General features: G+C 33.8%; 61 protein-coding genes, 2 tRNA genes, 1 pseudogene and 1 riboswitch (2 of these 65 cut by a window edge). Of the genes and pseudogenes, 36 read left to right on the top strand and 28 right to left on the bottom strand.

Translation table 11 applies throughout. The annotated features are described in order from the left end of the window. The 9 genes from ACR1PN_RS05840 to ACR1PN_RS05800 form a co-directional block, all read right to left on the bottom strand. Positions 1-115: the beginning of an MvdC/MvdD family ATP grasp protein gene (locus tag ACR1PN_RS05840; RefSeq protein ID WP_433979244.1), read on the bottom strand. It extends 893 nt beyond the left edge of the window; only the first 115 of its 1008 coding nucleotides appear in the window; the start codon lies at positions 113-115; its stop codon lies beyond the left edge, outside the window. Further along, positions 105-1064, bottom strand: a complete 960-nt coding sequence (locus ACR1PN_RS05835) for an MvdC/MvdD family ATP grasp protein (RefSeq protein ID WP_433979243.1) — start codon at positions 1062-1064, stop codon at positions 105-107. Before ACR1PN_RS05835 ends, ACR1PN_RS05840 begins: the two co-directional genes overlap by 11 nt. An 84-nt stretch (positions 1065-1148) precedes the next feature. After that, positions 1149-1343: a microviridin/marinostatin family tricyclic proteinase inhibitor gene (locus ACR1PN_RS05830; RefSeq protein ID WP_378174953.1), complete on the bottom strand. Its 195-nt coding sequence runs from the start codon at positions 1341-1343 to the stop codon at positions 1149-1151. A 110-nt stretch (positions 1344-1453) separates the two neighbouring features. Continuing rightward, positions 1454-2248, bottom strand: coding sequence for an alpha/beta fold hydrolase (locus ACR1PN_RS05825; RefSeq protein ID WP_433979242.1), 795 nt, complete (start codon positions 2246-2248; stop codon positions 1454-1456). Between the two features lie 75 nt (positions 2249-2323). Then, on the bottom strand, positions 2324-2884 hold the full coding sequence (locus tag ACR1PN_RS05820; protein ID WP_433979241.1) for a nucleotidyl transferase AbiEii/AbiGii toxin family protein: 561 nt from the start codon (positions 2882-2884) through the stop codon (positions 2324-2326). 8 nt (positions 2885-2892) lie between these two features. Continuing rightward, positions 2893-3198: a DUF6922 domain-containing protein gene (locus ACR1PN_RS05815; RefSeq protein ID WP_433979240.1), complete on the bottom strand. Its 306-nt coding sequence runs from the start codon at positions 3196-3198 to the stop codon at positions 2893-2895. A gap of 20 nt (positions 3199-3218) precedes the next feature. After that, on the bottom strand, positions 3219-3938 hold the full coding sequence (locus tag ACR1PN_RS05810; RefSeq protein ID WP_433979239.1) for a pyridoxine 5'-phosphate synthase: 720 nt from the start codon (positions 3936-3938) through the stop codon (positions 3219-3221). Beyond that, positions 3935-4906 carry a hypothetical protein gene (locus ACR1PN_RS05805; RefSeq protein ID WP_433979238.1) on the bottom strand — a complete coding sequence of 324 codons (972 nt, stop codon included), beginning with the start codon at positions 4904-4906 and terminating at the stop codon, positions 3935-3937. Before ACR1PN_RS05805 ends, ACR1PN_RS05810 begins: the two co-directional genes overlap by 4 nt. Positions 4907-4919: 13 nt before the next feature. Next, positions 4920-6185 carry a mechanosensitive ion channel family protein gene (locus tag ACR1PN_RS05800; protein ID WP_433979237.1) on the bottom strand — a complete coding sequence of 422 codons (1266 nt, stop codon included), beginning with the start codon at positions 6183-6185 and terminating at the stop codon, positions 4920-4922. 166 nt (positions 6186-6351) lie between these two features. Between ACR1PN_RS05800 and ACR1PN_RS05795 the strand changes: the two genes are divergently transcribed. From ACR1PN_RS05795 to ACR1PN_RS05785, 3 genes are all read left to right on the top strand, one after another. Then, positions 6352-7530 carry a hypothetical protein gene (locus ACR1PN_RS05795; protein WP_433979236.1) on the top strand — a complete coding sequence of 393 codons (1179 nt, stop codon included), beginning with the start codon at positions 6352-6354 and terminating at the stop codon, positions 7528-7530. A 65-nt stretch (positions 7531-7595) separates the two neighbouring features. Beyond that, on the top strand, positions 7596-8087 hold the full coding sequence (locus tag ACR1PN_RS05790) for a DUF456 domain-containing protein (RefSeq protein WP_378174971.1): 492 nt from the start codon (positions 7596-7598) through the stop codon (positions 8085-8087). 9 nt (positions 8088-8096) lie between these two features. After that, the gene (locus tag ACR1PN_RS05785; RefSeq protein ID WP_433979235.1) at positions 8097-8588 is read left to right on the top strand and encodes a hypothetical protein; all 492 of its coding nucleotides are present in this window, start codon (positions 8097-8099) and stop codon (positions 8586-8588) included. Here the strand turns inward: ACR1PN_RS05785 and ACR1PN_RS05780 are convergent. Continuing rightward, positions 8575-9216, bottom strand: a complete 642-nt coding sequence (locus ACR1PN_RS05780; RefSeq protein WP_433979234.1) for a uracil-DNA glycosylase — start codon at positions 9214-9216, stop codon at positions 8575-8577. The two genes, ACR1PN_RS05785 and ACR1PN_RS05780, sit on opposite strands and share 14 nt — an antisense overlap. Before the next feature lie 269 nt (positions 9217-9485). Between ACR1PN_RS05780 and ACR1PN_RS05775 the strand changes: the two genes are divergently transcribed. Together ACR1PN_RS05775 and ACR1PN_RS05770 are read left to right on the top strand one after the other, a co-directional pair. Next, complete coding sequence (locus ACR1PN_RS05775) at positions 9486-11633, top strand: endonuclease MutS2 (RefSeq protein ID WP_378174980.1); 2148 nt, start codon at positions 9486-9488, stop codon at positions 11631-11633. A 185-nt stretch (positions 11634-11818) separates the two neighbouring features. Next, entirely contained in the window at positions 11819-12130 is a 312-nt protein-coding gene (locus tag ACR1PN_RS05770; RefSeq protein ID WP_433979233.1) for a YcxB family protein, read from the top strand. Between the two features lie 40 nt (positions 12131-12170). Here the strand turns inward: ACR1PN_RS05770 and ACR1PN_RS05765 are convergent, their stop codons facing one another. Beyond that, positions 12171-13259 carry a GEVED domain-containing protein gene (locus ACR1PN_RS05765; protein ID WP_433979232.1) on the bottom strand — a complete coding sequence of 363 codons (1089 nt, stop codon included), beginning with the start codon at positions 13257-13259 and terminating at the stop codon, positions 12171-12173. Between the two features lie 89 nt (positions 13260-13348). On the opposite strand from ACR1PN_RS05765, the gene ACR1PN_RS05760 reads away from it, so the two are divergent. The 5 genes from ACR1PN_RS05760 (at position 13349) to ACR1PN_RS05740 (ending at position 15994) form a co-directional block, all read left to right on the top strand. Then, positions 13349-13627 (top strand): hypothetical protein, encoded by a 279-nt coding sequence (locus ACR1PN_RS05760; protein WP_433979231.1) that lies wholly within the window; start codon positions 13349-13351, stop codon positions 13625-13627. Further along, positions 13624-14286 carry an ATP-binding cassette domain-containing protein gene (locus ACR1PN_RS05755; RefSeq protein ID WP_433979230.1) on the top strand — a complete coding sequence of 221 codons (663 nt, stop codon included), beginning with the start codon at positions 13624-13626 and terminating at the stop codon, positions 14284-14286. Before ACR1PN_RS05760 ends, ACR1PN_RS05755 begins: the two co-directional genes overlap by 4 nt. A gap of 32 nt (positions 14287-14318) precedes the next feature. Beyond that, positions 14319-15116: a hypothetical protein gene (locus ACR1PN_RS05750; protein ID WP_433979229.1), complete on the top strand. Its 798-nt coding sequence runs from the start codon at positions 14319-14321 to the stop codon at positions 15114-15116. A 74-nt stretch (positions 15117-15190) separates the two neighbouring features. Beyond that, positions 15191-15373, top strand: a riboswitch (cobalamin riboswitch). A 108-nt stretch (positions 15374-15481) separates the two neighbouring features. Beyond that, entirely contained in the window at positions 15482-15865 is a 384-nt protein-coding gene (locus ACR1PN_RS05745; RefSeq protein WP_378174998.1) for an acyl-CoA thioesterase, read from the top strand. Beyond that, positions 15866-15994, top strand: coding sequence for a hypothetical protein (locus ACR1PN_RS05740; protein WP_433979228.1), 129 nt, complete (start codon positions 15866-15868; stop codon positions 15992-15994). Positions 15995-16068: 74 nt separating this feature from the next. Here the strand turns inward: ACR1PN_RS05740 and ACR1PN_RS05735 are convergent, their stop codons facing one another. Both ACR1PN_RS05735 and ACR1PN_RS05730 read right to left on the bottom strand, forming a co-directional pair. Beyond that, complete coding sequence (locus ACR1PN_RS05735) at positions 16069-16659, bottom strand: HD domain-containing protein (RefSeq protein WP_433979227.1); 591 nt, start codon at positions 16657-16659, stop codon at positions 16069-16071. Then, on the bottom strand, positions 16637-17071 hold the full coding sequence (locus ACR1PN_RS05730; protein WP_433979226.1) for an XAC2610-related protein: 435 nt from the start codon (positions 17069-17071) through the stop codon (positions 16637-16639). The genes ACR1PN_RS05735 and ACR1PN_RS05730 overlap by 23 nt, the downstream gene beginning before the upstream one ends. Positions 17072-17143: 72 nt before the next feature. On the opposite strand from ACR1PN_RS05730, the gene ACR1PN_RS05725 reads away from it, so the two are divergent. The 10 genes from ACR1PN_RS05725 to ACR1PN_RS05680 all read left to right on the top strand — a co-directional run bounded on the left by ACR1PN_RS05725 (position 17144) and on the right by ACR1PN_RS05680 (position 25755). Further along, positions 17144-17296, top strand: a complete 153-nt coding sequence (locus ACR1PN_RS05725; RefSeq protein ID WP_433979225.1) for a hypothetical protein — start codon at positions 17144-17146, stop codon at positions 17294-17296. Between the two features lie 335 nt (positions 17297-17631). Continuing rightward, complete coding sequence (locus ACR1PN_RS05720) at positions 17632-17961, top strand: PadR family transcriptional regulator (protein WP_433979224.1); 330 nt, start codon at positions 17632-17634, stop codon at positions 17959-17961. Positions 17962-17971: 10 nt separating this feature from the next. After that, a complete protein-coding gene (locus ACR1PN_RS05715) occupies positions 17972-19699 on the top strand; it encodes a PspC domain-containing protein (protein WP_433979223.1) in 1728 nt (575 codons plus the stop codon). Between the two features lie 309 nt (positions 19700-20008). Next, on the top strand, positions 20009-20605 hold the full coding sequence (locus tag ACR1PN_RS05710) for a 1-acyl-sn-glycerol-3-phosphate acyltransferase (RefSeq protein ID WP_378175016.1): 597 nt from the start codon (positions 20009-20011) through the stop codon (positions 20603-20605). A gap of 30 nt (positions 20606-20635) precedes the next feature. Then, entirely contained in the window at positions 20636-21070 is a 435-nt protein-coding gene (locus ACR1PN_RS05705; RefSeq protein WP_378175019.1) for a PaaI family thioesterase, read from the top strand. A 113-nt stretch (positions 21071-21183) separates the two neighbouring features. Further along, entirely contained in the window at positions 21184-21642 is a 459-nt protein-coding gene (locus tag ACR1PN_RS05700) for a hypothetical protein (RefSeq protein WP_433979222.1), read from the top strand. Positions 21643-21688: 46 nt separating this feature from the next. Continuing rightward, positions 21689-22753, top strand: a complete 1065-nt coding sequence (locus ACR1PN_RS05695; protein WP_433979221.1) for a hypothetical protein — start codon at positions 21689-21691, stop codon at positions 22751-22753. 11 nt (positions 22754-22764) lie between these two features. Continuing rightward, the gene (locus ACR1PN_RS05690; protein ID WP_433979220.1) at positions 22765-23856 is read left to right on the top strand and encodes an RNA polymerase sigma factor; all 1092 of its coding nucleotides are present in this window, start codon (positions 22765-22767) and stop codon (positions 23854-23856) included. Positions 23857-23867: 11 nt separating this feature from the next. Beyond that, positions 23868-24752 carry a hypothetical protein gene (locus ACR1PN_RS05685; protein WP_378175031.1) on the top strand — a complete coding sequence of 295 codons (885 nt, stop codon included), beginning with the start codon at positions 23868-23870 and terminating at the stop codon, positions 24750-24752. Between the two features lie 25 nt (positions 24753-24777). Then, a complete protein-coding gene (locus ACR1PN_RS05680) occupies positions 24778-25755 on the top strand; it encodes a chorismate-binding protein (RefSeq protein ID WP_378175034.1) in 978 nt (325 codons plus the stop codon). Positions 25756-25826: 71 nt separating this feature from the next. Here the strand turns inward: ACR1PN_RS05680 and ACR1PN_RS05675 are convergent, their stop codons facing one another. The 9 genes from ACR1PN_RS05675 to ACR1PN_RS05635 all read right to left on the bottom strand — a co-directional run bounded on the left by ACR1PN_RS05675 (position 25827) and on the right by ACR1PN_RS05635 (position 34168). After that, the gene (locus ACR1PN_RS05675; protein ID WP_378175037.1) at positions 25827-26027 is read right to left on the bottom strand and encodes a hypothetical protein; all 201 of its coding nucleotides are present in this window, start codon (positions 26025-26027) and stop codon (positions 25827-25829) included. Positions 26028-26030: 3 nt separating this feature from the next. Then, entirely contained in the window at positions 26031-26633 is a 603-nt protein-coding gene (locus ACR1PN_RS05670; protein WP_378175040.1) for a MarC family protein, read from the bottom strand. A gap of 42 nt (positions 26634-26675) precedes the next feature. Further along, positions 26676-28409 carry a BatD family protein gene (locus ACR1PN_RS05665; RefSeq protein WP_433979219.1) on the bottom strand — a complete coding sequence of 578 codons (1734 nt, stop codon included), beginning with the start codon at positions 28407-28409 and terminating at the stop codon, positions 26676-26678. Further along, positions 28409-29128 carry a tetratricopeptide repeat protein gene (locus ACR1PN_RS05660; protein ID WP_378175046.1) on the bottom strand — a complete coding sequence of 240 codons (720 nt, stop codon included), beginning with the start codon at positions 29126-29128 and terminating at the stop codon, positions 28409-28411. The genes ACR1PN_RS05665 and ACR1PN_RS05660 overlap by 1 nt, the downstream gene beginning before the upstream one ends. 102 nt (positions 29129-29230) lie before the next feature. Then, positions 29231-30238 carry a vWA domain-containing protein gene (locus ACR1PN_RS05655; protein ID WP_433979218.1) on the bottom strand — a complete coding sequence of 336 codons (1008 nt, stop codon included), beginning with the start codon at positions 30236-30238 and terminating at the stop codon, positions 29231-29233. Continuing rightward, the gene (locus ACR1PN_RS05650) at positions 30238-31230 is read right to left on the bottom strand and encodes a vWA domain-containing protein (protein ID WP_433979217.1); all 993 of its coding nucleotides are present in this window, start codon (positions 31228-31230) and stop codon (positions 30238-30240) included. Before ACR1PN_RS05650 ends, ACR1PN_RS05655 begins: the two co-directional genes overlap by 1 nt. Further along, the gene (locus ACR1PN_RS05645; RefSeq protein WP_433979216.1) at positions 31223-32119 is read right to left on the bottom strand and encodes a BatD family protein; all 897 of its coding nucleotides are present in this window, start codon (positions 32117-32119) and stop codon (positions 31223-31225) included. The genes ACR1PN_RS05650 and ACR1PN_RS05645 overlap by 8 nt, the downstream gene beginning before the upstream one ends. An 81-nt stretch (positions 32120-32200) precedes the next feature. Then, entirely contained in the window at positions 32201-33064 is an 864-nt protein-coding gene (locus ACR1PN_RS05640) for a DUF58 domain-containing protein (RefSeq protein WP_433979215.1), read from the bottom strand. Positions 33065-33163: 99 nt separating this feature from the next. Beyond that, complete coding sequence (locus ACR1PN_RS05635) at positions 33164-34168, bottom strand: AAA family ATPase (protein ID WP_433979214.1); 1005 nt, start codon at positions 34166-34168, stop codon at positions 33164-33166. A 251-nt stretch (positions 34169-34419) separates the two neighbouring features. Here ACR1PN_RS05635 and ACR1PN_RS05630 point away from each other — a divergent pair, with 251 nt between their 5' ends. The 8 genes and pseudogenes from ACR1PN_RS05630 to ACR1PN_RS05595 all read left to right on the top strand — a co-directional run bounded on the left by ACR1PN_RS05630 (position 34420) and on the right by ACR1PN_RS05595 (position 41919). Further along, positions 34420-34890, top strand: coding sequence for a DinB family protein (locus tag ACR1PN_RS05630; protein WP_378175064.1), 471 nt, complete (start codon positions 34420-34422; stop codon positions 34888-34890). A gap of 46 nt (positions 34891-34936) precedes the next feature. Continuing rightward, positions 34937-35326: a four helix bundle protein gene (locus tag ACR1PN_RS05625; protein WP_378175067.1), complete on the top strand. Its 390-nt coding sequence runs from the start codon at positions 34937-34939 to the stop codon at positions 35324-35326. Positions 35327-35375: 49 nt separating this feature from the next. Further along, complete coding sequence (rlmB, locus tag ACR1PN_RS05620) at positions 35376-36116, top strand: 23S rRNA (guanosine(2251)-2'-O)-methyltransferase RlmB (protein ID WP_378175070.1); 741 nt, start codon at positions 35376-35378, stop codon at positions 36114-36116. A gap of 63 nt (positions 36117-36179) precedes the next feature. Continuing rightward, positions 36180-37226: a DUF6263 family protein gene (locus ACR1PN_RS05615; protein WP_433979213.1), complete on the top strand. Its 1047-nt coding sequence runs from the start codon at positions 36180-36182 to the stop codon at positions 37224-37226. Between the two features lie 86 nt (positions 37227-37312). Further along, positions 37313-37540 (top strand): hypothetical protein, encoded by a 228-nt coding sequence (locus tag ACR1PN_RS05610; protein ID WP_378175076.1) that lies wholly within the window; start codon positions 37313-37315, stop codon positions 37538-37540. A gap of 64 nt (positions 37541-37604) precedes the next feature. Continuing rightward, positions 37605-40145 (top strand): YfhO family protein, encoded by a 2541-nt coding sequence (locus ACR1PN_RS05605; RefSeq protein ID WP_433979212.1) that lies wholly within the window; start codon positions 37605-37607, stop codon positions 40143-40145. 21 nt (positions 40146-40166) lie between these two features. Then, a pseudogene (locus tag ACR1PN_RS05600) lies at positions 40167-40453 on the top strand (GxxExxY protein). Between the two features lie 170 nt (positions 40454-40623). Continuing rightward, on the top strand, positions 40624-41919 hold the full coding sequence (locus ACR1PN_RS05595) for a glycosyl transferase family 1 (protein ID WP_433979211.1): 1296 nt from the start codon (positions 40624-40626) through the stop codon (positions 41917-41919). Positions 41920-41957: 38 nt separating this feature from the next. On the opposite strand, the gene ACR1PN_RS05590 is transcribed toward ACR1PN_RS05595, so the two are convergent. Beyond that, positions 41958-42593, bottom strand: a complete 636-nt coding sequence (locus ACR1PN_RS05590; RefSeq protein ID WP_433979210.1) for a hypothetical protein — start codon at positions 42591-42593, stop codon at positions 41958-41960. A 187-nt stretch (positions 42594-42780) separates the two neighbouring features. Between ACR1PN_RS05590 and ACR1PN_RS05585 the strand changes: the two genes are divergently transcribed. After that, entirely contained in the window at positions 42781-43749 is a 969-nt protein-coding gene (locus ACR1PN_RS05585) for a YpdA family putative bacillithiol disulfide reductase (RefSeq protein ID WP_433979209.1), read from the top strand. After that, a complete protein-coding gene (locus ACR1PN_RS05580) occupies positions 43746-44483 on the top strand; it encodes a hypothetical protein (protein ID WP_433979208.1) in 738 nt (245 codons plus the stop codon). The genes ACR1PN_RS05585 and ACR1PN_RS05580 overlap by 4 nt, the downstream gene beginning before the upstream one ends. A 1-nt stretch (position 44484) precedes the next feature. Here the strand turns inward: ACR1PN_RS05580 and ACR1PN_RS05575 are convergent, their stop codons facing one another. The 5 genes from ACR1PN_RS05575 to fbp all read right to left on the bottom strand — a co-directional run bounded on the left by ACR1PN_RS05575 (position 44485) and on the right by fbp (position 51968). Further along, positions 44485-46515: a TonB-dependent receptor gene (locus ACR1PN_RS05575; protein ID WP_433979207.1), complete on the bottom strand. Its 2031-nt coding sequence runs from the start codon at positions 46513-46515 to the stop codon at positions 44485-44487. A gap of 117 nt (positions 46516-46632) precedes the next feature. Continuing rightward, positions 46633-47862, bottom strand: a complete 1230-nt coding sequence (locus ACR1PN_RS05570; protein ID WP_433979206.1) for an MFS transporter — start codon at positions 47860-47862, stop codon at positions 46633-46635. Between the two features lie 177 nt (positions 47863-48039). Beyond that, positions 48040-49713 (bottom strand): glutamine--tRNA ligase/YqeY domain fusion protein, encoded by a 1674-nt coding sequence (locus ACR1PN_RS05565; RefSeq protein ID WP_433979205.1) that lies wholly within the window; start codon positions 49711-49713, stop codon positions 48040-48042. A 233-nt stretch (positions 49714-49946) separates the two neighbouring features. Further along, entirely contained in the window at positions 49947-50951 is a 1005-nt protein-coding gene (locus ACR1PN_RS05560; RefSeq protein ID WP_433979204.1) for an o-succinylbenzoate synthase, read from the bottom strand. Beyond that, positions 50952-51968 (bottom strand): class 1 fructose-bisphosphatase, encoded by a 1017-nt coding sequence (gene fbp, locus ACR1PN_RS05555; RefSeq protein WP_433979203.1) that lies wholly within the window; start codon positions 51966-51968, stop codon positions 50952-50954. Positions 51969-52281: 313 nt separating this feature from the next. Between fbp and ACR1PN_RS05550 the strand changes: the two genes are divergently transcribed. The 6 genes from ACR1PN_RS05550 to ACR1PN_RS05525 all read left to right on the top strand — a co-directional run. Further along, positions 52282-53520, top strand: coding sequence for an aspartate kinase (locus ACR1PN_RS05550; RefSeq protein WP_378175112.1), 1239 nt, complete (start codon positions 52282-52284; stop codon positions 53518-53520). 22 nt (positions 53521-53542) lie between these two features. After that, on the top strand, positions 53543-55384 hold the full coding sequence (locus ACR1PN_RS05545) for a lysophospholipid acyltransferase family protein (RefSeq protein ID WP_378175117.1): 1842 nt from the start codon (positions 53543-53545) through the stop codon (positions 55382-55384). 99 nt (positions 55385-55483) lie between these two features. Next, positions 55484-55556, top strand: a tRNA-Phe gene (locus tag ACR1PN_RS05540). A 55-nt stretch (positions 55557-55611) separates the two neighbouring features. Beyond that, positions 55612-55684: transfer RNA gene (locus tag ACR1PN_RS05535), tRNA-Phe, on the top strand. Positions 55685-55790: 106 nt separating this feature from the next. After that, a complete protein-coding gene (locus ACR1PN_RS05530; protein ID WP_433979202.1) occupies positions 55791-56969 on the top strand; it encodes a thioredoxin family protein in 1179 nt (392 codons plus the stop codon). A gap of 10 nt (positions 56970-56979) precedes the next feature. Beyond that, on the top strand, positions 56980-57428 hold the 5' portion of the coding sequence (locus ACR1PN_RS05525; protein ID WP_378175123.1) for a DUF3575 domain-containing protein. It continues 202 nt past the right edge of the window; only the first 449 of its 651 coding nucleotides appear in the window; it begins with the start codon at positions 56980-56982; the stop codon falls past the right edge of the window.

Genomic DNA, 57428 nt, shown 5'->3' with positions numbered 1-57428 from the left:
ATAAATCGACATCAAAACGGATGACTTCAAATTTGTTTTCAATAATAAATTCTGTGACTTTTTCAATCGAAAAACTATCCTGTGTATGGGTGATGATTAAGATTTTATTGTTCATTGGTGTGTATTCTGTTTATCAAATAATCTGCGATTCTCTGTGCAATCGGGAAGTTTAATTCTTTCTGTAACATTCCCCACTCACCTTGCGGATTAACTTCCAGAAAATAATAATTTCCGTTGGTACTTTTTATCATATCGATGGCTCCGAAAACCAAACCCATTTCTTGCATCATTAAGGTTAAATTTTCTTCAATATTTTCCGGAAGCTCATATTCTTCCCAGAAAAATTCTGCTTGAGCAATTCTCCAGTCTACATGAAGTTTATTATTGATTTTTCCTGTAAAAAATTCTCCATTAAGATAGACAATTCTCAGTTCATAATCTTTTTCAATATAAGGCTGAAAAATCATCGGGCAAACGGCAATGTCAGAAAGCTGTTCAAGGTTATCTTCGTCAAACAATAAGGTCGAAACCATTTCCTGACCGTTCATTGATTTTGAAATCGTTCCGTGAAGTTTTGCAATCGCCTTTCCATGACAGTGCTGATAAAAAAACTCTTTTACGGTCTCTTCATCATTAGAAAAAATGGTTTTGGGAATTATTAAGCCGTTTTTTTCAGCTAATTTAAGCTGTAATATTTTATTAAACTCAATTTTTCTTTCAGCCTGCAACGGATTTATCCAAGGAAGATGCTCAAGAGTTGTGAAAAGGTTGAATTTTAAACTTTCATATTCATTTAGATAAATATTTCTATAATTTTCATCAAGGTCTTCCGGAACGGTAATACTCCAGGTTTTGCGATGCCAAACTGCTTTTATATCTTTAGAATTGATCTGATTTCCTGATTCATCCGTTATGATAAATGAGTCATCATATAGATTTAATTTCATCTGATGATTTAAGTAATCAGAATTCAGTCGAAAAAAAGGAATATTTTTCGATATCAAATAATCAAAAAAGAGGTCGATAGTATAAAAATCCTGAGAATGGGTGATGCAGAGAATCATGTTTTAAATATAATAAAAAAGGAAACTTGACGTCTAAGTTTCCTTCCAATATAAATTGTTAATATGCTCTAAATTGAGGAGGTATTAAACTCCGCTTTCGTCACCATCAGACGGATATTTCATAGTCTGCTGACCATCATACGCAGGTTTGGTAACTGTATCTTTTGTAGGAACGGTAATTCCTGATGCGGAAGCTCCGCCTTTAACCGCTTTTGTATCTTTAATCTGATTTTCTAAAAACGAAGCAAAGAACGGTTTTTTTAACTTTTTCTTTTCCATAATGAAATATTTTTATTGATTAGTTGAATCTAAATTAAAAATTATTTAATCATCAACAAAACAATGAGGTATGCTTTATGAAAAATTTAACGTTTATAATTCACTAATTGCTAGTTATTTTTTAAGCCTAAAAAATCTTTAACCACAACTGCAAAATCAACAGGATTATCTGCCTGAACCCAATGCGCTGCGTTTTTAATTTTTACAAATTTTGCTTTTGGAAATTGCTGTTTGATAGAAAATTCATCCTGTGGCAAAATGTAATTTGATTTTTCTCCGGCAATAAACAAAGTCTCACCTTCAAAAACACCAAATTTAATAGCATTCGATACAAACTGATTGTATTTTTCTGAAAGTGTTTTTAGATTAAACCTCCAGTTGAGTTTTTTTGAATCGCCATTTTCTTCCCAATACAGATTTTTAGCCAAAAATTGAATCGTTGACTTCTCGGGAATATATTGTGTCAGAACATTTTCCACCTCGCCTCTTGATTTCACCTCATCAAAATTCACCGTCTCAAGAGCTTTAATAATCCCCTGATGATGTGGCGGATACGCTTTTGGACCAATATCAACAACGATTAATTTCTCAACTTTTTCAGAATAATTGATGGCGAATTGCATCACCGCTTTTCCGCCTAAAGAATGTCCCAAAACATGAGCTTTTTCGATTCTATAATAATTCATATAATTGGCAATATCATCTGCCAAATCATCATGCGACATATTTTCTGAATGAAAACTTCTTCCGTGATTTCTCAAATCAATCAGATGAACGGGAAGAAATTCTCCCAGTTCTTTCCCGAAGCTTCCCCAATTATCGAGCATTCCAAACAAACCGTGAAATACTAAAAGCGGTGTTGACGATAGATTTTCGCCAAATATTTTTGAGTGTAAGATTTCCATTTTTTGTTGTCTTTGAGCTGGAAGTTGAATAATCAATATTGATTTTCCAGCACTTAAAAATTGATATAAATAATTTTATAAATTCAGTTTAAGATATTCTGAAATAATTTTTGCCTTACATTCATCCCAATCAAAAGTTGAAAACATTTCCGGCTGAGGAAAAATATCTGCATCAACAAAATATGTAAGTGATTTTAACATCATAAAATCTGTATGATCAATATACTTTTCATTATAAAAAGCTATCATTTCGTTTAAACTGAATTTTTCCAGCAGAAAATATAGATCTATAAAATCTTTTTTTGTTCCTCGCCCTTCTATCGCATTTAATTTCATTGCAGAAATGTCTTTTGGTGAAGCCATACGAACAGAATCAATGACGATGCTTCTATCAAGAAAAGGGTACCTGTGATTCACAAAATCGACTTTAATTCCATTAATAGAACAAATTAAAACACTTCGACTTCCGGAAATTTTCTGTACTTTACCAAGCTTTTTTAATTCTTCTAAGATTTTATCTTCATCAATTTCTTTATTCGCAAAAAAATCTAAATCAACAGAATTTCTATGACCGAATTGCAATGCTAAAGCAGTTCCTCCAACTAAAATATAATCAGAAAAAAAAGCCGAGTTCATAATACTTTTTAGGAGTTCCAGTAATTCTGTACTAACTGTCTGTGTTTGTAACATCTGAATTCAGATTTATCAATATTGAAAATTGTGGATAGAAAAGAAAGCGATACAGCGTCAAGACTTCTTAAATTCAGAGAAATATCTTTAATTTTCTGTTTACCATAAAGAGATTTTAATAATTCCCAGTCTTTTAATTTGCCATATTCCACAACACGTCCAACCATAAACTCTTTATAGTTTTCAAGATCAAAAGTTGCCAAATCCACATCCCAAAAGAGATGTTGAGAAAAGTCTTTGATGGAAATTTCAGAATTCATATATCAAATATAAGCAAATTCTACCATTTCGCCAATCTCTTCAAATATGCCTGAACTGTATTTTCCATTCCCATATACAATGCTTCAGAAACTAATGCATGACCTATGGAAACTTCCAGAAGACTTGGGATATTATCTGCAAAATATTTTAAATTTTCTAAGCTTAAATCATGACCTGCGTTGATTCCCAAACCAAATTCTGCAGCTTTCACAGCTGTTTCGTAATAAGGTTTGATGGCTTCTTCTTTATTTTTGGAATAGTTTGATGCATAAGCTTCGGTGTACAACTCAATTCTATCAGCGCTTGTTTCTGCAGCAAACTTTACCATTTCAGGGTTTGGATCTAAGAAAATTGATGTTCTGATTCCTGCATTTTTAAATTCCGCTATAACCAATTTCAGAAAATCCATATTTTTTTCACAGTCCCAACCAGCATTTGAGGTAATAGCATCATCTGCATCGGGAACTAAAGTTACCTGCTCGGGTTTTATTTCTAAAACCATGTCGATAAATTCCCGGTGAGGATTCCCTTCTATATTAAATTCAGTATGAACAATCGGCTTCAGATCATAGACATCTTTTCTGGTGATATGTCGTTCATCAGGTCTTGGATGGATGGTAATTCCGTGTGCGCCAAATTCCTGGATTTTGATTGCAGCTTCAGTTACGCTTGGTGTTTCTCCTCCTCTTGCGTTTCTTAAAGTGGCAATTTTATTAATATTTACACTTAGTTTTGTCATTTAGAAAACAATTTTTGAAATACGGTTCTGAAGGATATTGCATTCAGTGGAAATTCCGCCAATACATGAATCATGCTTAATACAAAAAGCAGCATCAGACCGGTTTGATAATTAATCAGGTACAAAGCTATTGATAAAATCCAAATCGTTGCAACTAAAACCATCTTTTTTGGCTCTAAAGATCGGGCCCATCCAATAACAGAAGTTTTGGAAAACCAGTTGAGATAATGATAAGTGTAAGCGAAAGCAATGAAGATCTGGACTTTTATAATCAGAATTTCGGTTTCTGTTTTCCCTGTAAGAAAAACAAGCCACTGATTAATCAGTTTAAAACCTGTAAGATTAAATATACTTTTAGCCTGCGATATTTCTACAGCAAATGCTTCTACCGGTAAGTAATAAATAAGAAACGGCGTCCCTAAAAGCAAAATAATACTCAACAGACTTACTTTATCAGGGTTTGAAAGATACCCCGAAATCATAAATACTGCGGTAAATACATATACATGAATAATTGTTGGAATAAAAAGTCCGAAGAAGATGATGATTCCTGGTTTAAAGTAATATAAAGCAATGCAGGAAATCAAAAGTCCAATCGTCACACTTTTTAAAGCTATTGATTTTACAGTAAAGATGAAATAAAGGCTTACAAGAAAAAAAGCACACAACAGAATACCAATAAAAACCCCGTTATTCCATGTATAAAAATTAAAAATACTGATGTAATTTAAAAATAAAAAAATCGCCAGTGCGACTGACAAAAACACAAACAGCTTCACCGATTTCTGAGGCAGAAAATAATCTTTCTTTTTCAGCCATTGCAATTCTGTGAGATAATGAAGTGGCCCTAATACAGCGTAAGAAAAAAGAAAAGTATCAAACGGAAGTACACATGAGACTGCTGCCGCTAATAAAAGCATAGCAAGATTCAGAAACTCAACATTTCGATGAGACGTGTTATTTCCCATATATGCTTATGAATTAAACCTTAACACTGATCTGCATAATCTGAAGATCAAATTCTTTGGATGCCACCAGTAAATGATCAAAAATATCTGCCTGAATCTGCTCAAAACGTATCCATTGAGAATCATTAGCAAAGCAATACACCTCCAAAGGCAATCCTTGAGGAGTAATTTCAAGCTGTCGAACCATGATCGGACTGTCTTTATCAATTTCAGCATCATTTTCAAGATATTTCTGAGCATAATGCCTGAAAACCCCAATATTAGTCAGCTGTCTTCCGTTGATGATCTTATCATTGTGTTCTATTGATTCTTTTTCCTGACTTATTTCTGAAGTTTTTTCATGCAGATAATCTGAAATAAGATTGATTTCTTTTAAACGTTCAATTTCCTCATTACTTAAAAATTTAAACGAATTGATATTAAAGAAAATCGATTTCTTAATTCTTCTTGTATTCGACTCTGACATGACCTGAAGATTTTTGATCTCCGTAGTTAGCAAATCGTAAGTAGGAATTGAAGAAATAGTCTTATCAAAATTTGCAATTTTTGTGGTCAGCAAACTGATGTCTAAAATATTACCTTCGATATTATATTTGGGTATTCCGATCCAGTCTCCCACTTTAAGACTTTTAGAGGTCGCCACATGAATTCCCGTTACAAACCCTAAAATAGTATCCCTGAAAACCAAAACCAGAACGGCGGTAATCGCTCCTAAGCTTCCTACAATTGTTGTTCCTTTAATACCAAAAATTACACAGATGCTTACAATCGTAAACAGGAATATTCCTAATATTTTTACCGTTTCGGAGATTGCATTGATCGCCATCACCTTATAATAATCCTGCTGTATGGTAAAATAATTCCTAAAAGCAGTCAAAGATCTGTACAGCATTCCCGCAAGAACCAGAACCAAACCTAAATTCACACATCGAATGATGAAAATCGTTGTTTGCTTCAGCGCACCCACAAAAATCGATTCATGGAGCGAGCCAATAATGACGAGAGCAATGAAATGTGCCACAGAATTGGTTATTCTGGACTGATAAATCGATTTCAGAACGGGAAATCTGTTTTCATTGTGAAAGAAACGAAAAGTATAATTGATAATGATCTTGAATATAAAATCCAAAAGCAGAAAAATTGCTATCAGCAACCCTAATTTCACAATAATATGAAACACCCAATCCAGACCAGTAGGAGAAATTTTACTGATATAAATATAAAGCTGCTCACTGATCTCCTGAAAAAAACTCTTGGTATCTTTTATTTCGTCTTTCATCAAAACAAATTTAATAAAATAAAGGTTTACTTGCCCCCTATTAATCAAGAATAAAATTATTTCAATTAAAATATATTCAATAATTATTAAAATTCAATTCAAAAATAAAACCAAATTAATATAAAAATTATTAATTTAGCAATTCAAAATCCAAAAACTAAATTATATGAAAAAATTCAACTTGCTTTTGATTTTTTTGGTCCTTTTATCGTTAGGATCATGCAGATCTGACAATGAAACTCCTGCAGAAACAACAGTCGACAACAGCATAAAAACTGGTAAACTCTCAGGAAAAGTAATGTCCCAAAACGGAAGCAAACCAATTGGAGGAGCGTCCGTTTTTACTTTTGACGAGAAATATAAAATTTACTACACCACTTCCGATGCTGAAGGTAATTTTACACTCGAAGCTCCCATTGGTGATCGAAAGGTTTACATCCAGACAGGTGATGGCAGCAATTTCCGTACGGAAATTTCAACCTCGGTAAAACATAACGAAACGGCTAATTTAAATGCAAATCAGACCAAGCTGAACCAGGTTGCAAAAATAGCTTATATAAAAGGAGCTTATGACAAAATTGAAGATATTATCCAGAATCTGGGCTACACCGCTACAGAAATCACCAATACAGACCTTGCCAACATTACAACAATAGCCCAATACGATATTATCTTTCTGAATTGCGGATCAAGAAATTACACTTTAAACCAATCGATTTACCCTGCAATTGATGCTAATTTAGCGACTTTCGTTGCTAATGGGGGAAGTATTTATGCATCCGACTGGGATGTTGCCTATTTGGTTGGCGGAACAGATAATACCAACGCCTGTTTACTTCCGGGAGGCTTTGTTCCGGATTCAAAATTATGTTCAACAAATACCGGAACTTCAGGTATTGTTCCTGCAACGGTAAACAATGCAGGATTATCTGCAGCATTAGGCTTCAATACATTGAATATTGACTTTGATTTGGGATTATGGCAAAAAATCGTGAATTATGATCCTGCTTACTGGGAAGTTCTGGTAAAAGAAACTTCATCAAATAATGCATTAATGATCAGAACCAATCATTTTACAGCAACCGGAATTCCAAGTACACCGATCGGAAATGCTCCAAGCACAACATTTACGACTGTTTGTATTACCCTACCAGGAAATATTCAGATCAGTATTTCTGTACCTACAGCTGCTGTTCCTTATCTGGTAGCGTTAGGTGCAACAGTAGGACCTTGCTCCGGATCTACAAATAGTGGATATATCTACTACACAAGCTTCCACAATCATGCTACAGGAAATATCGGGAATGCAGGAGTAATTCTGCAATATGTCATTTTGAATCTTTAAAATCGGCTTAAAAATTGATACATAAAAAAGTGGCTTTTTAAAGTCACTTTTTTATTAAAACAGATATGGATCATTCAGTAATAACCTTTCTCAGTATCATTTTACTTATTCTAGGAATCTTAGGAACTTTTCTACCCGTTTTACCCGGACTTGTTTTGAGCCTTGCCGGATTATTAATTTACAAATACGGCACAGATTCGGATTTATCTATGCTATATATTTGGACTTTTGTCATCTTGACACTCGCTTCTGCAGTTTTAAATTATGTGATCCCCGCAAAAACCAACAGAAAATACGGCGGGACACGTTGGGGAAGTATAGGATCGGTTGTAGGAACTATCGTCGGGATGTTTTTACCAATTCCGTTAGGGTTTTTAGTCGGGATGTTTGCCGGCGTTTTTATCGGAGAACTTTTGCATGACAGCAAAGACATGAATAAAGCCTTAAAATCTACAAAAGGAGCATTCATCGGCTTTATTTACGGAACAGGATTTAGTCTCGTAGTGGGCGTTGCCATGCTTTTGGTTGTAATTTTGGATATTGTAAATGTAATTTAATTATAAGAAATGTATAAAAGTATTCTTTTCGGTTTAGTTTTAATAAGTCTGATGAATTGCAAGGCTCAGAAAGAAGCTACAGCTCAAAATACGGATAACGTAAAAAGTGAATCGCCATTAAATACCAATAGTGAAATTATTTATTTCAATGAAGGAGAAAATAAATTCATCAAAGAATTTCAGACCAATATTACTTTTAAAAATATTGCTGAGGACAGCCGCTGCCCACAAGGTACACAATGTATCTGGGCGGGAGTTGCTGTTGCCAATGTAGAATTTATGAGTACAACAAGCAGACCCGTGATTTTGCAATTATCAACTTCGGAAGTCAGTGGGAAAAACTATCACAAAACCCAATCTTTCAATGGATATAATATTACCTTACAAGAAGTAACGCCTTACCCAACTTCACAGGAAGGGACAAAATCACTTTCGGGAAAGTATAAAATTGGTATTTTAATTAGCAAAGAAAACGACCAACAGAATTCTACCACGAGATAAGTTTCTTACCTTTTGAGGCAAGATATTCATTAATTTTTGAAAAAGGTTTGCTTCCGAAAAATCCTCTGTGTACAGAAAATGGTGATGGGTGTGCAGATTTTAATATAAAATGTTTAGCCGGATCGATGAGTTCGGCTTTTTTTTGTGCAAAAGCGCCCCACAAAACGAAAACTACATTCTCTTTTTTGTCCGAGATTTCTTTAATGATAAAATCTGTGAATTTTTCCCAACCCAGATCTTTATGTGAATTCGGAGTATGCGCACGAACTGTTAAAGTTGCATTCAACAATAAAACACCCTGTTTTCCCCAATCGTCAAGCTCTTTTGAAGTACGTTCTACCCCAATATCATTTTTTAATTCAATAAAAATATTTTTAAGCGAAGGCGGAGCCGTTACCTGTTCTGAAACAGAAAAACACAAACCGTTTGCCTGAAAGTCATTATGATAAGGATCCTGACCGATAATCACCACCTCAACATCTTCAAAAGGTGTAATTTCCAATGCTCTGAAAATCTGATTTTTCGGCGGAAAAACTTTTGTCGTTGCGTATTCCTGCTTTACTTTTTCCCAAAGGTTGGTAAAATAAGTGGTGTTTTTTATCGGGGCTAATATTTCTGTCCAGGTCATAAATTTAATTTGAAAATTTGAGAATGCGTTTAATTTGAGAATTCAATTTTAAAGCCAAGCTTTATTCTTAAAATTAGCGTTATAAAATTTATAATGCAAACTTAATAATTAAAAACTAGATTTCTCCTTCACCAAAATGACAAATGAAGCATTACTTCTTAAGCAAAACACTGATTAAGTGATTCGTGATTTGAAGTCCGAGATTTGAGATTTGAAATTCATTTTAATTTCTCAAATTAATTCATTTTCAAATTAATTATCTTTGCACTGTGTATATAGATAAAGAAGATTTAGACGAATTAGAATTTCCGCAATTGCTCGCAGAAATTTCTCCCTTTGCATATTCTCAGAAAACAAGAAATAAAATCCTTGAACTTCGTCCGATGAAGATTGACGAAGCAGAACTTTCACTGAAAAAAGCCTCAGAGTATTTATCGAGCTTCGAAAGTTCAAATGCAATTCCGTTTGATGAATATGAAGATATTGAAAGCGAACTGAAATTAATGCTGATCGAAAACTACCGGTTAGAAAACTCAGCTTTCATCAAAATCAAAACGCTTACTGAACAAATCGGAAAACTGCAGAAGTTTTTCCCGACCATGCCTGAAACTTTCCCGACATTAATTCAGGATGTTTCCGTTCTTGAATTTAAAAAGGAAATTATCGACAAAGTTGATAAAGTTTTCAACCGTTTCGGAGAAGTTAAAAGTGAAGCATCACCTATTTTAAAAGGTTTAAGAACTGAAATCCAACATGCTAAAAAAGCGATTACCGAGAATTTCAACAGAGCTTTATTTAATTACGGACAAAGTGATTTTTTAGATGACATTCGGGAAACCATTATTGACGACCAAAGAGTTTTAGCGGTAAAATCTGCGTATAAAAAAAGAGTTGCAGGAAGAGTTTTAGGACTTTCAAAAACAGGCTCAATCACTTATATGCAGCCTGATTCTGTCGTAAAGCATCACTTTAAATTAAAAGAAAGCGAAGAAGAAGAAAAAAAGGAAATTGATAAAATCCTGAGACAGCTTACTGCGGAACTGGCAGAATTTCAGCCGCAGCTCTGGAGATATCAAATGTATATTTTTGATCTTGATTTAACGAGAGCAAAAGCAAAATTTGCAGAACTCATCAACGGTGTTTTACCGAAAATCAACAGACATAAAACGCTGCGATTAAGAGATGCTTTTCATCCTTTATTATGGTTGAGAAATAAAGCTGAAAATAAGACCATTTTCCCACAAAGTCTTACATTCACAGAACACAACAGAATCATCTGTATTTCCGGGCCGAATGCGGGCGGAAAATCAATCACACTCAAAACGGTAGGATTGCTCCAGCTAATGATCCAAAGCGGAATTCTTGTTCCGGTTCATCCGAAATCGGAGATGTTTTTCTTTGATAAAATCATGACCGACATTGGTGATAATCAGTCTATTGAAAACCATCTTTCCACCTATTCATCACGCTTAAAAAAAATGGGTGGAATCATCCGTGAAGCCGACGCTGAAACGCTTTTACTGATTGATGAGTTCGGTACAGGTTCTGATCCTGAACTAGGTGGAGCTTTAGCAGAAAGTTTCCTTGAGTTTTTCTACGACAAAAAAAGTTTTGCGATCATTACAACGCATTATACCAACATTAAATTGGTTGTGGAACAGCTTCCGAATGCACAAAATGCAGCGATGTTGTTTAATGAAGAAACGCTGGAGCCAATGTATAAACTGGAAGTAGGACAAGCCGGAAGTTCATTTACTTTTGAAGTAGCTGAAAAAAATAAAATCCCAAGATTTATCATTCATTCTGCCAAGAAAAAGGTAGAACATGATATTGTGAATTTAGATAAAACCATTGTAAAGCTTCAACAGGAAAAATACGAAGTTGAAAAACTGAAATCTGATCTTGCAGAAAGAAAAGAGTCGGTGGAAGATAAACGTGATAACCTGCAAAAACTGAACGAACAGCTTCAGCAGAAATTATTCAACTTCCAGAAACTATATGAGGAGGAGCACCGTAAGCTACAGTTTGGGACAAAGATTGAATCGTTTATCGACAGTTATGTAAAAGGGAAATCGAGAAAAGATGTGGTAAAAGATTTTGTAAAAATTCTTGAACAGGAGAAATTCAGAAAAATAGGCGCTGATAAAGATGAATCGAAACGACTTCAGGTTGTGAAGAGAAAAATTACTCAGCAACTAAAAAAAGAGGAAGTTATCGAAAAAATTACTGAAACTAACGAGAAGATCGAAGAAAAGCGCAAAACAGATCGTGCGCTTTGGATGAAAGTAGGGCAACGTGTGAGAATAACAGGAAGTACAAGCGTTGGAACGATTGAAAAGATTTCAAGAAATAAAGTCATTGTCAACTATGGAACTTTCAAGACGACCATTGATGCTGATGAACTCGAAAGAATTTAAACCTGATGATAACGGTAAAAACTTTTATTACGTTTAAAGACTTTCTGAATTTTAATCTTAAAAACTCATTGCCCAGACTAATTATTTTTTCATTAATTATTTTGCTTTTTTTAGGACTGAACTTGTACGATATTGGATCTGATGTAAAAGAAGTTTTTCGCACAGCATTGTTTTGGCTTTTAATTATGCTAATTTTCATAACTGTACGTTCCTATTTCCGTTTGAAAAATGCATTTTATTCCAACAAGAAAATTCAGGAAGAAATTATTTACGTTTTTGATCAGGAAAAAGTAAATACGAGAGGAGAAACTTTTGACGGAGAGTTTACATGGGATTTCGTGCATAAAGTAAAAGAAAACAAAGATTGGTTTCTGATCTACCAAAGTAAAACGACGATGAATATGATTCCTAAAAAGTATTTTACAAAGAGTCAGATTCAGGAGCTTAGAAATTTAATTCAGAAGAATAATGTGAAAGCCAAACTGAGAAATGATTAAACAAAAAAAGAGCATCGGATATGATGCTCTTTTTTGTTTTTCATTTCTTTATAAATTTCAATCTGACCAAATTATCTTTTCCATTAAACTGAATAAAATAAACACCTTTTGTGAAATGCTGAACATTTACTGTTTTATTTTGGGAGTTTCCTTCACTCACTAATTGTCCGGCTGAATTGTAAATCTTATAATGTTCCTCTGATAAAATTCCTTGGATGAATAAAATATCGGAAACAGGATTAGGATAAACTGTGATTTCTTTCGGATGATGAAGATCATTTACTGAAAGTTCTGAAGAGCCAGTCAAATAAACGTCATAATCTTCAACTTCACCGTAACCAAAAGTACCACACCCATTTGCAACGGCTGTATTTGAAAATACAACTCTCATTGTAACTGAACAAGCGATATTTCCGCCAACAGACGCCAAAGAAGGAACTGCAAACTGACCATTGCTTATATTAGAAGAAGCTCCCGTAGAATTCAAAATAATTTCGCTAGTTTCAAAAATACCATTTGCATTGAAGTCAATCCACACCGTTACAAAAGCGGCATTTGGATTTACTGCACCACTTTTTGTAACAGAAATTTCATTGTTCACAGAACCCCAAATTAAATACACTTTGCGTGAAGCATCGGAACGATAATCTGTATAAAGAGATGCTGCAGAATTACTGATCATCGGAGTTGCCCCTAATGGGGTAACGGTAACATTCGAAGTATGCATAATGACTGAATTTGCGGCTTCGGAAGTACAATAATTTAGTTTTGTATTAAAAATCAGAATTGGTGACCAGGTTCCCGAAACATTATTGCAGATTTTGGCAACTCTAACTTCATAAGCTGTACAAGGCATTAAGCCGGATAGATTTACAAAATTTTGACCGGTAGGCGTTAGTGGCGAAATCCATGCAAAATTTCCGACAGGTCGATATTCCACAACATAATTTGAAGTATTTGGATCATTTACCCAGCTCACTGTTGCTTCAGTATGTGAAATATTGGTTACCGCTACATTTGCAGGAGCTAAAGTATCGCAAAAAAATTCATATTTTTCGATTTTATTTTTACTTTGATGAAAATTAAAAACGAATAAAGCAAAAAATAAACAGAGTAAATTTTTAGTCATATTTTAATATAATTGATCGGCTTAAAATTAATGTATTTAAATTAGAATATTCCAATAAAAGTGAATAAATATAATGCTAAATTTGAAAAATGAGTATAAATCTTAAAGTATTATGGATTTTTTACAGAAAACTTCTCATTCCGGGAATTTTGTTTTCTGTATTTTTATCGTTTCAGCTTGGGATAACCTTCGAAAATTTCAGTCTTTGTTTTGTTCTCATATTACCTTTGCTTCATTATTTTATTTATGAACTAAGATTAAAAAATGAGTATCATTTTTATGCAAATTTTGGTTTCTCGAGATTAACTTTATGGATCATTACCATTAGTTTGGGAATTGGTTTAAAACTTTTTGCCGTTATTCTATGAGTACGCTCCATATTGACAGCATTACAAAATCTTTTGGCGAAAAAGATATTCTTAAAGATATTTTTCTGAAATGTGAAACCGGAAACATTACCGGAATTTTAGGAAGAAACGGTTCAGGAAAATCTACTTTATTCCAGATTATTTTTGGAACACAGAAAGGGAATACACAATATATCAGATTCAACAATACTATTTTGCAGACGCAGTATGACAGAAAAAACAAAATTGCTTATTTACCACAACATCCATTTCTTCCAAAGAATGCAGTGATTAAAAATCTTATCGATTTATTCTGTAATAAAGAAGATGCACACAAAATTTCAGAATTAAATTTAATACAGCCTTTTCTGAATGAAAAAATAAAAACCCTTTCAGGCGGAGAGATCAGAGTAATCGAAGCATTAATGATTATTTACTCAAAAGCAGAATTCATTTTTCTTGACGAGCCGTTTCACAGCTTATCTCCTAAATTAATTTCAGAGTTAAAAGAAATTATAAAACAACAAAGTAAAAGTAAATCATTTATAATTTCTGACCATCAATATCCCTATGTTCTTGATATATCCGATGAAATTTATCTTCTTACCGAAGGTCACCTGAGATTAATTAAAGATTTAAAAGAGTTGCAACAATATAATTATCTGCCAAAAAATATTTAATTTATATCTTTGAGCTATAAATATCCATTATAATGAATTTCATCAACAAAGCAATCTATTTATTGATATTCAGTATTTTTTCTTTTGCATTGATTAATGCCCAAAGTAAAGTTCCTTTTGGTGTTGTTAAGGCTGAAGACGGCTATGCAATGGTACGTGTACACAAGGAAGATTACCGAAAAATCGTCGACAAAATAAGAATGCGAAAAGGAGATGTTTTTGTTTATGTAAAGCCAGCTCCCGGCGAAACCGAATGGATATGGATCAAGTATCCCGAAAAAGAAGAGCTTCCCAAACCTTTTGTAAGATACGACAGTCTTACAAAAGAAGGAATGGTAAATAAAGGTCGTATTGCATTTATTGACCAGCTTCCAAAATTTACTCCAACCCTTTCTAAAAACGGAAGATCGATTACTTTTATAGATAACAATAATCCTAAAATCCCGGCCAATCAAAGAACCAAAGTCGTGATTGACATTTATCCTTCCAGCGCTAAATTCAAAAAGCAGGAAAAAGATGCAGAAGGAAATATCGTTAAAATCGACAAAACAAAAACCTGGGGAATCGGGAAAGAGCTCCCGGAAGATTTAAAGGAGATCAAATCTGTACGCGTCCAGCAACCCGGAAGAGGTTCTGTATTCGTGAGAGAAGCGATCAAAAATATGTTTAATCCCACGATGGATTTTGAAAATATGGGGGTAACTGCCATTGATGATGACCATATTTATCTTTATATGATCAACGGATCCGGAGAAAACAGATATACTACCTTCTGGACAATCAAAGAAGGAAGAGCAATCAGTCAGATTGTTTATGCCAATCCCGAATAAATTCTGAAAATTTCATTTTATTATTCTTATTTTTGCACCCGAAAAAGGTTAAACTTTAGGCATTTTGCCTTGCTTAAAACTTTTCAGGAAACTGGTTCTGTTTAGCTACAGATTAAAAGGGAATCGTGTGAAAATCACGAACTGTCGCGCAACTGTAAGTAACTGAAGTCTTTATAATAAGTCACTGTCTCATTTACGAGATGGGAAGGCATAAAGATGTTACAAGTCAGGAGACCTGCCTTTTCTTTAGACAAAAACTTTCGCGATTTGAAGTTTATTGATCTCATTATTTTCAGAAAACTTGTGTTTCTGAATTATTCTGTGGATTCCAATTCATTTCATTTCGCTTTAATTAATAATGAAATATGACTACAGAAGAAAGAATTCAATTATCGGAAACCAGAATTTTCAAAGCCGTTTTTCCTAATACAACCAATCATTACGATACTCTTTTCGGTGGAACTGCGATGCAGCTTATGGATGAAGTAGCTTTTATTACTGCTACAAGATTTGCAAGAAAACGTGTTGTTACCGTAAGCAGCGATAAAATTGATTTTAAAAAACCTATTCCTGCCGGAACAATTGTTGAGCTAATCGGACGGGTTTCCCATGTTGGAACTACAAGTATGAAAGTAAATGTAGAAATCTATACCGAACAGATGTATTCTTATGAAAGAGAAAAAGCGATTGTGGGAGATTTTACTTTCGTTGCGATTGACGAATTTAAGAAACCAATTCAAATTCTATAAATGAAAAATTTCGGCGACCTTCGGTCGCCGAAATTTCAGTTCAGATTATTTTTCGATGGTTTCGGTGGGCTTTGCCTGCCGAAACCTTTTATTTTATTTCCCACAGATTTCTCGGATTTTCACAGATAATTGAGCATAAATTCCAGAAAATCTAAAGCATCTTTGTTATTAATTTAAAAAACTTTCAAATTCTGATACACAAGCTACCTCAGAACTTTTTCGGATTCAAGATTTAAATTTAAAAGATGATGAAAAGCTTCTCCCATTTCGTCAGAAGCTCTGCTTATCGCATTTTCCAGCATATTTCTAATTTGCAGTTCGGTCACTTTAGCTTCCGTCCAGCTTTTTCCTGATGTGTGGGAATTCAGGATAAAAGGCATGATTCGATCAATGGCACAGGCAAAAATTGCATCGGGCGTCTCTTCTTCTTCAAATTCCAGCCAAAGATTAAAAAATTCTGAACGAAGCGGCTCATCTAAAATTCCGAAAATATTCTGGGCAGAAAGTTTCTCTCTTTCGAACTTGCCGACCATTGCCGCTTCATCGAAAAGGAAAGTATCGCCGGCTTCAATTTCGACCAAATCATGAATGGATAACATTCTTATAACTCTCAAGAGATCAATATCGGCTCTGTTTTTTGCATAAGGAAAGAGAATCTGAGCCAAAATAATGATCTGCCATGAATGTTCGGCTGTATTTTCTCTTCTGGAATCATCTGCATTATAGTTTCTTCTTTGCACATTCTTCAAGGCATCTATTGCAAGAATAAAATCAATTTCTTTCTGTATTTTCATCTTCTTTTACAATTATCATTTTATTTGGTAGTTTTTTTACTATCCATTTGTTGTTTACTTTCTTTTTGACCGTAACTTTTACAGCTTCATGAGTGTGATCCTCTATCTTTTCATACACTAATACAATACCTTTTTTAGGAACAACTTCATATTCATAGGTATAATAAGATTGTCCTGATTTGGCAAAGGTTGTTAGCCTTTTATTTTTTTTATCTACATCAAACATTCCTTGGTAGCCACTTGCCAACTCTGTGAGTTCCGAACTTGGTACAAACTGCATTTTTGTAGAATTAAAAACATACACTTCATAAGATGCATTCCCGTAATTTCCGCCATTGCCGTTTCTTACCGCTAAATCTTCTGTTCCATCAAAATTAAAATCTCCAAAATACAGAGGTTCATCTCGTAACATTTCACGGGTAATCCTTATAATATCCTTGGAAGGTTTAAAATTTTGTCTAAAATAAAACACTAGATCCAGCGAATGAAAGGTCTGCTTTATGTTTCCATTCTTATCAGACAAAATCACCCATCCATTTCCTCTACATCCATCACTTATGCAGTCTTCCACATTAATTTCGGCATTGTATTTTTTGGAAATATCATTGATCTGAAACCTATGTTACCCGAAACATAATGGCCCAAGTAATACTATATGCAATAATTGGTAAAGTAATATCATATTCCTCATTAAACTCGGTCGTATCTGAAATAAGAAAGCTATCACAAAAATACAAATCATTACCCGATTTTAGCATTTTTTAAGTTTTAATTTAATTTCTTTTAATTTTTAATTAAAATCATAATACTGATTATCAATAAGTTAAAATTTAATTGAAATAATTTCACTACTTTGTATTGCATAATACCATTTTAATTATATATCTTTGTAATGTAAAATCAGAATAGGTTCAGCTAGCTAGGAACCAAAATCTGAAAATTATATAACTAATTAACAAAAACCTATTAAAGATGAATACCGAAAATACCAAAGCGCAAATGCGAAAAGGGATTCTGGAATTCTGTATTTTGAGCCTCATCAATCATAGAGAAATGTATGTTTCTGACCTTATCGATGAGCTAAAAAAAGGAAAACTGGATGTAGTGGAAGGCACCCTCTACCCTCTTCTCACAAGACTGAAAAACGGAGAGTTTCTCTCATACAGATGGGAAGAATCTACAGGAGGACCACCAAGAAAGTATTATCAGATTACAGAAAAAGGAAAAGCTTTTCTTACTGAACTGCAAAATACCTGGCAAGAATTAACAGATTCTGTAAACCAAATCACTCAAAAACACTAAAAACAAAGCTATGAACAAGACACTCTCAATAGGACTCGCAGGTTTCTCTTTTACCATAGAAGAACATGCATATATAAAGCTCAGCGACTATCTGAATGCTTTGAGAAGCTCATTGGATGCTTCGGAAGCTGATGAGGTAATGCACGACATAGAAATCAGAATGGTTGAAATCTTCAGAGATACTTTAGGAAAGCGTGAAGTGATCAACGATGCCGATGTTGAAAAAGTAATCGCACAGATCGGATCTCCTGAAAAAATCGAAGAACAGGAAGAAGCTTATTATTCTGAAAAAAATACAAAAACTAAAACTTCAGGAACAAACTATAGCGACAGAAAGCAACTGTTCCGTGATCCTGAAAGTCAGAAAATTGCCGGAGTTTGTGCTGGTTTAGCAGCTTATTTCGGAATGGAAATCAGCTGGATGAGATTAATTTGGGTAGGAGCATTTCTCTTCCTTTGGGTTGCACCCGGATCTTCTTTCCTTGTGATTATTCTTTACTTCATTCTTTGGGCAGTTTTACCAAAAGCAGAAACCGCTTCAGATTTTTTGAAAATGAAGGGAAAGCCGTTGAATTTCGATAATTTAAAAGAAGAATCCAGCAAAATTGTACAGTTTGCCAATGAAACAACCACCAGAGCAGGAGAAATTTTTATCGAAAATAAGCCTTACGTTAAAAATGCAGGAAGCGGAATCTGGAATGTTTTCAAATATATTATCGGGATTTTCTTCGCCATCATGGCAGTAAGCAGCATCATTGGAGTATTTGTATTATTTGGTATGTTTGGGGTAGAATCTAACTTTCCGGGAGCCAACGAAATGAGATTTTATTTTGACAACGACGGATTGTATAATGTTTTGGCAGCCATCATCATCATCGGATCTTTAATTCCTGCCATCCTTTTCAGTCTTATAAGTATTAAAATTTTCTCACCAAAAACAAAACTTAGAAATATTGGCTGGGTTTTAGGAGCTTTGTTTTTAACAGTAATCGCTTTAGGAACATTCTTCGGACTGAGCATGGCAAAAAGAGAGATGCTTTTCAAAGGTCATAAGGAAGACACTGAAGAAATTGCCATCAACACAGCTTCAGACAGCATTTATGTGGATGTAAAGCAGGTAGCAATTCCTCAAAACTTTATTGGGTACGACAATGATATTTATTCTGATAAAAAATCGGTTTACGAAGAAGATTACATTTACGTTGAAGTCACAAGAAAAGAAAACATTAAAGCACCTTATCTGGTTATTAAAAAAGAAGCAAAAGGCTATAATGTTCCGCTTAATGTAAATGTTCCTGTAGAAATTGTTGGCAATAAAATTTTACTACCGAATTACATCAAGTATCCTTATGATCACCGGTTCAGAGATTATCATATTGATTATGAGCTTGTCATTCCTCAAAATATGATCGTAATTCCGGTAAAAGACCGCGGAATAGACTTCAACGGAGATCTTGACAACAACGGAATCAATGACGATGAGGAAAATAACGATGAGAATTATGAAAATGATAATACTTTAAAAATAGAAAAGAATAAAATTTCTATCAATGGTTCGACCATCGAGTACAGTTCAGATGATAAAGACAGTGTTATCATCAACGGAGTAAAAGTTCCTGAGCATGCCGCCAAGAAAAAGATTGATTCTATAAAGAATATTATCAAGCAGAAAGAAAACGAAATAAAAAACATCAAGATAAAAGACGGTGAAAACGAAATTTCTATTAAAACCAAATAATTAACTTCAGAGAGTGCAGAAGGTGTGGGTGGAAAGACAACCGTTTGAAATTCACACTCTTCTTCTCTTAAAAAGATAAAAAATTCAATAGAAAGTGTCTTAAGTCATAAAATCTTTGTATATTCGTATATCCAAATTCCAGTAAAAACAAACACAAAAAAAATTTAAACCATGGTACAAGTAGTTATCGAAATCGCTGTAAAAATCGTAGATTTAATCAGCCGTTTATTTTAAGAGCAACAATATTTCAATATATTTGTAGAGTATAACCAATTTTTGGTTATACTTTTTTGTTTAAAATTTAAATTCATGAGAAAGCTAATAGGTAAACTGATGTTAAAATTGTTGGGATGGAAGGTCGTTCTTCAGGGCGATGTCAATAATCTCAACAGATGTATTCTGGTGGTTGCACCACATACTCACAATATGGAATATCTTTTAGGAAATTTAGCGTATTGGTCTCTGAAAAAACCTTTGAAAATCATCATTAAAGATGCACACACTAAAGCTTGGTATGGATCTGTAGTAAAAGGTTTAGGAGGAATCGGTATCGACAGAAGTCAGAAAAACGATCTTGTGAATTTTGTAGCAAAAGAATTTCAAAAAGAAGATTTCAGTCTGGTAATTACCCCGGAAGGAACCAGAAGCTGGGTTCCGAAATGGCGAAAAGGATTCTACCACATGGCTTTGGCAGCAAAAGTTCCTATTGTTCTGGCTGCGGGAGATTTTAAAAGAAAAATTGTTTATTTAGGATATCAGATTCCTTATGAAAGATTAGAATCTGCAAGTTTTGCAGAAATTATGCAGGAAATTCAGGACTATTATATTAAGAATGACATCGTTCCGAAAATCCCGGCCAACTGGAATCCTAACCTGATGGGAAATGATTCTGAAGTTAGAAGTTAGAAGCAAAATTACTTATTACTCATAATAAATATGTATACTAAAGATAAAACCAAAGAGGAAATATTAGAATTCATCAACAATTGGGGTGAAGAAACTTTTGCAAAAACGCTCGGTATTCATTTCATCGATATTGATCTTGAGAATGAAACACTAACCGCCACAATGCCCGTTTCACCAAAAATTCATCAGCCTTTCGGGATTATGCACGGCGGAGCAAGTTGTGTATTAGCCGAAACGATGGGCTCAAGCCTGTCTAATATTTTTATTGACGGAAGTAAATATTTTGGAGTGGGAACCAATATCAATTCGAATCATCTGAGAAGTAAAAAAGACGGAATCGTAACCGCAGTAGCCCGATTTATAAGAAAAGGGAAAACGATGCACGTTTCTGAAATTGAAATCCGGGACGAAAAAGGTCAGCTTATCAATCATACAACCATGACGAATAACATTATCAACCGATAAGATTTTCAATAAAAAATATGGAGGACTCAAAATTTTGAGTCTTTTTTTATATCCTTCTGCAACCATTTTATTTTTTTTCATCTTATATAAAGAAACCCTTAAATTTATAGATCATGAAAAAACATTTACTCCTGCTGCTCTGTTCCGTATTTTTAATCATCACTTCTTGTAATGATCATGATGATAACACGGAAAGCAAAAACCTGTTCACCTCTCAGTTGATTGGAAAAGGCATTATTACTGCAAATTATGTGGTTCAGCAAAATACAGTGATGACCAGTTCTGCACAATGGAATCAATTTTTAAATCAAATTGATACTCCGACTCATCAGACTTCTGCAAATTTTACCGAAATCAATATTGATTTTAATCAGTTTATGGTTATTGTCGTGATTGATGAAGTATACCCAAACGGTGGTCATTCTATCGACATTATGACCGTTGATGAGCATCCTCAATACATTAATGTTGATATAGAAAAATTACTTCAAGGTAATGCTACGTCTGTAGTTACTCAACCTTATCATATCGTCAAAATTCCTAAAACAATAAAACCTATATTATTTAATTAAAATCAACAGCAACCTTTTTGTAATTCCGCATCTTATAAAAAATACCATGAAAAATTTAATTTTACCATTTGTTTTGTTGTTAACGTTTGTATTTTCTTGTAGAGAAAATGATATTGATGAAGGGCTTGAGAAAAAAACGGCCTCATATGATGTATATGTCGCTGGGAAAGAAAACAACAGTGCTTGTTATTGGAAAAATGGAATCAAAATAGATTTAATTAATGGTTCCAATATTACTCCCAGAAAAATTATCGTAGAAAATAATGATGTCTATATTTTTGCTATGAGTGATATTTCACAAGACTATTATATTTGGAAAAACAATGTTAAAATAGCAGTTAATCAGCACATAGGAATGAATAATAACACTACAAATCCTGCTGATTATGCTCATAGTATAGATGACTTCCTTGTCGATCAAGGGAATATTTATTTATTTGGAATAGTGACAAGTCCGATTGTCCAAATACCTTCTACCATAACTTATACTCGCGAGCTATGTTACTGGAAAAACGGTTTAAAAACGGTACTGTTTACACAAAACTTTCCCAATCCTCAAAATTATGTCACAACAAGAAATTTCACAATATATAATGGTGACGTGTATATACCGGTAAATAAGATGCTTAATAATTTAGTGGATTCACCAATTGAAGTAGGTTATTTTAAAAATAACTCTTATAATATTATTTCACCATATTCAGGTCAAAAGAATTTTAGAAACATTTCAAGTAATGGCTTAGGAGATATATATTTATCTATGTATGACAAACTTACCGACAAATCTTATTTTAAAAATATCATAACAAATACTGACAGCTATATTTCTCAAACCGTGAAAGGTAAATTTAAAATTGATGGAACTGATATCTATGACTTTAGCAATGGTTCAGATTATCTAAAAAATGACAATGCGATCTCTTTTTCTTATGCTTTAGGATTTAATCGAATTGAAGATTTTTTTGCATTCGATCAAAATATTTATCAAATCAGATCCAAATCGACTTCCGATATAAAAGATTCCTATAAAGTTTATATCAATAATGTCGAGACTCAACACATTAATCATGTTAATGGTATTTTCACCTCAATTTACGTCGTACAGGACTAAATAAAAATCTGATGCAAAAACTCAACTGGCAAAAAATCTATCTCGAGCATTCCCCAAAACTTTTGGGGATTTGTCGCAGATATATCGCAGATCTACCAACTGCGGAAGATATTGTGCAGGATAGTTTTATCACAGCAATGCAGAAAAACCACCAGTTGAAAGATGAAAAAGCAGTTTTTAGATGGCTTAAAAAAATTGTAGTCAATAATGCTTTACAGGTTATTCGAAAAACGAGCAAGGAAACATTTATTACTACAGAAACATCAGAAATCCCGGATATATATACCGAAATGAATACAGCAACTTTCGACGAGAAAAAAAATATTTTAGCATACGATTTTACTCAGGAACAACTGTTGAAGTCCATCGATAGTCTGCCTTCTCATCACAAATCGGTTTTCAATTTATATTATATCGAAAATTATACTCACACAGAAATTTCGAGTATCTTGGAAATTCCCGTCAATACTTCAAAATCGCATCTAATGAGAGCAAAAAAAGCGGTTCAAAACTATTTACTTACTCATTTTCTCAATAAAGAAACTCCGAAAAACAAAACTGCACGGTTATTTATTTTCTTGGGTTTCGGCAATTTATTGTGGGCTCAGACTTTTCAGAGTAAATTTTCAGATTTTACGATCTCTCCTTCCAAAAATTTTGAAATTCCTTCAGAATTTCATGTAAATACAGTTTCGCTTTCATCAAATAATAGCTTCTGGAAACAAAAAGCTGTTATAGGATGTGCTTTCTTTATCATTATTGTAGGAAGTGTATTCTTTTTTAGCCCTAAAAAAAACTTAGTTACCACGAATAATATTCCTGAAAATTTCAAAACTGGAGAAAATATTTCGACTGCAAATCAAAACAACAGTAATATTGATGATAAAATCACAGCTAAAGAAACATCCCAAAGCATTCAGACAAAAGATCAATCAGACAGCAAAGCAAATATCAATTTAAATACTAAAAACCAATCGTCACAAACAAAAAACTTAGTATCTTCAAAAAATATAAATAAAAAAGATTCCGCTGAAACTTCGACTCATAAAGTAATTGTGGTAAAGAAGATTATTCAGAGAGACACCATTTATATCGAAAGATAAACTGATAAACCATGCTTTTAAGAAAAATAATTTTACTTTTTTCTGTTATCGTATTTGCTCAGACCTTTGCACAACGCAAAAAAACAGATACGGTGTATGTTTATGAAAAAGTAATTGTTTATGACACGATTTATCTAGAAAAGGCAATCAGATTAAAACCCGCATTTCTTACGTTTTCACCTTTACAAATTCAGCATAAAGAAATAAACTCAAATCATCAGATCGTTGATAAAACAGAACTTGAAGAGCAGATAAAAAAAACTTCATACACAGGCTTTAAATATGGGATTCAGGGCGGAATTGGTTTTAAAAATGCTAATTGGGCAAAAAATTTCTCCGGTAAACAACAGCAGTTCGGTCAAAATCTAGGTATCTGGATTTCAAAAAGCATTATCAATCCCAATTTTTCATTAATGCTTTCTGCGAATGTTTTTCATTGGAATTCCAAATTCGACTTGGACGCCAATAAAGAAGAAACTTATCTCAACGGATTTTATTTTTCGGAAGACAATCAACCTTTACTTTTTCAGAGATTCAACAACAAACATTTTGAATATGTTTTAGGGCTAAAAGCCTTCTATGAATGGAAAAATATTCGTCCGTCTGTAGGTTTTCTTGCCAATAAAAACATTTACAAAATGCAGTTTTTAGTGCCTGAAAATAATGTCCTAAACAAACTTGATGATTTTAAAAGCAATCAGATCAATCTCGGGTTTTCTTTGGGTATTCAGTACCGGGTTTTCAGCCGTTTCATGATCGATCTGGAATATCAATATTATAAAATCAGGAATCTTTCTTTAAAAAACAGTTCATTTGATTTTGACATTTTTAAGACTAATAATACCTTTGCTGAAAGAAAAATCGTTTTAGGAATTTCTTATGCTATTTCTAAATAATGATGCTCTTAAAGTTTCAAAAATTATGATCTATTTCAAATTTCCTTTTGACGAAAAACTCTATTCCACAGACGAAAATCAGAATACAGCTTCAGTTACTTTCCACTCATTCAACAATGCTGAAAAGACTGAGATTTCAGGAAATATTATTGAAAAAAATCAGTTGGAATTTGATCTTTTAACCATAAATTCAGAAATTTTACCCGAAGATCACCCCCAAATCATCCCGGAAAATAAAGAGGAATATCTTCAAAAGCTTAATGAAGTAATCGAAATTATTAAAGAAAACAATCTTCCAAAATTGGTTCTTTCCAGAAGAAAGTTCATTACAGATTTTAAAACAATTGATCTGAAAAGCAGCTTCAATAATCTTTGTAAAAACTATCCGAACGCTTTTAAATATCTGTTTTTTGATGGGAAAATCTCCTGGATGGGAGCTTTTTCTGAAGTTTTGGGAAAATTCAATAAATCAACCCATGAGTTTGAAACGATGAGTCTTGCCGGAACAATTGCTGTTTCTGACGAATGGACAGAAAAAGAAATTGAAGAACAAAAACCGGTTTCAAGTTACATCAGAAATATTTTAGAGAAATACAATAGTTTGGATTCTATTCAGGAATCTGAAACGTATGATCATATTTCGGGAAATATAAAGCATTTACGCACCGATTTTAAAATAAAAATCAATCCTGAAAATTTAGACCATTTAATAAAAGATCTTCATCCCACCCCTGCGGTTTGCGGAATTCCGAAGGATTTTTGTAAAAAGATCATTGAAAAAGTGGAAAAATTTCCTCGTGAATTGTATGCCGGATTTATCAAGATTGAAACCCAGGATTATATACAGTATTTCGTGAATCTTCGTTGTGCCAGATTATATAAAAATTCTGTTCATCTGTTTGTCGGAGGCGGAATTACCGCCCAAAGCAACCCGGAAAAAGAATGGAAAGAGACAGAGTTTAAATCTGAGGCGGTGCTGAAGAATTTGGTTTTAAATTGTTAAAATTGAAAATTAGTAGTCAACAAAAAACCTCTTCCAAATGAAAGAGGTTTAAATTTTATACTGATAAAGAATTACTTCTTTACGCCAATCTTACTCCATGTATTCAGGATGAAAAGCAAGGCAATGCCCAACAGTCCGCAAGCGATTGAAATTAAAAACTTCATATTGTCTTCAGAGGTAAGTTCTGCCCCTAAATTTCTGCTTAATGCATAACCATTAATGGCAATAATCACGATAAATACAATCAAAAATACTTTATAAAACTTCTGCATGATCTAAAAATTAATATAGTTTGACACAAGCTGTGCAAAATTTGCGGTAAATAATTTAATTGAAATTGCCAGCAGGATAATTCCGAAAACTTTCTGAAGAATTGCCAAAGATGCCTCTCCCATTTTTTTCTCGATCCACTTCGCAGATTTCAGCACCAAATATACGAAAATTGTATTGAGAATGATGCCACAAATAATGTTAATATCATGAAACTCTGCCCTTAAGGACAAAGTCGTTGTTAAAGTTCCTGCTCCAGCCACCAAAGGGAATGCAATCGGGACAATGGAGGCAGATTTTGCTTCGGTGGTTTTATTGATTTCAATTCCTAAAATCATTTCGAGAGCAATGACAAAAATGACAAAAGCTCCGGCAATGGCAAAGGAATTTACATCCACACCGATAAACTTTAGAATCTTATTTCCTACAAAAAGAAATACGATCATAATCAATCCGGCTGTAATCGAAGCTCTTCCCGCTTCAATCTGTCCGAATTTTTGCTGCAAGCTTACCACAATAGGAACAGATCCGATGATATCGATCACCGCAAAAAGTACCATAAAGCTGGTAATAACCTCTTTTATCGAAAAGCTGTCGAATATTTCCATTTCTACGATTGTTAATTTCGCAAAAATATGAATAAAAAATGATTATTTACTAATTACAGAGTATAATTTAACAATATCTTTTAGTAAATCGTTAACAGAGTCTTCTGAACTCAGCGGAGAATACTTTTCAATCTGGATTTTCTGCTGAAGCTCCTGATAGTTTTCTGCAACCGAACTGCCGTTATGTCTTTCAAGAAAAGCCCTGAAATCATCCTTAGAACTTTGGAAATACTGGCTTCTCACTTCCTGGTCCATTTCATCAAAAGTTTCAAAAAACTTCTGATATTCTCCCGAATTTTTAAGATTTTCGAGGTATGCAAAATAATCGGAAATATCTGTTTTTAAACTTTCTCTTATTTCCTGCTCTGTTTCTGCTACAGAACCCAACGGTTTCGGAGTTTGTTTATCCTTAATTATATTTCGGTTTTTTTGCCAATTTCTAAACACCAGATATACTAAAAACAGAACAATAAGAATAGATAGGTTCACCACCAACACATTCCAGTTGAACTTGCTTTTTTCTTTAACCTTGAATGAAGTTGTTTTTAAAACAGGACTGTCAACGGTTTCAAGCAAAGTATTGGTATAATCATTTACTTTTTCTACGGTAGAACGTGCTTCCAGTACTTCATCATGGGAAAATGATGTAAGGTCAAGTTTTTCCTGACCTAAATTTATATATTCCTTTTCCGAAGGGTTGAAGTAAGCAAATGGTTCTGTTTTAACAATAAGATTGCCAGCTTTTTTAGGAATCAAAATATATTTTGCTAAAACTTCACCTTTTAACCCTGTAAGTCCCGGACTTATACGAGTCGTAATTTTTGGTGCAAAAACATCATAATCAGGTGATTCTTCAATTTTAGGAAGATTCAGATCTGCAAGATTTCCTTCTCCTGAAACTTTTACGGTAACATTAACCGGTTTTTTAACCTCAACTTTTTCTTTTGCTGAATGATAGACATCCACCTTAAAGTTACCGACTGCATTTTTAAAACTTTCCGGCGAACCTTCAGGAAGCTTTTTAACGTTAAGTTTTACTTTATTGGAAGCAATTTTATTTTTACTCGAAAATGTATTTACAGAAGCAGAAACCGGAGGAACATCAATATAACCGGCCTCGTTTGGAAAAACCATAAACACCGCAAGAACCTGTGATGCCATATTTCCGAAACCGTAAGGATCTATCTCTGATCTTTTTAAATTAATAGGATGTACGTTGATATTTTCCTGCTCGGGAAGTTTGATATTTTTAACTTTTCTGAGATTGTCGATATTTTTAGAATAAACTCTGAGAACTGCAACCGTAGGCTGATCCTGATACACTTCACGGTCGTCGATCTCCATATTAAGGTACACATCATTGGAAACATTAGCTACAGGCTTCTTTTCAACATCTCTGATGAAAATATCAAACGGTTCGGTTTTGTAGATTTTATTATTAACAGTCACCAAAACAGAGCCGATACGGATTTTACCTTTCTGTTTAGGTTCAAGCGCAATACGGGTGACATATTCATCAATTGCCGTATTTGTTTCGGCGTCTCTCACCCCTTGGTTGAATGATCCGCTGCCGATCATATTAAATTTAGAAAGATCCGGAAGCATTAATTTACTCTGCTGAACGAGATTGTCACCATTTAATTCTAAAGTAATGGTAAGATTTACGACTTCCCTGCCATTGTAATCGGTTTTATCCGGTTTCATGGTAAGTTTTACCTGCCCGTAAGAAATTACAGATAAAAGGGTAAATATTGCGTAAATAATTCTTTGTGTCATCACCAATCTTTCTCGTTGCTTTGCGGCTTTGAATAAGATTTTTCGTTTAAAATTCTTCTGGCAGTTTTTCTTTCTCTGCCGTTGATTGTATCGAGTATTGCTTTTTCTAATTCTTTAGGAAGCTGCTTACCTTTACTACCATTACCTTTGGGTTTAGAATCTTCTCCTTTATCCTGTTGAGGACCATTTCCCTGCTCATTTTTCTGATTCTTGGAATCTCCCTGCTCTCCCTTCTTTTTATCTTCACCACCTCCGTTTTTACCGGATTTGTTCTCCTGCTCCTGTTTTTTGTTTCTCTGTATTTCCTTAAGCTTAAGCTTGGCAATTTCATAATTTTTCCTCGTAGCTTCTTTATAAGGATCCTGTTTCAGAGACTGCTTATAATAATCTGCCGCTTTCTCCGGCTGGTTCATCTGCATCATCGTATTTCCCAGATTATGAAGCGCCGCTGCTTTGTCTGGTAAAGTCTGAGAAAGTTTTTCTGCTTTAGCATACTCTTCCTTGGCTTCCTGATACATTTTCTTTTTATACAGAGCGTTTCCCAAATTATAATGTGCCGTAAAATCACCAGAGTTTGATTTTATGGCTTCCATATATTTTGTAGAAGCACCATCGTAATCATTGGCATCAAATTTCTTATTGCCTTCGTATACTAAGGTCTTGTAACTTCCTTGCCCAAATAATACACCTGAGAACGGAAAAGCAAATATTAACGCCAAAAATACAATTTTAGTATTCATCTCTTGCAAAATTATCCCTTTATATGTTAATAAACAGCGTATTATTTGTTAAAATTGGGTTAAAGTATTATCGGTATATTATCAGATATTAAAATCTCTTTTAGGATTGAAAAGAAAAATAATAAGAAATAGAAATATTGAAACTGCTAAAAAATACTGATAATAATGATTGGCATTCTGGGATTTAACCGATGTGGTTGTATTTGCTACTTTTTTGTTAAGCTCTTCTACAATTCTTTTAGGAGCATCATTCATATTATTCCCGTCAATATAAGCACCGCCAGTTGATTCTGCCATTTTTTTCAATGCTTCGGTTTGTCTTTTTGATACAACTGTTTCACCACTACTATCAAATTTATACCCTTGTAATTGCCCATATAGATAAACAGGAATCGGAGCACCTTCATCCGAACCCACACCGACTGAAGTAATTGTTATTCCTTCTTTATTGGCTAAACGGATTGCTGCATTATCATTTCCTTCATTATCTTCTCCGTCACTGATCAGAACCACTTTCCTTGCTCCTTTGTTTATATTTTTAAATTTGCCTACAGCAGTTTCCATGGCCTGCAAAAAATCAGTCCCTTGAATCGTAATATCTGTTGTCTGAAGATCAGAAATATAAGTTTCTACGCTGCCATAATCAGTGGTTAATGGCATTACAGAGACTGCTTCTCCTGCAAAAATTACAATTCCTATTTTGTCATTTTTAAGCTCATGAATGGTATTAATGATCAGGTTTTTTGCTTGTGTGAGCCTATCAGGACTAATATCTTCCGCATTCATCGAACTGGAGACATCCATCATAAAAATCACATTATTCATTTTCTGGTTAGTCTCAATTTTTTCTGAACCACTAAGAAAATCGATAATTGAAAATATCAAAAATAAAGTTGCAAGAAAATAAAAGGCAGGAAAAACCTTTAAAAATTTAGAGTTTTTATCAAACAAAACTTCATGGAATTTTGGATCTGCAAACAATTCCCTTTTCTTTTTCTTCCATCTCAGAAAACGGATCAGAAAAAAAGACAAAAGCGGCAGAAGCAACAATAACAACAAATACCAGTTATTTCCTAAATACCAATTCATCAGCTTAAAAATTTATAAAGTATCCAACGTAGAAAGGCATCAAAGACCAACATTCCCAAAGCAATCCAAAGAAAAATCTTGAAATATTCTTCATAATTATAATTTCGGGAAACCCGAATATCTGTTTTCTCCAGCTTATTGATATCAGAATAGATTTCTTCAAGCTTGTTTTCCGAATTGGCCCTGTAGTAAATTCCTCCTGTAGTATTTGCAATCTCACGAAGCATATCTTCATCAATAGCAACAGGTTGTTCACGGTAATAGTAACCGAATTCGTCATAATCATAAGGCATTAAAGCATATCCGTTTGTCCCAATCCCGATGCAATATACTTTAATATTATTGTCTTTGGCAAGAACAGCAGCAAGCTGTGGCGGGAAAAGTCCGTTTATTCTTGTATTCTGTCCATCCGTCATCAGAATGACAATTTTACTTTTCGCTTTGCTTTTCATTAAGTGATTTACCGCAACCGCCAAACCATCACCAACAGAAGTTCCGTCTGTCATTTCACGCTGGTTCATGTTTTCGATTTCGTATTTTACTGCATCATGGTCGAAAGTGAGCGGAACTTTCAGAAAAGCTTCCAGCTTATAATTTACCAATCCAAACCGGTCATTCGGGCGCTGGTTTATAAAATCTACCGCAATCTTTTTCAGAACAGCATAACGATCAGGATCAAAATCTTTAGAGAACATACTCAAAGAGACATCTACAGCCAGCATAATATCAATTCCTTTAGTCTCATCCCTATCCTGAGAAACCGAAAAAGTTCTCGGTCTTGCCATGGCAATAATTAATGCAGAAAGAATAATATATTTAGAAATTTTTAAAAGAAAAAGTACCGGCAAAATTCCATTGCTTCCATCCATATTGCTGGTTGTAGGAACTTTGATTCCTTTTTTCTTTTTCTGACTAAAATCCCTGAACAGGAGCGGAATAAACACAAGGAACAGCAGAAAAAACCACGGACTGTAAAACTCGAAATTAAACATCTTTTCTAAGGTTTTCAAATTCTAAGTCGTCTGAAGATCTTTTTACAAAATCCCGTATCTCTGCAAAATCTTTTTCCATTAAATCTTTATCCGGAAAAGTCTTGGCAAACTTCACAAGATCACCCCGTAGAAATACATCTTCTACAATTTTCTCGTTATCTTGGGATATTGTGTTGTTTTGTTTCATTAAAGCAATCAAATCATCTGTCAGCAAAACATCTGCAGGAATCCGGTATTGTTTTGTAATGAATTTCCTTGAAATATCAATCAGTTCTACATAAAAAGAACGGTAATTTCCTTCTTCGATGTATTTTTTCTTCTTTAATAAATCTAATTCCTTCAAAGTCTGATTGGTTGTTACGACAGGTGAACTTTTTTTCTTTTTACCATATTTTACAAACATAATGACAGCAAAAAACAAAGCAATAACCGCTAATGCTGCAAAAATATACCATTTATAAAGTTCCCAATAATCTGTAGCCTCCAGATCAACTTCCTTATTGTTCATAATATCATTGATCTTGTCATCTTTTGTTGCCGTATTGATAACTTCAATTTCGTACGGAATTGTTTTCAGAAGTTTTTCACCAACTTTAAATTCGAGTTCAGGGATTTTAAAAGTCCCTTCCTCATATACTGCAAATTCTATACGTCGTTCATAAGTATTGGCATCTATACCGATACTGTCTTTGATTTCTTCAAAATGAAAAGGCAGTAACTCATTTTTTGGAGCAGTGACAACAGCCCGACTTTTGAGATTTTGGATTTTAATTACCAGCTGATCAGTTTCCCCCAAAGCAAGCGTTTTCTTCTCCAGATTTGAAGAAAGCAGCTGTGAAAAAGAATTTACACAGATAAAAAATGAGAGTAATAAGAATATTTTTTTCAATTTTAAATACTAAGTTTTGGCTCAAGCCTATTTTTTGGTTTTACAATTTAAAGCAGACTAAAATCTGCTCCTATTGGATATTTATTTTTTCTGAAAATAATTATATAATAATTTTGAGTAATCTTCTCCTGTATTTATGTTCATAAATTCTGCTGAAGAATTGGCGAAATCCTCTTCCAGATTTCGCTGTTTCTGTTTCTGAGCTTCTGCAAAAGTATATCTCCATCTTGCACTTGAGGTATTTACCCAAATCTGCTTTCCTGTTTCTGCATCATTTAAAAGTGCATAACCAACATCAGGAATTTCATTGTCTTTTTCGTCGAAAATTCTCATGCCGAGAAGCTGATGTTTTTTGGACGCAACTCTCAGAATTTTAGAATCATATTCATCTTCAAAATCCGAAAGTAAAAACACAAGAGACTTTCTTTTAAAAATCCCCATCATGTATTCTAAAGCTTTATCAACTTTTGAGACTGCAGGAACATAATCTGCGGTCAGAATCTGACTCACCAACGACAAAATATGCTTTCTTCCCTTTTGTGGCGGAATAACTTTATACACTTTATCGGCAAACAGAATCAACCCTACTTTATCATTATTTCCGGCTGCGGAAAACCCTAAACTTGCAGCAATTTCAGCGACGTATTCGCGTTTAAGCTGAGTTTTTGTTCCATAATCCATTGAGGCGGAAATATCCACCAAAATCATCATCGTCAATTCACGCTCCTCTTCCATGACCTTTACGAAAGGTTCACGGAAACGTGCGGTTTTATTCCAGTCTATTCTTCGAATTTCATCTCCGAACTGATAAGGACGAACTTCCGCAAACGTCATTCCCTGTCCTTTAAAAGCACTGTGATATTGTCCCATTAAAGTAGCCTCCGTTTTCCTTCTAGTACGGATTTCTATTTGCTTGACTTTTTTTACAATGTCTTTTATCTGCATAGTCAATTTGAAAATGTGTTAATTTGAGAATTTGAAAATGAGAAAAATGTTGTTAAAATAATTTTCAAATTTCTACATTTTTAAATTTTCAAATTACGATTAAGGTGCCTGGATTTTCGCTAAAATTCTATTTACAATTTCTTCGGCTGAAATCTCTTCCGCTTCCGCCTCAAATGTCAATCCGATTCTATGTCTTAAAACATCCTGCGCTAAAGCTTTTACATCTTCAGGAATTACAAAAGCTCTGCCTTTCAAAAATGCATACGCTCTTGAAGCAATTGCCAAATTGATAGATGCTCTTGGAGAAGCTCCGAAGCTGATGTAATTTTTCAGTTCAGAAAGACCGTATTTTTCAGGGAAACGGGTGGCAAAAACCATATCTAGAATATATTTCTCAATTTTTTCATCCAGATAAATCTGATTGACCAGAGATTTTGCTTCCACAATATTTTGTAGAGAAATAACTTGTTTAATTTCGGGTTGATGCGATGTAGAAACCATTCTCATCACCTGTCTTTCATCTTCAAATTCAGGATAATCAATTTTACATTTCAGCATAAAACGGTCGCTTTGCGCTTCAGGTAAAAGATAAGTTCCTTCCTGGTCAATAGGGTTTTGAGTTGCTAAAACCAAAAACGGTTTTGGTAAAGGCATCGTTTCATCTCCGATTGTCACCTGTTTTTCCTGCATCACTTCCAGAAGAGCAGACTGCACTTTTGCAGGAGCTCTATTAATCTCGTCTGCCAAGACAAAATTGGCAAAAACAGGCCCTTTTTTTATAGAGAAATCATTTTCCTTGATATTGTAAATCATCGTTCCCACCACATCTGCAGGAAGCAAATCCGGAGTAAACTGAATTCTCGAAAACTCTCCATGAACAGCTTCTGCCAAAGTCTTTATGGCCAAAGTTTTAGCCAAACCGGGAACACCTTCCAAAAGCACGTGACCATTTCCTAAAAGTCCTATCAAAAGACGGTCGATCATGTAATGCTGACCGACGATTGCTTTATTGATTTCCTGCCTCAGAAGATTGAAAAAGAAATTTTGTTCTTTTACTTTCTCCGTAAGTTGACGGATGTCTTCTGCTTGATATGAATCTGACATTCTTTAAAATTAAATTAATGGGTAAATTTCTGATAAATCCATGCATTTATCAACACAATAAATGCCATTTTAGAGTTAAAGTTTGTTAAATATTCTGAGATGAATTTTAGACAATCTCAAGACAATTTTCTAAATCATTATCAATGAAACCTTTAATTTCATAAAAATATATAAATTTTTACTGATTGAATCGGTCAATAATTGTCATTTTCAGTTTATTAAACTATTTTTGAAGATTAAAATATTGCAAAATGAATTATCATTTTCAAGCTCACCGACAGGTAAGAAAAAACCTTTTAGATATCCTTCAAAACACTTCTCACGAAGATCTTTTGCTGATTCCGGATGGTTTTAATAATAATATTTATTGGAATATTGCACACACTGTTGCTACACAGCAATTGCTGCATTATTATCTGAGCGGAAATCCTTTCAGAATTGATAAATACTGGATTGAAACTTACAAAAAAGGAACATTACCCAATCTGAATGTACAAAAATCTGAAGTGGAGGATCTTGAATTTCTACTAACCGAAACGTCAAAAACTTTAATGAAAGATTTTGATAATGATTTTTTTTCAGACTATACACCTTATACAACAAGCTTTGGGATGGATTTGAAAAGCATTCAGGATGCAATCATTTTTAACAATATGCACGAAAGTCTGCATTATGGCTATGCCATGGCGCAGAAACGTGCAATTTTAGGAGAAAAGTACTAAGGTTCAAAGTTTAATGTTCAAGGTTTAATGTTCAAGGTTTAAAGTTATGGCAACGGTCAATAAATTCGAAGATTTGGAAATATGGAAATTAGCACGAACTTTATGCAATGACATTTTCGAAATTATTGAAACTACGAATCTTAAAAACAACTTTAGATTAAGCAACCAAATTGATGGCTCATCGGGTTCAATTATGGATAATATTGCTGAAGGATTTGAAAGAAACGGAAATAAAGAATTCATTAATTTTCTTTCAATTGCTAAAGCATCATGCGGAGAAACAAGATCACAGTTATACAGAGTATTGGACAGAAGTTTTATCACTCCTGAAAAATTTGAAATTTTAAGAGAACAGACTGAATTATTGAGCAGAAAAATAGGCTCATTTATAAATTATTTAAAGAATACAGAACTGAAAGGAACAAAGTTCAAATAACAGACAATAAAAGCATTGAACTTCAAACCCTAAACGTTGAACTATACATATGAAAGACGATTTTATTTTTGGGCTTCGTCCCGTATTGGAAGCTATTGAGGCTGGAAAAACTATTGACAAAATTTTTGTACAAAATGCATTGCAGGGAGAAATTTATGCTGAATTGAAAGCTATTTTAGCGAAAAATAAAATCCGTCCCAACTATGTTCCGGTAGAAAAACTTAACCGTTTCACCAGAAAAAACCATCAGGGTGTGGTTGCTTTTATTTCGGATGTTCCGTTTCACAGAGTGGAAGACATTGTTCCAGAATTATTTGAACAGGGAAAAACGCCTTTCATTCTTATTCTGGATAGATTAACTGACGTAAGAAACTTCGGAGCAATCTGCAGAACTGCAGAATGTGTTGGAATTGATGCCGTAGTTATCCCGGAAAAAGGCGGAGCGCCGGTAAACTCTGATGCTATTAAAACTTCCGCAGGAGCAATGTACAACATTAAAATCTGTAAAGAACCGAATCTTGCTCATGTTGTAGACTTTCTACAGCAAAGCGGAATTTCTGTATTTTCAGCAACAGAAAAGGCGCAAAAATTGATATACGATGTGAATTTTACAGAACCTTGCGCAATTGTAATGGGTAATGAAGAAACCGGAATTTCTAAAGAAGTTCTGCATCATTCAGATGAAAAAATAAAACTTCCGATAGAGGGAAAAACCCAATCTCTGAATGTTTCAGTTGCTTGTGGAGCCATTTTGTATGAAGCGATGAGACAGAAACTGGTAAAAATTTAATTAAAAAACATTAAAAATTCACTGTGCCTCATTGAGCACATTTTAAACTTAGAAAATTTAAATATGAAAAATATAGCAGCTTCAGCGCTTATCTTAATAGCAGTTGTTTCATGTAAAAAAGAAACATCAACTATTACCAAAGTAGATCCTAAAACCGGAAAAACCATCACCGTAGAAGTTCCTGCGGATTCTGTAAAAGAAGTAAAAGCTGATGCGGCAATTAAGGATTCTTTGGGCATCTTCAAGCAAACCTTCAAGCTTGAAAAAGGAAAAACTTATCCTTTGACAACCTATCAGAGAGATACAAAAACAATGACTGATCCGCAAGGACAAACCATAAACGGAACCAGCGAATCTACTGACGAAATGAGTTTTACAGTAAATGATATCAAAGGAAATGTTTACGACATGACCATTAATCTGATTGGAAAAAGAAATTCTCAGTCAGCTCAGGGAAAAACAATCGTTGTTGACACTAAATTACCTATTCCGAAAGAAGATGACCTGAAAATGCTTTGGAACGTCAACAAAGCGCTTACCGGAAACAAACTGAACATGAAGATGGATAACAGAGGAAAAGTGATCTCCATCACAGGGTTTGATGCAGTTTATACAAAAATTTCCAATGCTCTTAAAAATATCATCAAAGATGCAAACCAGAGAGAAAGTGTTGTTGCCAGTCTGAAAGAAAGCTTCAACGAAAAGGTTTTGAAAGACCAGTTTGAAAAAAATCTTTCCATTCTTCCAAAAAAAGGCGCCAAAATTGGTGAAAAATGGAGTACTTCGGAAAATGCTGATGCAGCCGGAAAAATTAAAGTGACTTCAAATTATACTTTGAAAAGTGCAGGAAACGGAATTCTTGAAATTTCAATCGCCGGCGGAATTCCAAAAAAAGAAGAGAAAAAATCTCAGGGCGCAATGACACATAGTATGAGCAGTGAATTGTCTCAAAACGGAACCATTAAGTTTGATCAAAACACGGGATGGATTAACAATCAGAACATTACTGTAAAAACAACTCAGGTAGAAACCATTTCAGACGGAAAACAGTCTCAGTCGATGAAGAGCGTTTCCAACTCTTCAGTAATGGTGAATCCTTCGTCTAAATAAGTTTTAGGGTTGGAGGGTTTGAGAGTTTATAATTAGAATGAGGATAAACTTTAAACCTTAAACCTTGAATATTAAACTAAAAAATTATGTCTTTTATCAAAGGTATTTTTGAGATTGTTCTCGCTACGATTATTATCTTTTTTGTCTGGAATATTCTGAAAAGAATTTTCTTCAAAAAGTTTTATACCTACATGGGATTTAATCCCAACAAAAATCAGCAGCAGGAAAACAAAACCTCAAAATCAAATATTGAGAAAAAAGTAAAATGGGACGCAGAAACTGTGGACTATGAAGAGGTGAAAGAGAAAAAATAATTTTATCTGAAATTTATTCTGAATCTTTAAAAACATCCAAATTTAAATCTACTTAATAACCAAAATGGCAAAAAACAAAAACTTAATATACATTGCAGTTTCTCTGATTGCATTTTTAGTTTTAGCATTTTTATATTCTACTCCTGTTTTTACAGGAAAACAGCTTTTCCAACATGATATTGTACAATATCGTGGCGGTGCAAAAGAACTTATCGATTATCGTGAAAATTTTGATAAAGAAACCTATTGGAGCGACTCTATGTTTGGCGGAATGCCGACTTACCAAATGGGAAGCCGCTTTGAAGGCGATATTATCAAAAAATTAGACAGCTATCTGAATATTTTGCCAAGACCGGTTAATTATCTGTTTTTATTATTTTCAGGATTTTTTCTTTTGGGAATGGTTGCCGTCCGAAACTGGAAATATGCACTTTTAGGAGCCACATTCTTCGGACTCTCGACTTATTTCTATATTATTATCGCAGCCGGACACAACGGAAAAGTAAATACCATAGAATATTTCGCACCACTTTTAGCCGGAATTCTATTGGTTTATATTCGAAAAAAATATGTCATCGGCTTTATTGTCACTACCCTTTTCTTCGGATTGCAGGTTGCGGCAAACCACCCGCAAATGACCTATTATTTATTTTTAGGACTTGGATTTTTATTTATATCTGAATTAGTAAGAGCAATTTTGAAAAAAGTTCCGATGAAACATTTCCTGATTTCATCAGGAATTATTGCAGGAGCTTTAATCATCGGAGTTGGGATGAATTCTCAAAGAATCATGGCAAATTCTGAGTACATTAAAGAAACGGTAAGAGGAAAACAAGTTCTGACTAACGACAGTCACAAAGCCGGAAATTCAGGAATGGATAAAGCAAGTATCTTAAACTGGAGTTACGGAAGACTTGAAACGCTTAATCTTTTCATCCCTAAATTAATGGGAGGCGGAAGTCAGGAAAAGTTTTCAGATTCTTACGAAAACAAGCTTCGTGAATCTTTATCCGGGCAGATCAATGACGAAAACCAGGTTGAGCAAGGTGTACAAAGCATTGTGCAGCAGACAACCCCTTATTGGGGCGATCAGCCCGGAACTTCAGGACCCGCTTATCAGGGAGCAGTAGTTTGTTTCCTTGCTGTTTTAGGATTCTTTTTTGCCTCTAAAAAATACCGTTACTGGATTTTAGGAGCAACAATTTTGACGGTTCTGCTTGCCTGGGGAAGCAACTTTATGCCTTTATCAGATTTCTTTATCGATTACGTTCCGTTTTATAGCAAATTCAGAGCACCGTCATCTATTTTGGTCGTTGTTGAGCTTCTTTTCCCACTCATCGCAATTATCGGTTTGTATAAGTTTTTCACAGACCAGAAATTAACGGAAGAATACAAAAAGAAAATATTAATCTATGTGACGGGCGGAACTTTAGGTTTGACTCTAATTCTTATTCTTTTCGGAAAATCACTTTTAGGTTTTACGAATGATGCAGAAAAAGAAATCCCAAATTTTATTTTAGATGTACTTATTGAAGACCGGTTTAAATTATTCAGAACAGACGCCATTAAAGCCTTATTGTATGTAGGAATTACTGCCGCTGTTTTATTCTTTGTTTTAAAAGAAAAATTAAATAAGAATATTGCTTTAATCATTATCGGATTGGTAAGTTTATTCGACCTTTGGACGGTAAACAAGCGTTATTTAAATGATGAAAATTACGTAGATAAAATTTTCGCCGAAAACCCTTTCCAAACAGAAGGTTCAGATTATTTGGCTGAAAAAGTAGGTGACAATGCTAATTTGCAATCAATTTTGATCAGTATTCCGGTCAACAAAACATTGGAAACCATTGCTGAAAAAGACAAAAAACATTACCGAATTTACAATCAGGTTTTAGGAACAACTAATGAAACCAATACATCTTATTTCAAATCATCAATCGGAGGTTATCATGCGGTAAAACTGAGAAGATATGACGATTTACTGAATGAATATATCGTACAGCCCGACAGTGTAAGAACACCGAAAATTTTAAATTTACTGAATACGAAGTATATGATTTTCGGAAATCCTCAAGAACCGCAAGTTGTTCCAAATCCAAATGCAAACGGAAACGCATGGTTTGTAAGTGATTTAAAATTTGTAAATACTCCAAACGAAGAAATTAAATCAATAGGAGAGATCGATAGTAAAAAAACAGCAATTATCAATGCTTCTGATAAATCTTATTTCAGCAATAAACCCGTTCAGGCAGATTCAACAGCAACAATCAACTTGACTAAATATGAAGCCAATGAACTGGAATTCAAATCTCAGTCGAAGACTCCCCAATTAGCGGTTTTCTCTGAGGTTTATTATCCTCACGGTTGGAAAGTAATTATTGACGAAAAAGAAGTTCCTTACATTAAAGCAGATTATTTGCTTCGTGCTGTTCACGTTCCAGCAGGAACTCACAATATCAAAATGATTTTCGAGCCTGAAGTTATCGAAAAAGGAAAATGGATTTCGCTTATCTGCTTCGGGTTATTCATTGCATTAAGTGCTTTTGGAATTTATTTTGTTTACCGCAAAAGAGACAAAAGACAAATTGAAATCATTAAGTAATTCAAAAGTTTAAAAAAGCTTATGATTACTCAAAAATATATAACAGACCTTACTTACAGAATCAATGGAGCCTGTATTGAAGTTCACAAAATTTTGGGTGCTGGTTTAGCTGAAATTGTTTATCACAAAGCATTGGAAAAAGAATTCAATCTGTTGCGTCAATTTTAGAAATTCATAAGTCACAAATTCTTAATTATATGAATTTATTAAAAGTCCCTAAAGGAATTTTAGTGAATTTTAACGTTAAAAATTTATATCATTTTGGTCAGGAAACATTTATTAATAAATACTTTGACCAATACGATTAAATAATTTTTTAATTTTTAAACCGCAAAAGAAACAAAAGACAAAAATCTTCTAAGTTATCCAAAAGGTTACAAATGTAATTGCTGAAAATTGGGAAATTTATTTTGCTATCTTTTGAAATACTAAAAACAGAAGAAAATCTTTTGTCTCTTTTGCGGTTAAAATAAAAACAATGTCTACAAATAAAAAAATCCTAATCATTACTTATTACTGGCCACCTGCTGGAGGACCAGGCGTTCAGCGATGGCTGAAATTTGCAAAATATCTTCCTGAATTTGGCTGGAAACCCATTATCTATACTCCGGAAAACCCGAGTTATCCTTTGTTGGATGAAAGTCTGATGAAAGATGTTCCAAAAGATTTAGAAATAGTACGAACAAAAATTTGGGAACCTTATCAATTGGCCGAAAAGCTGAATAAAAGCAATAAAAAATTCAAAGCCGGACAATTTGATGTCGGAAAAAACCAAAGCTGGAAATCCAAATTTTCAATTTGGGTAAGAGGCAATTTTTTCATTCCTGACGCGAGAGTTTTTTGGGTAAAACCTTCTTCTGAGTTTTTAGAAAAATATTTGAAGGAAAATAATATTGAAACCATTGTTACTTCCGGACCGCCACATTCGATGCATCTGATTGGCTTAAATCTAAAAAAGATAATGCCCAACCTGAAGTGGATTGCCGATTTTCGTGATCCCTGGACAGAAATTTCATACTACAAACATTTAAAACTGACCAACAGATCAGACAAAAAACATCGTTTTCTGGAAAGTGAAGTTTTTAAAAATGCTGATATTACTTTAGCGACAAGTTATACCGATGCAGAAAATTTCCGTAAAAACGGAGCCAATGCATTTTGTATTACCAATGGTTTCGACGAATCCGACTCAAACTCTCAAACTCTACAATCCTCAAACTCTCAAGCCCAATTCACACTAAGTTACATCGGTGTTTTAGAACAGTTAAGAAATCCTGAAAACCTTTGGAAAGCATTAGATAATCTGGTTAAAACCAATTCAGATTTTGCGGAAAATTTTAGTTTGAAGTTTGTCGGAAGAATTGATGACAAGATTTTAGAAACGATTGAAAATTTAAGTTTAAAAAATCATATTTTGAATCTTGGTTATGTTTCCCATGACAAAGCCGTTGATGAAATGTCGAAATCTTCGCTTTTATTGATTACCAATTTCCCGAATAATTCTTCAAAAGGAATTATCCCCGGAAAAATATTCGAATATTTAGCGACAGGAAAACAGATTATTTCATTTGGTCCGGAAAAAGCGGATGTCTCAAAAATTCTTGATGAAACAAAAGCAGGAAAACACTTCGTTTACAGTGATTCTAAAGAAATTGAAGATTTTATTTTAGAAAAATTTAATTTGTGGAAGAATGGAAATCTTTCAGAAAATACAGAAAATATTGAGCAATTTTCGAGAAGAAATTTAACCAAACAACTTTCCGAAATTTTATAAAAATTATTCCCCGTCTGCAACAGAAGGGGAATTTTAATTTATATCGTCCATTCATCATTGATAACCGCAACTACGTAATACTTTCCTTCAAATTCTTCAAAAACAAAACGAAGTGCATTCCAGTCCATCCCGCCATTTTTCTCAGAACCGGAAATATAATTTTCTGTAAAATCTGTATTCGGATAAATTTCTTTTGAGTTATTCAAAGAGTTTCCAGTACCCAAAAATTTATTGAATGCATACTCGGATTTTGTAAAATCTTTTTTAAAAACCCAATCTTTAAAATACTTTTGAATAGTTGCTTTATAAATTTCACCCGAACCATCTCTTGAACCCCATGTAAAGACAGTTTTTGAAGGAAAATATTTTTCGAAATCAGCTTTTGAAAAATGTTTATCTTCGTTACGGTTGATAAAGGCATACATCGAAAATCTTACGCCTTTCTGAGGATGAATGTAGTTGGCAAAAACATCATAATACCCAACTTTTATGGCTTGTAAAAGTTCATCATTGGTCTTTTTCAATGCTACTTCTTTTGAGAAAGCTTCCTGTTTTGTATCAGTTCTTTCATTTGATCTTTTCAGGTTATCTGTAGATACTGTTGGATTTTTATCCTGTTTCTTTTCACATGATAAAACCGCCAAAAGTAAGAAGGCTAAAAAAGTCTTTTTCATTTCAAAAATTTTGGCAAAAAGTCCAAAAGCGATGCCAGTTTTGTGAGAGGGTCTGAGAGTCTTAGTCATTTTGTAGTTGAGTGATAACACAGTTGAGAGGATCTCAGATTTAAACTTATTTGATGTTGAATTATTATTTGCATATATAATCATCTCTTTCGTAAAAGCTTTTTACTAATTTTGAGTTATGGAAATTTTAGACATTCTGATTATCGGAGCCGGACCAATCGGTCTCAACTGTGCGCTCGAAGCCAATAAAAGCAACCTCAGTTATTTAATTATAGAAAAAGGAACGATTGTCAATTCGCTCTACAATTATCCTTTGTATATGAAGTTTTTTTCAACCGCAGATAAACTTGAAATCAATGAAATTCCTTTTATTTCTGCTGCCCCAAAACCTGGAAGACAGGAAGCTTTAGAATATTATCAGGGAATTGCAAGACAGAAAAATCTGAATATTAATCTTTATGAAAAAGTTTTAAAGGTTTCCAAAAACGATGAGATTTTTGAAATTAAAACATCAAAATCAACCTATTACGCAAAAAACGTAATTATTTCAACCGGATTTTATGACATTCCGAATCTGATGAATATTCCCGGAGAAAACCTGGAGAAAGTTAAACATTATTATACCGAACCTTACCCTTACGCAAAACAGAAAATTGTCGTTATTGGCTCAAGCAATTCTTCTGTCGATGCCGCTTTGGAAACCTACCGAAAAGGCGCAGAAGTAACGATGATTATCCGTAACTCTGAGATTTCTCCAAGTGTAAAATATTGGGTGAAACCGGATATTGAAAATAGAATTACAGAAGGAAGTATTAAAGCTCATTTTAATGCTGAACTGCTTGAAATTAAAGAACATTCCGTAATTTTTAAAGATAAAACAGGACAACTCAATGAGATTGAAAATGATTTTGTTCTCGCAATGACCGGCTATCTTCCCGATTTTGACTTTCTCAAAAATTCAGGAATTGAATTGCGGGAAAAATGTTTAAATCCTTTTTACAACACCGAAACCATGGAAACCAATGTTCCGAATTTATATTTGGCAGGCGTAGTTTGTGGCGGAAAAGACACGCATCTATGGTTTATTGAAAACTCGAGAATTCATGCAGAAATGATTGTGAAAAATGTTTTACAAAATAAGCTATGAAAAAAATACTCCTTTTAATAATATTATTTAGTTTTAATTTTACGTTTGCTTGCAGTTGTCTTTTTACTACACTTTCCAACGCTTATCACAGAGCTGATTTTGTCGCCGAAATAACTGTCTTAAATGTATATGGTAATAACGCTACAAAAAACACTTATAAAGCAGATATAAAATTTGAAAGATTTTTCAAAGGCAAAAGTGAAATCAAGACTTTAGATGTGGCAGGAAATATTGGTAACTTTTCAAGCACAAGTTGCCAACTGAGTTTAAGGGCAAATGCAAAATATCTTATTTTCTTGAACAACAATAACAAGATAGTTACATCTTGCACGCCTCATTATATTCTTGATGACAACTCATATCAAAGTAAAATTAGTGCTGTAGAAAATTTATTTTCTTTTTTAGAAAAGAATACAACGAAGAATGACGAATTTATTTTTTACTTTGAAAAAAATAAAAAGGGAAAATCAAGTATTTCAAAATTAAAAAACTTTAAACCAAAAAATAATTTTGCTGTTTATGAAATAACTTCAAATAGTAAAAATGTAATTGGAGCAGTAAAAAACATATCAGAATTTGGGGACAGAGATAATGAAATAGCGAAGCTGATAAAGAAGAATCTTAATCGTGATTTAACAGAATATCTCGGCAAGAGAATTCTGATTGCTTTTGTTTATATACCTGAATACATTCCAATTAAGTATCGAGATCATGTTACTTCAGAGCTATATTAGACTAAAAGTCAACCTTCATTCCTAAAACAAAATTTCGCTTTGCTGCAGGATTATAATACCGGTTACCAAAAGCATTAATGTCGAATCCAAGAACATAATCTTCATTGTATAAATTCTGAATCTGAAGATATAAATTGACTCTCATTTTTTCAAAATCTACAGGATATCTGAACTGAATATTCCCGATCAAACTGGGTTCTGACCAAACAGTATTGGCATCATTTAAAGGCATTTTTGAAGTATAAAAATGAGAATAATCAACATTCAGTTTTTTGAAAAAAGTAAAATTCAACAAGCTGTTTATTGTCGTTTTCGGGACTCCCGTTAAATCATTTCCGGAGAAATTATTGTCATTCTGTTGGTAATTTTTAAACTTAAAATCATAAAAACTTCCTGAAAACCTGAATTTAAAGTTGCTGAAAAAATCATTTTTCAAATTGAAATTTTTAGATTCCAACAAAACTTCAAAGCCTTTCTGAACGGTTTCTCCTGAATTGACGAAGAATTCTTGTCCAGCATCATTTTGCCGCCTTACAATCCCATCTTTCATTCGAAAGTCAAAATAACTTCCTTCTACAAAAAGAAAATTTCCAAACTGTTTTCTAATACCTATTTCTTTGTTCCAGCCATATTCCGGACTAAGATTCTGATTAAATTCCTGTGTTGAAGAGCGGATTTCTTCATTAGTGGGAGCAGAATTTCCTTTTCCAATTTTTCCTCTGGCTGAAAAACCTTTTCCTAAAAGATAAGTCAGTCCAAAATTCGGAAGCCATTGATTTTTAAAATGAATATTTCCATTTTCAGCTCTTGGAAAAAGCCTTTCCCAATCGTATGAATTTGAATTCAAACTAATAGAAACATCAGTAAAAAGTTTCTCATTAAAGTTTAGTTTTTGGGAAAGAAAATAAAATCCCGAACTGTTTTTCAACTGATCAAAATTTTGTGGATTACCTTCAAAACCTTTATTATTATCATAATTTTTAATTAGAATATCGTTCATTCCACCTTCAAAACCCAATCGGTATGCTAAAGAAACTTTGTCCCAGTTTTTTTCATAATTAAAATGGGTTCTTAAAGCGAAATTCTTCTCAAAACGGTTTTCAAAATTGGTAATAAAAGGATTTTCAAAATCAACGTAAGAACCCTGAACTAATAAAAAATGTGAAAAATTTGGGGTAAACTGATATTCGTTTGAAATTCCTGCCAAAACCATTTTATTGCGAATTCCGGCATTTTGTTCCTGAGCTCCCGGAACTGTCGCCGTATTGGGTCTTGCCTGTTTTCTGTTGAAATTCATCTGTTCTAAAGTTAATCCTCCCGGAGTTTGATAATCTAAATCAGAATACATCAACATGGCTTTCAGCAATCCTTTTTCCGAATATTGAAAATTGTATTTCACGAAAATCTGTTTTCGCTGAACTTTCGATTGGTCACGGTAAGAATCGGTCTGGTAATAATTCTGAAAAACTTCAAAAAAATGTTTTCCAATCTGCTTTGAAAAATCTACACTCTGATTGAAAGTTCCGTAGCTTCCGACGGATAGATTAGCCGACAAATTTTCTGAAGATTTTGTTTTCAAAAGCACCGTTCCGCCTGTAACAGCTCCGTAATCGCCACTTTCCGGACCTTTGTAAATTTCCATTCTATCAATCAATTCTGGAGAAATCACATTGAAATACGTATTCCCGGAAGCATCAGATAAAATAAAATCGTCGAGATAAACTTTCACATTCCGAATGCCAAAAGGCGACCTTAAAGTGCTTCCACGAAGTGAAATTCTGTAACTTCCAGGTGAACGTTCTTCCATTCTTGCTCCTGCAATCTGATTGATGGATTCAAGCATTCTTTCCGGTGTATTTTGATTTAATAAATTTTCAGAAATAACAGAAACCGATTTGGTGGAATTGATAAAAGCTGTTGGTTTTTTATAAGTATCAATTCTGACTTCTGATATCAAAGTGGCAGAATCTCTTTTTTGAGAAAATAAAATCGAAGCGGAAAAAAGAGGAAGAATTAAGTAGATTTTTTTCATTGTAAAATTCTATGCAAAAACTGTACAGTTTAAACCTAAAACTTCAAATTTTGCACAAAAAACCTTGTCAAGGTTGGGAATCTTGACAAGGCCGATGCATTATTTTCTTTTTAAAATTTAGTCTAAAATATCTTCACGATCTTTAATCATCCATGGAACAACAAAATAAAATGCGACGGCAATGGCTGTTGCAATGATTCCGGTTCCAATCCACAATATGGTAAAACCTAATTTTTCAGCGATTAAAGTTCCCAAATAAGGCGTAACGATAAATGCAATAGAAAATGAAATTCCGTTTAACCCCATATACGCTCCTTTGTTGTTTTTACCCGAACGCAAAGCTGTGATTGTTGACATAAATGGTAATGCCCAAATTTCTCCGACTGACAATAAAGTCATCGAAAGTACCAATGTTATAAGACTGTAATCGAAACCGAGCATTGCATACGAAAGACCACAAATGAATGTTCCCAAAAACATAGTTCTTGCTAAATTCAAATATTTTTCTGCAACCTGAACCAAACCCATTTCCAGCAACACAACGATAAATCCACTGTACCCTAATAAATACCCTATTTTTTGCTGACTCAAATGCGCCGTGTCTTTATAAAAAATAGTCAATGTACTGAATAACTGAAAGAAACAGATTGAAAACAGCATACAAAGAAAACAGTAAATCAAAAATTTACCATCACGATAAGGCGAGTTTTCTTTTTTAATTTCAATAACTTCACTTACTTTTCTTGCTTTTAGCTTGGCTAATTTGTTGCGCTTTCTGAAGAAAGTGATATATAAAATCCCAGCCGATAATGCTGCAAAAGCATTAGAATAAAATAGAAATTCATAAGAAATTGCAGACAAAATTCCGCCTAAAGCAGGGCCAATTGAGAATCCCAAATTAACCGCCATTCTATTTAATGAAAAGGCTCTTGTAATATTTTCAGGTTTTGCATATTTTGTAATCGCTACTGAATTTGCAGGACGAAATGAATCGCTTACGATACTCTGTATTAAAATGATTGCAGCAACTCCTATTTCTGTTTTAAAAAGTGGAATTAAACAAAACAAAGGAACACTTAATAATAAGCTTAAATACTGAACTTTATATTCTCCGATTCTGTCTGTAATAAAACCACCCAACCAAGAACCGATTACTGAACCGATTCCGAAAAAGCTAAGTACAATTCCTGTATTTTCTATACTAAATTTTAAATGAGCAGTCATGTAAACTCCCAAAAACGGGAGCACCATTGATCCGGCTCGGTTGATGAGCATTACCAACGCAAGCATCCAGCTTTCCTGAGAAAGCCCTTTGAATGAGTTTGTATATAATTGTATAAGTTTCATTTTATATTTCTTTTTGATAAGTGATTCTTTTTAAACACAAGTGACACAAATATTTTCACTAATAACACCAATAATAGTTGTGAAATTTGTGACGATTATTTGTGCCATTAGTGTTTAAATAAAAACAGGACTTAAAAAATTAAGCCCTGTTTCATTTATTTAGATATAAATAATTTTTTACTCCGGCTTATAAGAGTCTTTTAAGGTCACAGTTCTGTTGAATACAAAATTTGTATCCGTAGAATCCTGATCCTTTGTAAAATAGCCAATTCTCTGGAATTGAAGAGGTTCTCCAACCGCCACATCTTTTAAACCAGGTTCAGCAAATCCCTGAACTGTAGTAACAGAGTCTGGATTGATGAAATTTAAGAAATCCACATCTTTCTCAGCATCAGGCTGTTCCACCGTAAATAATTTATCGTAATTTCTTACTTCCACAGGAATTGCGTGTTTCGCAGACACCCAGTGAATAGTCCCTTTTACTTTTCTTAAACTTTCTTCAGTTCCGCTTCCAGACTTGGATTTTTCATCGTAAGTCGCATAAATGGTCGTGATTTCTCCATTTTCGTCCTTCTCTACTCTTTCACCTTTGATGATGTAAGCAGATTTCAAACGAACTTCACCACCTAACTTTAGTCTGAAGAATTTATTATTAGCTTCTTCCTTAAAATCTTCACGCTCAATATATAATTCTCTGGAGAACGGAATTTCTCTGGTTCCTGCACTTTCCTGTTCAGGGTTATTTTCAGTTTCCAGCCATTCTTCCTGTCCTTCAGGATAGTTTTCAATGATTAATTTAATAGGATCAACTACTGTCATTACACGTTTTGCCACTTTATTCAAGTCTTCACGAACGCAGAATTCCAATAACTGAAGTTCAATTAGATTTTCTCTTTTGGCAACTCCTACTTTTTCAATAAAATTCCTGATAGCAGTGGCAGTATACCCTTTTCTTCTCATTCCGGAAATCGTAGGCATTCTTGGATCATCCCAACCGCTCACTACATTTTCAGCAATCAGCCTCTGTAATTTTCTTTTGGAAGTAATCATGTAAGAAACGTTCATCCTTGCAAATTCTCTTTGCTTGTTTTTCACCTTTCCTTCTTCATACACTTGGTCTAGATACCAATTATACAATGGCCTATGGTTTTCAAACTCCAAAGAGCACAATGAGTGCGAAACCTGTTCGATATAATCAGACTCACCATGTGCCCAGTCGTACATTGGATAAATTTTCCAAGCTGTACCGGTTCTGTGATGAGGTTTATTTAAAATTCTATACATTACAGGGTCACGCATGTTCATGTTCGGCGAAGTCATATCGATCTTTGCACGAAGAGACATCGAACCACTTTCGAATTCACCGTTTTTCATTCTTTCGAATAAATCTAAAGATTCTTCAACAGGACGGTTTCTGTATGGAGATTCAATTCCCGGTTCTGCAGGATTTTTTCTTTGCTCAGTAATTACTTCAGATGGCTGCTCATCTACATAAGCTTTTCCTTCTTTAATCAACTGAACTGCCCAATCGTAAAGCTGCTGGAAGTAATCGGATGCGTACAAAACTTTATCCCACTTAAAACCTAGCCATTCAACGTCTTTCATGATAGAATCTACGAATTCCTGCTCTTCTTTTTCAGGGTTCGTATCGTCGAAACGAAGGTTTACGGGAGCATTGTATTTTTCACCCAAACCGAAGTTGATGCAGATCGCTTTGGTATGACCTACATGCAGATAACCGTTTGGTTCAGGCGGAAAACGGAAACGGAGCTCATCTTTTGTAAGTCCGTTTGCCAAATCATCTTCGATAATTTGCTCAATAAAATTGAGTGATTTTTTTTCTTCTTCCATTAAAAATTCGCTTTAATATGCCGCACTAACGACAATTTGCAAATTTAAGAAATTTAAAAATGGTATGAAAATAATTATTTTAAAACAAAATTCACCTGAAATTGAATTTTTTTTCAGAAATTTACATTCAGAAAAAACAGTTATAATATCATCATGAAGAAGATTAAAAAACAGCTTTTAAATATAATTGAATCTATAAAAAAAGCTATTTTCATTGACGGTGTAATTTAATATCAGCCTTTATAAAAAAGTTTTTCGCCGCTGAGCTCTAAGCAGCTCTTAAAATTATTAGTAAATAAACTTCCTGTACCTAGACCTTGAGGCATTTTATTTTTTTTAGTAAAGGTATATTGAGCAATCGCATTCAGACCAATATTACTCTCCAAAGCTGAAGTAATCCACCAACCTATATTTTGCTGCCCAGCTAGAGATACCCACTCATCTGATCCTGAGAAACCACCTATCAAAGAGGGTTTTAAAATAATGTACTGCGGGTTTATTTTTTCTAAAAGGTTCTTCTTTTCATTAAAATCAATAATCCCGATTAATTCTTCATCCAAAGCAATAGGAATTGGCGTTTCAGCACAAAGTTCAGCCATATCGTTCCAGTTTCCTGCTTTAATAGGCTGTTCGATTGAATGTATATCCAAATTTGCCAATTGTTGCAAAACAATTTTGGCTTTATCTTTAGTAAATCCCCCATTCGCATCAACCCGGAGTTCCAAATGATCTTTAGAAAATTTCTGTCTTAATTTTTGAAGAATTTCATGTTCAGATTTCCAGTCTACACCGATTTTTAATTTAATACAATGAAAGCCCTGCTCAAGTTTTTCCTGAATCTGCTCTTCCATAAAATCAATATTTCCCATCCAGATCAGGCCGTTGATAATGATTGGAATTTTATCTTCAGTAAACTCACTCGGAAAGTAAAGGTTTCCACCATTCTTTAAATTTAAAACAGCCTGTTCGTAACCGAACCAAATCGATGGAAATTCTTTCAATTCTTCTTTTAAATATTCAAAAGCCTGATTAATATTTTCACAAAGCCATTGCAGTTTCTGTTCATAATCTGCTATGTCATCAAAACTTAGTCCTCTGAAAATTGCACATTCTCCTACACCTTTTTTGTCATCCTGAAAAATTTCAAGAATAAATGTCTCTTTTTCAAGCAAAACGCCTCGAGATGTTCCACTCGGGCGCTTGAATTCTAATATATATTGATAATATTTTGCTGTCATTTATTTTACGCTGTCAATTCGCATAAATTCTTCTGCTTTTTCCACCATATCTACGCTTCCACAGAAGAAAGGAATTCTCTGGTGAAGTTCTGTCGGCTCAATTTCCAAAATTCTTCCGAAACCGTCTGTTGCCTTTCCGCCAGCTTGCTCGGCCAAGAAAGCCATCGGATTACATTCATATAACAATCTCAATTTCCCGTTTGGAGCCTGTGAATAAGAAGGGTAAATATAAATTCCGCCTTTCAGCATATTTCTGTGAAAATCTGCAACCAAAGATCCGATATATCTGGAAGTATAAGGCCTGTCACCCTCTTCCATCTGACAATATTTGAGGTAATTTTTTACACCTTGAGGAAATTTGATATAATTACCTTCATTGATTGAATAAATTTTTCCGGTCTTCGGGAAAGTCATGTTAGGATGAGAAAGATAATAGGTACCTAAAGAAGGATCAAGAGTAAATCCGTTTACTCCGTTTCCTGTCGTATAAACAATCATTGTGGACGAACCGTAAATAACATATCCTGCCGCAATCTGGTTGATCCCTTTCTGTAGAAAATCCTCCAGCTGAACGGGAGTTCCCGGCTCTGTAACTCTTCTGTAAATAGAGAAAATTGTTCCCACTGAAACATTTACATCGATATTTGAGGAACCATCAAGAGGGTCAATTAAAACAACATATTTACTTAAATGTCCGTTTTCACCACATTTAATATCAATGAAATCGTCATTTTCTTCAGAAGCAATTCCGCATACAACTTCCCGCTGTGACAGAGCCGTAATAAAAATATCGTTTGCTATAACATCCAGTTTCTGCTGTTCTTCACCCTGAACATTTTGGTTCCCTGCTGCTCCGGTAATATCTACAATTCCTGCTTTGTTTACTTCTCTGTTTACAACTTTTGAAGCTAATCTTATGGCACTCAGAAGGCGTGAAAATTCACCTGTAGAATACTGAAAATCTTCTTGTTTATCGATAAGAAACTCTCCTAAAGTTTGTAATGACTGATCTGACATATTTTTCTTTTTACACTTTTCCCAAATTTCGTAAAATTTATCCTATTTAAAAAATAAATATCAAAATAACCCTTACGAACTGTTTATCAAACAAATACAACCATTAACAAATCGAGTAATATTAAAACATCCGTTTTGAAAATTCCCAAATTATTAAAGTAAATACACTATTTGGAGACAAATTTTGATTTTAATAAAATCTTAATTATATCGCTCTCGCTGCCTATTTCATATCTCAGTGTAAATTTATAATTTTGACATCTTAAAATTTCGACAACGAAAATTATCTAACAAATTTATTTTTAATACTTTAATGAAAATCTTCAAGTTTGGTGGGGCTTCTGTAAAAGATGCCGAAAGTGTAAAAAATGTTTCTATGGTTCTTCAAAGTCAAGGCTTTGAGAAATGTCTGCTCGTTATTTCTGCGATGGGCAAAACCACAAATGCTTTGGAAAAAGTGGTAGAAATGTATTTTAAGAAAGATAACTATCAAACAGAGATTGAGGATATAAAACAGAAGCACATCGAAATAGCTAAAGGACTTTTTTCTGAAGACCATGCAGTTTTTGCAGAAATAAATCTGTTTTTCGATGATATCGATTCATTTTTAAGAAGAAATAAATCTCCGAACTACAATTTCGTTTACGATCAGGTGGTAAGTTGTGGAGAAATGATCTCCACGAAAATCGTAAGTGAATATCTGAATGACATTCAGTTTACCAATCAATGGTTAGACGCAAGAGATTATGTAAAAACAGATAACTCTTACAGAGATGGAGTTGTAGATTGGGCAAGAACCGAAGAATTTATTTCAAATTTAAATAAAGAAATCTGCTATGTTACTCAAGGTTTCATTGGTTCAGACGAAAACAATTTCACGGTAACTTTAGGAAGGGAGGGATCTGATTATTCAGCGGCGATTTTCGCATATTGCTTAAATGCCGATGCAATGACCATTTGGAAAGACGTTCCCGGAGTAATGACAGGAGATCCAAGAAAATTTGAGGATGTAAGCCTTCTTTCAAATATCTCTTATGAAGAAGCAATTGAAATGGCATATTACGGAGCCAGCGTTATTCACCCGAAAACGTTGCAGCCACTTCAGCAAAAAAACATTCCTTTTTATGTGAAATCTTTTATTGATCCCACAAAAGCAGGAACTAAAGTAGGAGTTTCAGATAAAAATCAAAGTGAAGAGTCTTATATTTTAAAAGAAAATCAGACTTTATTAAAGATCTCTACAAGAGACTTCTCATTTATCGCCGAAGATCACATGAGCTTAATTTTCAATAATTTAGCCAAGTACAAAATCAAAGTATCTCTGATGCAAAATTCTGCGATCTCACTGGAATTATGTCTGGAAGATAAATTTAACAAAGTTGATGAGTTGAATGACGAACTTCAAAAAGTTTTTAAGACCGATGTCATAAAAAATGTATCTTTATTTACGGTAAGGAATGCAAAGATGGAAAACATCGATAAATTTTACCAGGGAAAAAGCGTATTATTGGAGCAGATTGCAAAAAATACGCTGCAAATGGTAACACAATAAAACTAATTTCGACTAAAAACACATGAGCTTAATTTCGAAAAACGATTTAATCAAAGCTTCCGGCTTAAATAAGATAGGTTTTCTAAAAAACCCTGTCGCTTCTGCTGTGATGAGCATTGCGAAAATAAATGAAGTCAACAGACTCTATGATAAATTAAAAGACAAGGAAGGTAAAGACTTTTTCGATTCATTTGTGAGAGAGCGAAATTTAAGTTATATCGCTTTTGAAGAAGATTTAGCAAAAATCCCAAAAACCGGCCCGTTTATCCTGGTATCCAATCACCCGCTTGGTGCAATTGACGGAATTTTAATGTGCAAGATTTTATCTGAAGTCCGTCCTGATTTCAAAGTGATGGGGAATTTTCTTTTAGAGAAAATAAAGCCAATGGAACCTTATGTGATCCCTGTAAATCCTTTTGAAGGCAGAAAGGAAATCAGAAACAGCGCAACCGGGATGCGTGAAACCTTAAAGCATCTCGAAAACGGTGGTTGTGTCGGAATTTTTCCAGCCGGAGAAGTATCTAATAAAAACAATCCTTATAGTGAGATTTTAGATAAAGAGTGGGAAAAACCTGCTTTAAAGCTGATCAGGATGGCAAAAGTTCCGGTAGTTCCGATGTATTTTCATGCTAAAAACAGCACTTTATTTTATCAGATTGCCAAAATTCATCCCAACTTACAGACATTAATGCTCCCTGCAGAAATGATGAATGATAGGGAAAAGCCAATCCGAATCCGAATCGGCCGCCCGATTACTGTAAAAGTGATGGATGAAATGGAAAATATTGAAGAACTGGGAGAGTTTCTGAAACGTAAGGTTTACATGATGAAATCTTACTACGAAAAAAGAAAATCTCTTGCCCAGGCTATCAATCTGAAAAATCTTTCGGTGAAATTTCCTTTATTAAAAGAAGAAAATATCGTTCAGAATATCATTGATGAAACTCCGAAAGAAGACCTACTGAAAGACATCAGTAAAATAAAAGGAACCGACAGAATGCTGTTCAGCAACGGTAATTACGAGATTTATTTTACACCTTACGAAGAAATACCTTCTATTATGAGGGAAATCGGAAGGCAAAGGGAACTCACCTTCCGTGCGGTTGGAGAAGGAAGCAATCTGCCTTTTGATCTTGATGAATACGACAAACATTATCATCATCTGTTTTTGTGGGACAACTCGGCGGAAAAATTAGCCGGAGCTTATAGAATGGCCTTAGGTAAAGATGTGATGAAAAAATTTGGGATTAAAGGATTTTATACAAGTTCTCTATTTGAATTCGAACAGGATATCCATCCGTTTTTCAAGAAGGTTATTGAAATGGGAAGAGCTTATATCTGCGAAGAATATCAGCAAAAACCACTTCCGTTGTTCCTTCTGTGGCGAGGAATTGTACATGTTTGTTTAAGAAATCCTGATCATAAATTTCTGATGGGCGGTGTGAGTATTTCTAATAAATTTTCGGAATTCTCTAAATCGCTGATGATCGAATTCATGCGTTCCAATTATTACGACTCTGCTGTTGCTCAATATATTACCCCCAGAAATGACTACAAGGTAAAGCTGCGTGATCGTGATAAAAACCTGTTTATGAACGAGATGGAATCCGATTTAAATAAACTAGATAAAATTATCGATGATCTTGAACCGGAATTGAGAATGCCTGTTTTAATCAAAAAATATATTAAGCAAAATGCAAAGGTAATTGCATTCAACGTTGATCCTAATTTCAATGATGCGATCGATGGTTTGATGTACATCAGGATAAGTGACCTTCCGGAAAGCACAATCAAGCCTGTTTTAGAGGAAATGAGCGAACAAATAAGAAAAGAACAGGAAAATAATCAAGCTGAAAATCAGTAAGTTTTTGTATTAAATTTAAAAAACTTCGATTAATATTTGTTTCATATATCAAAACTTCCTACTTTTGCATCACTTTAAAACAACGAAGTAAAAAAGAATGGTTTCTTAGCTCAGTTGGTAGAGCAATGGATTGAAAATCCATGTGTCCCTGGTTCGATTCCTGGAGAAACCACACAAAACCGCCTTTCATTAGGCGGTTTTCTTTTCAAAAGTTGATTTAAGCTAATGGTTTCTTAGCTCAGTTGGTAGAGCAATGGATTGAAAATCCATGTGTCCCTGGTTCGATTCCTGGAGAAACCACTTAAACCACTCTTTTTCAAGGGTGGTTTTTTGTTTTATTTTTAAGTACGATTATTCATCATTCTTTTAATTTAAGTATATTCGCTTTTTAAAATTTTATTTCATTATGAAAAAATTGATCTCCGGATTATTTATTTTTCTCAGCATATTCATTTTAGCACAGGAAGAAGGAATTAAATTTGACCAAAGTGCTTTTAAAGATCTTCTTGCCAAAGCAAAAAAAGAAAAAAAATTAATTTTTATTGATGCTTATGCAGTTTGGTGCGGTCCGTGTAAAATGATGGATAAAAACGTTTTTACCCAAAAATCAGTAGGAGATTATTTCAATAAAAACTTTGTGAGCTCACGAATCGACATGGAAAAAGGTGAAGGAAGAGAGATTGCTCAGAAATTCTCTGTACGCTCTTACCCTACTTTTCTTTTTCTAAATGGCGACGGCGAATTGGTTTCTCAAAACTACGGATACATGGAGCCAAGTCTATTTCTTTCTATGGCACAGGATGTAAACGCTGTAAATTCTAAAGAAGGATCATCGAAAGAAAGATTTGCGAAAGGAGAAAAGGATCCGGAATTTTTAAGGAATATTATGAAGCTTAATTCAAATTCGGATTATGAGTTTGCCAAAAAAGCTTCGGAAAGGTATTTTGAAAATAAACCAAAAAACGAAGAACTGACAAAAGACGATGCCGGATTTTTATTTTATTTCCTTAAATCTTCTGAAGATCCGAATTACAAAACTTTTGTAGACAGAAAAGCCGAAATCATTAAATTCTTACCCGAAGAGAATTACACTGAGTTTAACAACCAGCTGATTTTAGGAAAAGTTGTTCAGGAATCTATTGATGAAAAAAACAAAAAAATCAACGACGTTTACTTCCTAAAAACTGCTGAACCTTTAGTAGGAAAAGAAGCTGCAATTACAAAATTAAACCAAACCAAACTGGCTTATTATGAGCAAAATGCCAATTTTGCCGAGTATGAAAAGGCAGCATTGGAATATTATAAAAACGCAGATTCATTTGAACCAAATGAACTTTTAAAAGCTGCATGGATATTTTCTGACAATATTAAAAATCAAGCTTCCTTGAAAAAAGCTGCAGAATGGGCAGAAAAATCGGTAATGCGTGGCGAAACATCAGAAAACACTTATATTTTAGCTAAAATTTATTTCAACCTAGGAAGTAAAGATTTGGCGAAAAACTTTGCCGAACAATCTAAGAACATCGCTACACAATCTGGTAAAGATGCAAGTTTAGCAGAAACATTATTAAGTCAAATTAAATAAAACTTACATTTTGAATCATAAAATTTTTATTGCATTGTTAAGCTTATTTTCGATAGTAAATATCAATGCTCAAGAAACTCAAGCTGAAGAAATTAAATCTGAATCTGACAAAAAGGTATATGTAAAAGGGAACGCTTTACTAATTCCGATTGGTGTAATCAATGTAGGAATAGAACATCAGATAAGCAAAAAATTTACTGTACAAGGTGATGTTTTAATTTCTCCGTGGAAATCTTTTGCCGGTCATGAAGCTCAGATTTATATGGGAACTGTTGAAGGGCGGTATTATTTTAAAGAAGCTTTTAAAGGATGGCATGTGGGAGCAAACATTTCTTTTGGAGTGTACAATATTCAGAAACCAAACTATTGGAATGATGATGTTTATACTGACGTTCAGGTAGGCATCCCGAGTCAATACATTAATTCACAATTGTATCAAAAAGGATATTCATTTTTGTT

Origin of the sequence: Chryseobacterium sp. RLHN22, assembly GCF_051011795.1 — a bacterium.
Lineage (GTDB): Bacteria > Bacteroidota > Bacteroidia > Flavobacteriales > Weeksellaceae > Chryseobacterium > Chryseobacterium zhengzhouense.
Note: the sequence above shows the minus strand (reverse complement) of the source record. Positions and strands in the feature narration are given on the sequence as shown.

Coding starts and splice junctions, on each gene's coding strand:
- ACR1PN_RS05820 (WP_433979241.1), bottom strand. CDS start 2,884: ATGAACTCGGCTTTTTTTTCTGATTATATTTTAGTTGGAGGAACTGCT.
- ACR1PN_RS05750 (WP_433979229.1), top strand. CDS start 14,319: ATGAATTTCATCAACAAAGCAATCTATTTATTGATATTCAGTATTTTT.
- ACR1PN_RS05800 (WP_433979237.1), bottom strand. CDS start 6,185: ATGAAAGACGAAATAAAAGATACCAAGAGTTTTTTTCAGGAGATCAGT.
- ACR1PN_RS05695 (WP_433979221.1), top strand. CDS start 21,689: ATGAAAAATTTAATTTTACCATTTGTTTTGTTGTTAACGTTTGTATTT.
- ACR1PN_RS05545 (WP_378175117.1), top strand. CDS start 53,543: ATGAGCTTAATTTCGAAAAACGATTTAATCAAAGCTTCCGGCTTAAAT.
- ACR1PN_RS05825 (WP_433979242.1), bottom strand. CDS start 2,248: ATGGAAATCTTACACTCAAAAATATTTGGCGAAAATCTATCGTCAACA.
- ACR1PN_RS05635 (WP_433979214.1), bottom strand. CDS start 34,168: ATGTCAGATTCATATCAAGCAGAAGACATCCGTCAACTTACGGAGAAA.
- ACR1PN_RS05755 (WP_433979230.1), top strand. CDS start 13,624: ATGAGTACGCTCCATATTGACAGCATTACAAAATCTTTTGGCGAAAAA.
- ACR1PN_RS05720 (WP_433979224.1), top strand. CDS start 17,632: ATGAATACCGAAAATACCAAAGCGCAAATGCGAAAAGGGATTCTGGAA.
- ACR1PN_RS05665 (WP_433979219.1), bottom strand. CDS start 28,409: ATGACACAAAGAATTATTTACGCAATATTTACCCTTTTATCTGTAATT.
- ACR1PN_RS05565 (WP_433979205.1), bottom strand. CDS start 49,713: ATGGAAGAAGAAAAAAAATCACTCAATTTTATTGAGCAAATTATCGAA.
- ACR1PN_RS05560 (WP_433979204.1), bottom strand. CDS start 50,951: ATGACAGCAAAATATTATCAATATATATTAGAATTCAAGCGCCCGAGT.
- ACR1PN_RS05760 (WP_433979231.1), top strand. CDS start 13,349: ATGAGTATAAATCTTAAAGTATTATGGATTTTTTACAGAAAACTTCTC.
- ACR1PN_RS05710 (WP_378175016.1), top strand. CDS start 20,009: ATGAGAAAGCTAATAGGTAAACTGATGTTAAAATTGTTGGGATGGAAG.
- ACR1PN_RS05585 (WP_433979209.1), top strand. CDS start 42,781: ATGGAAATTTTAGACATTCTGATTATCGGAGCCGGACCAATCGGTCTC.
- ACR1PN_RS05795 (WP_433979236.1), top strand. CDS start 6,352: ATGAAAAAATTCAACTTGCTTTTGATTTTTTTGGTCCTTTTATCGTTA.
- ACR1PN_RS05610 (WP_378175076.1), top strand. CDS start 37,313: ATGTCTTTTATCAAAGGTATTTTTGAGATTGTTCTCGCTACGATTATT.
- ACR1PN_RS05685 (WP_378175031.1), top strand. CDS start 23,868: ATGCTTTTAAGAAAAATAATTTTACTTTTTTCTGTTATCGTATTTGCT.
- ACR1PN_RS05815 (WP_433979240.1), bottom strand. CDS start 3,198: ATGAATTCTGAAATTTCCATCAAAGACTTTTCTCAACATCTCTTTTGG.
- ACR1PN_RS05765 (WP_433979232.1), bottom strand. CDS start 13,259: ATGACTAAAAATTTACTCTGTTTATTTTTTGCTTTATTCGTTTTTAAT.
- ACR1PN_RS05715 (WP_433979223.1), top strand. CDS start 17,972: ATGAACAAGACACTCTCAATAGGACTCGCAGGTTTCTCTTTTACCATA.
- ACR1PN_RS05830 (WP_378174953.1), bottom strand. CDS start 1,343: ATGGAAAAGAAAAAGTTAAAAAAACCGTTCTTTGCTTCGTTTTTAGAA.
- ACR1PN_RS05810 (WP_433979239.1), bottom strand. CDS start 3,938: ATGACAAAACTAAGTGTAAATATTAATAAAATTGCCACTTTAAGAAAC.
- ACR1PN_RS05570 (WP_433979206.1), bottom strand. CDS start 47,862: ATGAAACTTATACAATTATATACAAACTCATTCAAAGGGCTTTCTCAG.
- ACR1PN_RS05835 (WP_433979243.1), bottom strand. CDS start 1,064: ATGATTCTCTGCATCACCCATTCTCAGGATTTTTATACTATCGACCTC.
- ACR1PN_RS05530 (WP_433979202.1), top strand. CDS start 55,791: ATGAAAAAATTGATCTCCGGATTATTTATTTTTCTCAGCATATTCATT.
- ACR1PN_RS05730 (WP_433979226.1), bottom strand. CDS start 17,071: ATGTTACGAGATGAACCTCTGTATTTTGGAGATTTTAATTTTGATGGA.
- ACR1PN_RS05580 (WP_433979208.1), top strand. CDS start 43,746: ATGAAAAAAATACTCCTTTTAATAATATTATTTAGTTTTAATTTTACG.
- ACR1PN_RS05625 (WP_378175067.1), top strand. CDS start 34,937: ATGGCAACGGTCAATAAATTCGAAGATTTGGAAATATGGAAATTAGCA.
- ACR1PN_RS05785 (WP_433979235.1), top strand. CDS start 8,097: ATGTATAAAAGTATTCTTTTCGGTTTAGTTTTAATAAGTCTGATGAAT.
- ACR1PN_RS05790 (WP_378174971.1), top strand. CDS start 7,596: ATGGATCATTCAGTAATAACCTTTCTCAGTATCATTTTACTTATTCTA.
- ACR1PN_RS05650 (WP_433979217.1), bottom strand. CDS start 31,230: ATGTTTAATTTCGAGTTTTACAGTCCGTGGTTTTTTCTGCTGTTCCTT.
- ACR1PN_RS05770 (WP_433979233.1), top strand. CDS start 11,819: ATGCTAATTTTCATAACTGTACGTTCCTATTTCCGTTTGAAAAATGCA.
- ACR1PN_RS05630 (WP_378175064.1), top strand. CDS start 34,420: ATGAATTATCATTTTCAAGCTCACCGACAGGTAAGAAAAAACCTTTTA.
- ACR1PN_RS05615 (WP_433979213.1), top strand. CDS start 36,180: ATGAAAAATATAGCAGCTTCAGCGCTTATCTTAATAGCAGTTGTTTCA.
- ACR1PN_RS05745 (WP_378174998.1), top strand. CDS start 15,482: ATGACTACAGAAGAAAGAATTCAATTATCGGAAACCAGAATTTTCAAA.
- ACR1PN_RS05725 (WP_433979225.1), top strand. CDS start 17,144: ATGAAAGGTCTGCTTTATGTTTCCATTCTTATCAGACAAAATCACCCA.
- ACR1PN_RS05590 (WP_433979210.1), bottom strand. CDS start 42,593: ATGAAAAAGACTTTTTTAGCCTTCTTACTTTTGGCGGTTTTATCATGT.
- ACR1PN_RS05640 (WP_433979215.1), bottom strand. CDS start 33,064: ATGCAGATAAAAGACATTGTAAAAAAAGTCAAGCAAATAGAAATCCGT.
- ACR1PN_RS05805 (WP_433979238.1), bottom strand. CDS start 4,906: ATGGGAAATAACACGTCTCATCGAAATGTTGAGTTTCTGAATCTTGCT.
- ACR1PN_RS05575 (WP_433979207.1), bottom strand. CDS start 46,515: ATGAAAAAAATCTACTTAATTCTTCCTCTTTTTTCCGCTTCGATTTTA.
- ACR1PN_RS05705 (WP_378175019.1), top strand. CDS start 20,636: ATGTATACTAAAGATAAAACCAAAGAGGAAATATTAGAATTCATCAAC.
- ACR1PN_RS05700 (WP_433979222.1), top strand. CDS start 21,184: ATGAAAAAACATTTACTCCTGCTGCTCTGTTCCGTATTTTTAATCATC.
- rlmB (WP_378175070.1), top strand. CDS start 35,376: ATGAAAGACGATTTTATTTTTGGGCTTCGTCCCGTATTGGAAGCTATT.
- ACR1PN_RS05740 (WP_433979228.1), top strand. CDS start 15,866: ATGAAAAATTTCGGCGACCTTCGGTCGCCGAAATTTCAGTTCAGATTA.
- ACR1PN_RS05550 (WP_378175112.1), top strand. CDS start 52,282: ATGAAAATCTTCAAGTTTGGTGGGGCTTCTGTAAAAGATGCCGAAAGT.
- ACR1PN_RS05675 (WP_378175037.1), bottom strand. CDS start 26,027: ATGCAGAAGTTTTATAAAGTATTTTTGATTGTATTTATCGTGATTATT.
- ACR1PN_RS05605 (WP_433979212.1), top strand. CDS start 37,605: ATGGCAAAAAACAAAAACTTAATATACATTGCAGTTTCTCTGATTGCA.
- ACR1PN_RS05735 (WP_433979227.1), bottom strand. CDS start 16,659: ATGAAAATACAGAAAGAAATTGATTTTATTCTTGCAATAGATGCCTTG.
- ACR1PN_RS05690 (WP_433979220.1), top strand. CDS start 22,765: ATGCAAAAACTCAACTGGCAAAAAATCTATCTCGAGCATTCCCCAAAA.
- ACR1PN_RS05680 (WP_378175034.1), top strand. CDS start 24,778: ATGATCTATTTCAAATTTCCTTTTGACGAAAAACTCTATTCCACAGAC.
- ACR1PN_RS05780 (WP_433979234.1), bottom strand. CDS start 9,216: ATGACCTGGACAGAAATATTAGCCCCGATAAAAAACACCACTTATTTT.
- ACR1PN_RS05655 (WP_433979218.1), bottom strand. CDS start 30,238: ATGAATTGGTATTTAGGAAATAACTGGTATTTGTTGTTATTGTTGCTT.
- fbp (WP_433979203.1), bottom strand. CDS start 51,968: ATGTCAGATCAGTCATTACAAACTTTAGGAGAGTTTCTTATCGATAAA.
- ACR1PN_RS05595 (WP_433979211.1), top strand. CDS start 40,624: ATGTCTACAAATAAAAAAATCCTAATCATTACTTATTACTGGCCACCT.
- ACR1PN_RS05670 (WP_378175040.1), bottom strand. CDS start 26,633: ATGGAAATATTCGACAGCTTTTCGATAAAAGAGGTTATTACCAGCTTT.